General features: G+C 60.8%; 68 protein-coding genes (1 of these 68 cut by a window edge). 29 read left to right on the top strand and 39 right to left on the bottom strand.

What is annotated here, in order from left to right; genetic code table 11:
• Positions 1-125: 125 nt before the first annotated feature.
• Positions 126-563 carry an Rrf2 family transcriptional regulator gene (locus AB4Z13_RS02630; protein ID WP_037102938.1) on the top strand — a complete coding sequence of 146 codons (438 nt, stop codon included), beginning with the start codon at positions 126-128 and terminating at the stop codon, positions 561-563.
• Positions 564-721: 158 nt separating this feature from the next.
• On the top strand, positions 722-1,159 hold the full coding sequence (locus AB4Z13_RS02625; protein ID WP_439015214.1) for a hypothetical protein: 438 nt from the start codon (positions 722-724) through the stop codon (positions 1,157-1,159).
• Positions 1,160-1,162: 3 nt separating this feature from the next.
• On the opposite strand, the gene AB4Z13_RS02620 is transcribed toward AB4Z13_RS02625, so the two are convergent.
• Together AB4Z13_RS02620 and AB4Z13_RS02615 are read right to left on the bottom strand one after the other, a co-directional pair.
• Positions 1,163-1,558 carry a Rap1a/Tai family immunity protein gene (locus AB4Z13_RS02620; protein ID WP_113307680.1) on the bottom strand — a complete coding sequence of 132 codons (396 nt, stop codon included), beginning with the start codon at positions 1,556-1,558 and terminating at the stop codon, positions 1,163-1,165.
• Positions 1,559-1,706: 148 nt separating this feature from the next.
• On the bottom strand, positions 1,707-2,327 hold the full coding sequence (locus AB4Z13_RS02615; protein WP_442205736.1) for a TetR family transcriptional regulator C-terminal domain-containing protein: 621 nt from the start codon (positions 2,325-2,327) through the stop codon (positions 1,707-1,709).
• A gap of 123 nt (positions 2,328-2,450) precedes the next feature.
• On the opposite strand from AB4Z13_RS02615, the gene AB4Z13_RS02610 reads away from it, so the two are divergent.
• On the top strand, positions 2,451-3,308 hold the full coding sequence (locus tag AB4Z13_RS02610) for an MBL fold metallo-hydrolase (protein WP_442205735.1): 858 nt from the start codon (positions 2,451-2,453) through the stop codon (positions 3,306-3,308).
• Between the two features lie 48 nt (positions 3,309-3,356).
• Here the strand turns inward: AB4Z13_RS02610 and AB4Z13_RS02605 are convergent, their stop codons facing one another.
• Positions 3,357-3,809: a pyridoxamine 5'-phosphate oxidase family protein gene (locus AB4Z13_RS02605; protein WP_439015217.1), complete on the bottom strand. Its 453-nt coding sequence runs from the start codon at positions 3,807-3,809 to the stop codon at positions 3,357-3,359.
• Positions 3,810-3,957: 148 nt separating this feature from the next.
• Between AB4Z13_RS02605 and AB4Z13_RS02600 the strand changes: the two genes are divergently transcribed.
• The gene (locus AB4Z13_RS02600) at positions 3,958-4,380 is read left to right on the top strand and encodes a helix-turn-helix domain-containing protein (protein ID WP_442205734.1); all 423 of its coding nucleotides are present in this window, start codon (positions 3,958-3,960) and stop codon (positions 4,378-4,380) included.
• Positions 4,381-4,396: 16 nt separating this feature from the next.
• The gene (locus AB4Z13_RS02595; protein ID WP_113321529.1) at positions 4,397-4,777 is read left to right on the top strand and encodes a DUF4180 domain-containing protein; all 381 of its coding nucleotides are present in this window, start codon (positions 4,397-4,399) and stop codon (positions 4,775-4,777) included.
• 41 nt (positions 4,778-4,818) lie between these two features.
• Here AB4Z13_RS02595 and AB4Z13_RS02590 read toward each other — a convergent pair whose 3' ends face one another.
• A complete protein-coding gene (locus AB4Z13_RS02590) occupies positions 4,819-5,811 on the bottom strand; it encodes a squalene cyclase (protein ID WP_439015219.1) in 993 nt (330 codons plus the stop codon).
• A gap of 176 nt (positions 5,812-5,987) precedes the next feature.
• Between AB4Z13_RS02590 and AB4Z13_RS02585 the strand changes: the two genes are divergently transcribed.
• Positions 5,988-6,911: a LysR family transcriptional regulator gene (locus tag AB4Z13_RS02585; protein ID WP_442205733.1), complete on the top strand. Its 924-nt coding sequence runs from the start codon at positions 5,988-5,990 to the stop codon at positions 6,909-6,911.
• Here the strand turns inward: AB4Z13_RS02585 and AB4Z13_RS02580 are convergent.
• The 3 genes from AB4Z13_RS02580 to AB4Z13_RS02570 all read right to left on the bottom strand — a co-directional run bounded on the left by AB4Z13_RS02580 (position 6,874) and on the right by AB4Z13_RS02570 (position 9,937).
• On the bottom strand, positions 6,874-7,611 hold the full coding sequence (locus AB4Z13_RS02580) for an SDR family oxidoreductase (protein WP_442205732.1): 738 nt from the start codon (positions 7,609-7,611) through the stop codon (positions 6,874-6,876). The two genes, AB4Z13_RS02585 and AB4Z13_RS02580, sit on opposite strands and share 38 nt — an antisense overlap.
• 111 nt (positions 7,612-7,722) lie before the next feature.
• The gene (gene chrA, locus AB4Z13_RS02575) at positions 7,723-9,120 is read right to left on the bottom strand and encodes a chromate efflux transporter (protein WP_442205731.1); all 1,398 of its coding nucleotides are present in this window, start codon (positions 9,118-9,120) and stop codon (positions 7,723-7,725) included.
• 1 nt (position 9,121) lies between these two features.
• The gene (locus tag AB4Z13_RS02570; RefSeq protein ID WP_442205730.1) at positions 9,122-9,937 is read right to left on the bottom strand and encodes a chromate resistance protein ChrB domain-containing protein; all 816 of its coding nucleotides are present in this window, start codon (positions 9,935-9,937) and stop codon (positions 9,122-9,124) included.
• 289 nt (positions 9,938-10,226) lie between these two features.
• Between AB4Z13_RS02570 and AB4Z13_RS02565 the strand changes: the two genes are divergently transcribed.
• Positions 10,227-10,946 carry a phosphotransferase gene (locus tag AB4Z13_RS02565; RefSeq protein WP_113321533.1) on the top strand — a complete coding sequence of 240 codons (720 nt, stop codon included), beginning with the start codon at positions 10,227-10,229 and terminating at the stop codon, positions 10,944-10,946.
• Between the two features lie 15 nt (positions 10,947-10,961).
• Here the strand turns inward: AB4Z13_RS02565 and AB4Z13_RS02560 are convergent, their stop codons facing one another.
• Positions 10,962-11,699: an SDR family oxidoreductase gene (locus AB4Z13_RS02560; protein WP_442205729.1), complete on the bottom strand. Its 738-nt coding sequence runs from the start codon at positions 11,697-11,699 to the stop codon at positions 10,962-10,964.
• Between the two features lie 196 nt (positions 11,700-11,895).
• On the opposite strand from AB4Z13_RS02560, the gene AB4Z13_RS02555 reads away from it, so the two are divergent.
• The 4 genes from AB4Z13_RS02555 to AB4Z13_RS02540 all read left to right on the top strand — a co-directional run bounded on the left by AB4Z13_RS02555 (position 11,896) and on the right by AB4Z13_RS02540 (position 15,691).
• Complete coding sequence (locus AB4Z13_RS02555) at positions 11,896-12,519, top strand: TetR/AcrR family transcriptional regulator (protein ID WP_442205728.1); 624 nt, start codon at positions 11,896-11,898, stop codon at positions 12,517-12,519.
• 298 nt (positions 12,520-12,817) lie between these two features.
• Positions 12,818-13,636, top strand: a complete 819-nt coding sequence (locus AB4Z13_RS02550) for a twin-arginine translocation signal domain-containing protein (RefSeq protein WP_442205727.1) — start codon at positions 12,818-12,820, stop codon at positions 13,634-13,636.
• 35 nt (positions 13,637-13,671) lie between these two features.
• Positions 13,672-15,132 (top strand): caspase family protein, encoded by a 1,461-nt coding sequence (locus AB4Z13_RS02545; protein WP_442205726.1) that lies wholly within the window; start codon positions 13,672-13,674, stop codon positions 15,130-15,132.
• Positions 15,133-15,394: 262 nt separating this feature from the next.
• Entirely contained in the window at positions 15,395-15,691 is a 297-nt protein-coding gene (locus AB4Z13_RS02540) for an acyl carrier protein (RefSeq protein ID WP_442205913.1), read from the top strand.
• Positions 15,692-15,781: 90 nt separating this feature from the next.
• On the opposite strand, the gene AB4Z13_RS02535 is transcribed toward AB4Z13_RS02540, so the two are convergent.
• From AB4Z13_RS02535 to AB4Z13_RS02465, 15 genes are all read right to left on the bottom strand, one after another.
• Positions 15,782-16,312, bottom strand: a complete 531-nt coding sequence (locus AB4Z13_RS02535; protein ID WP_442205725.1) for an AAA family ATPase — start codon at positions 16,310-16,312, stop codon at positions 15,782-15,784.
• A gap of 49 nt (positions 16,313-16,361) precedes the next feature.
• Complete coding sequence (locus tag AB4Z13_RS02530; protein ID WP_442205724.1) at positions 16,362-17,681, bottom strand: ATP-binding protein; 1,320 nt, start codon at positions 17,679-17,681, stop codon at positions 16,362-16,364.
• Positions 17,678-18,355 carry a response regulator transcription factor gene (locus AB4Z13_RS02525; RefSeq protein WP_442205723.1) on the bottom strand — a complete coding sequence of 226 codons (678 nt, stop codon included), beginning with the start codon at positions 18,353-18,355 and terminating at the stop codon, positions 17,678-17,680. The genes AB4Z13_RS02530 and AB4Z13_RS02525 overlap by 4 nt, the downstream gene beginning before the upstream one ends.
• A complete protein-coding gene (locus AB4Z13_RS02520; protein ID WP_442205722.1) occupies positions 18,352-18,918 on the bottom strand; it encodes a cytochrome b/b6 domain-containing protein in 567 nt (188 codons plus the stop codon). The genes AB4Z13_RS02525 and AB4Z13_RS02520 overlap by 4 nt, the downstream gene beginning before the upstream one ends.
• Before the next feature lie 3 nt (positions 18,919-18,921).
• A complete protein-coding gene (locus tag AB4Z13_RS02515; protein WP_442205721.1) occupies positions 18,922-19,188 on the bottom strand; it encodes a PepSY domain-containing protein in 267 nt (88 codons plus the stop codon).
• 98 nt (positions 19,189-19,286) lie between these two features.
• A complete protein-coding gene (locus tag AB4Z13_RS02510; protein ID WP_442205720.1) occupies positions 19,287-19,655 on the bottom strand; it encodes an NIPSNAP family protein in 369 nt (122 codons plus the stop codon).
• 14 nt (positions 19,656-19,669) lie between these two features.
• On the bottom strand, positions 19,670-20,041 hold the full coding sequence (locus AB4Z13_RS02505; protein ID WP_439015231.1) for a hypothetical protein: 372 nt from the start codon (positions 20,039-20,041) through the stop codon (positions 19,670-19,672).
• Between the two features lie 47 nt (positions 20,042-20,088).
• Positions 20,089-20,352 (bottom strand): hypothetical protein, encoded by a 264-nt coding sequence (locus tag AB4Z13_RS02500; protein ID WP_439015232.1) that lies wholly within the window; start codon positions 20,350-20,352, stop codon positions 20,089-20,091.
• A 51-nt stretch (positions 20,353-20,403) separates the two neighbouring features.
• Entirely contained in the window at positions 20,404-21,240 is an 837-nt protein-coding gene (locus tag AB4Z13_RS02495) for an SDR family NAD(P)-dependent oxidoreductase (protein WP_439015233.1), read from the bottom strand.
• A gap of 208 nt (positions 21,241-21,448) precedes the next feature.
• Complete coding sequence (locus AB4Z13_RS02490) at positions 21,449-22,519, bottom strand: alpha/beta hydrolase family protein (RefSeq protein WP_442205719.1); 1,071 nt, start codon at positions 22,517-22,519, stop codon at positions 21,449-21,451.
• A gap of 93 nt (positions 22,520-22,612) precedes the next feature.
• Positions 22,613-22,990, bottom strand: coding sequence for a DUF1330 domain-containing protein (locus AB4Z13_RS02485; RefSeq protein WP_439015235.1), 378 nt, complete (start codon positions 22,988-22,990; stop codon positions 22,613-22,615).
• Between the two features lie 251 nt (positions 22,991-23,241).
• Positions 23,242-23,922: a DUF4405 domain-containing protein gene (locus AB4Z13_RS02480; RefSeq protein WP_442205718.1), complete on the bottom strand. Its 681-nt coding sequence runs from the start codon at positions 23,920-23,922 to the stop codon at positions 23,242-23,244.
• Positions 23,919-24,434 carry a cytochrome P460 family protein gene (locus AB4Z13_RS02475; RefSeq protein ID WP_442205717.1) on the bottom strand — a complete coding sequence of 172 codons (516 nt, stop codon included), beginning with the start codon at positions 24,432-24,434 and terminating at the stop codon, positions 23,919-23,921. The genes AB4Z13_RS02480 and AB4Z13_RS02475 overlap by 4 nt, the downstream gene beginning before the upstream one ends.
• A 364-nt stretch (positions 24,435-24,798) precedes the next feature.
• Positions 24,799-25,968, bottom strand: coding sequence for an aldo/keto reductase (locus AB4Z13_RS02470; protein WP_442205716.1), 1,170 nt, complete (start codon positions 25,966-25,968; stop codon positions 24,799-24,801).
• 288 nt (positions 25,969-26,256) lie between these two features.
• Positions 26,257-27,153, bottom strand: coding sequence for a LysR substrate-binding domain-containing protein (locus AB4Z13_RS02465; protein ID WP_442205715.1), 897 nt, complete (start codon positions 27,151-27,153; stop codon positions 26,257-26,259).
• Positions 27,154-27,563: 410 nt separating this feature from the next.
• On the opposite strand from AB4Z13_RS02465, the gene AB4Z13_RS02460 reads away from it, so the two are divergent.
• Complete coding sequence (locus AB4Z13_RS02460) at positions 27,564-28,274, top strand: DNA helicase (RefSeq protein WP_113321541.1); 711 nt, start codon at positions 27,564-27,566, stop codon at positions 28,272-28,274.
• 39 nt (positions 28,275-28,313) lie between these two features.
• Here AB4Z13_RS02460 and AB4Z13_RS02455 read toward each other — a convergent pair whose 3' ends face one another.
• Positions 28,314-29,261: a LysR family transcriptional regulator gene (locus AB4Z13_RS02455; protein WP_442205714.1), complete on the bottom strand. Its 948-nt coding sequence runs from the start codon at positions 29,259-29,261 to the stop codon at positions 28,314-28,316.
• Between the two features lie 14 nt (positions 29,262-29,275).
• On the bottom strand, positions 29,276-29,455 hold the full coding sequence (locus AB4Z13_RS02450; RefSeq protein WP_442205713.1) for a hypothetical protein: 180 nt from the start codon (positions 29,453-29,455) through the stop codon (positions 29,276-29,278).
• Between AB4Z13_RS02450 and AB4Z13_RS02445 the strand changes: the two genes are divergently transcribed.
• Positions 29,454-30,137 carry a glutathione S-transferase family protein gene (locus AB4Z13_RS02445; protein ID WP_442205712.1) on the top strand — a complete coding sequence of 228 codons (684 nt, stop codon included), beginning with the start codon at positions 29,454-29,456 and terminating at the stop codon, positions 30,135-30,137. The two genes, AB4Z13_RS02450 and AB4Z13_RS02445, sit on opposite strands and share 2 nt — an antisense overlap.
• 13 nt (positions 30,138-30,150) lie before the next feature.
• Here the strand turns inward: AB4Z13_RS02445 and AB4Z13_RS02440 are convergent, their stop codons facing one another.
• Positions 30,151-31,044, bottom strand: a complete 894-nt coding sequence (locus AB4Z13_RS02440) for a LysR family transcriptional regulator (RefSeq protein WP_113321544.1) — start codon at positions 31,042-31,044, stop codon at positions 30,151-30,153.
• Between the two features lie 108 nt (positions 31,045-31,152).
• Here AB4Z13_RS02440 and AB4Z13_RS02435 point away from each other — a divergent pair, with 108 nt between their 5' ends.
• The 4 genes from AB4Z13_RS02435 (at position 31,153) to AB4Z13_RS02420 (ending at position 34,330) form a co-directional block, all read left to right on the top strand.
• Complete coding sequence (locus AB4Z13_RS02435; RefSeq protein WP_442205711.1) at positions 31,153-31,560, top strand: (R)-mandelonitrile lyase; 408 nt, start codon at positions 31,153-31,155, stop codon at positions 31,558-31,560.
• Positions 31,560-32,543, top strand: coding sequence for an aldo/keto reductase (locus tag AB4Z13_RS02430; RefSeq protein ID WP_442205710.1), 984 nt, complete (start codon positions 31,560-31,562; stop codon positions 32,541-32,543). The genes AB4Z13_RS02435 and AB4Z13_RS02430 overlap by 1 nt, the downstream gene beginning before the upstream one ends.
• A gap of 25 nt (positions 32,544-32,568) precedes the next feature.
• A complete protein-coding gene (locus AB4Z13_RS02425) occupies positions 32,569-33,309 on the top strand; it encodes an SDR family oxidoreductase (RefSeq protein WP_442205709.1) in 741 nt (246 codons plus the stop codon).
• A gap of 385 nt (positions 33,310-33,694) precedes the next feature.
• Positions 33,695-34,330: a DUF1062 domain-containing protein gene (locus tag AB4Z13_RS02420; RefSeq protein WP_442205708.1), complete on the top strand. Its 636-nt coding sequence runs from the start codon at positions 33,695-33,697 to the stop codon at positions 34,328-34,330.
• Between the two features lie 69 nt (positions 34,331-34,399).
• Here the strand turns inward: AB4Z13_RS02420 and AB4Z13_RS02415 are convergent, their stop codons facing one another.
• The 3 genes from AB4Z13_RS02415 to AB4Z13_RS02405 form a co-directional block, all read right to left on the bottom strand.
• Positions 34,400-34,933: an NUDIX hydrolase gene (locus tag AB4Z13_RS02415; RefSeq protein ID WP_442205707.1), complete on the bottom strand. Its 534-nt coding sequence runs from the start codon at positions 34,931-34,933 to the stop codon at positions 34,400-34,402.
• A 137-nt stretch (positions 34,934-35,070) separates the two neighbouring features.
• Positions 35,071-36,075, bottom strand: a complete 1,005-nt coding sequence (locus AB4Z13_RS02410) for an anion permease (RefSeq protein WP_442205706.1) — start codon at positions 36,073-36,075, stop codon at positions 35,071-35,073.
• Positions 36,075-36,719: a DUF47 domain-containing protein gene (locus tag AB4Z13_RS02405; RefSeq protein WP_442205705.1), complete on the bottom strand. Its 645-nt coding sequence runs from the start codon at positions 36,717-36,719 to the stop codon at positions 36,075-36,077. Before AB4Z13_RS02405 ends, AB4Z13_RS02410 begins: the two co-directional genes overlap by 1 nt.
• A 111-nt stretch (positions 36,720-36,830) precedes the next feature.
• Between AB4Z13_RS02405 and AB4Z13_RS02400 the strand changes: the two genes are divergently transcribed.
• Positions 36,831-37,385: an NUDIX hydrolase gene (locus AB4Z13_RS02400; RefSeq protein ID WP_439015249.1), complete on the top strand. Its 555-nt coding sequence runs from the start codon at positions 36,831-36,833 to the stop codon at positions 37,383-37,385.
• Positions 37,386-37,541: 156 nt separating this feature from the next.
• Positions 37,542-38,567: a DUF1254 domain-containing protein gene (locus tag AB4Z13_RS02395; protein ID WP_442205912.1), complete on the top strand. Its 1,026-nt coding sequence runs from the start codon at positions 37,542-37,544 to the stop codon at positions 38,565-38,567.
• 325 nt (positions 38,568-38,892) lie between these two features.
• Here AB4Z13_RS02395 and AB4Z13_RS02390 read toward each other — a convergent pair whose 3' ends face one another.
• The 3 genes from AB4Z13_RS02390 to AB4Z13_RS02380 form a co-directional block, all read right to left on the bottom strand.
• Positions 38,893-39,735, bottom strand: a complete 843-nt coding sequence (locus AB4Z13_RS02390) for an isocitrate lyase/PEP mutase family protein (protein ID WP_442205704.1) — start codon at positions 39,733-39,735, stop codon at positions 38,893-38,895.
• A gap of 108 nt (positions 39,736-39,843) precedes the next feature.
• Positions 39,844-40,605 (bottom strand): ABC transporter permease, encoded by a 762-nt coding sequence (locus AB4Z13_RS02385; protein ID WP_442205703.1) that lies wholly within the window; start codon positions 40,603-40,605, stop codon positions 39,844-39,846.
• Entirely contained in the window at positions 40,602-41,528 is a 927-nt protein-coding gene (locus tag AB4Z13_RS02380; protein WP_113321555.1) for an ABC transporter ATP-binding protein, read from the bottom strand. The genes AB4Z13_RS02385 and AB4Z13_RS02380 overlap by 4 nt, the downstream gene beginning before the upstream one ends.
• Before the next feature lie 568 nt (positions 41,529-42,096).
• On the opposite strand from AB4Z13_RS02380, the gene AB4Z13_RS02375 reads away from it, so the two are divergent.
• From AB4Z13_RS02375 to AB4Z13_RS02330, 10 genes are all read left to right on the top strand, one after another.
• Entirely contained in the window at positions 42,097-43,038 is a 942-nt protein-coding gene (locus AB4Z13_RS02375) for a helix-turn-helix domain-containing protein (protein ID WP_442205702.1), read from the top strand.
• 173 nt (positions 43,039-43,211) lie between these two features.
• Positions 43,212-44,618, top strand: a complete 1,407-nt coding sequence (locus AB4Z13_RS02370) for a DUF5939 domain-containing protein (protein WP_442205701.1) — start codon at positions 43,212-43,214, stop codon at positions 44,616-44,618.
• 110 nt (positions 44,619-44,728) lie between these two features.
• Positions 44,729-45,052 carry a putative quinol monooxygenase gene (locus AB4Z13_RS02365; protein ID WP_442205700.1) on the top strand — a complete coding sequence of 108 codons (324 nt, stop codon included), beginning with the start codon at positions 44,729-44,731 and terminating at the stop codon, positions 45,050-45,052.
• 137 nt (positions 45,053-45,189) lie between these two features.
• Positions 45,190-45,522 (top strand): BufA1 family periplasmic bufferin-type metallophore, encoded by a 333-nt coding sequence (locus AB4Z13_RS02360; RefSeq protein ID WP_442205699.1) that lies wholly within the window; start codon positions 45,190-45,192, stop codon positions 45,520-45,522.
• A 156-nt stretch (positions 45,523-45,678) separates the two neighbouring features.
• The gene (bufB, locus tag AB4Z13_RS02355) at positions 45,679-46,566 is read left to right on the top strand and encodes an MNIO family bufferin maturase (protein ID WP_439015262.1); all 888 of its coding nucleotides are present in this window, start codon (positions 45,679-45,681) and stop codon (positions 46,564-46,566) included.
• 10 nt (positions 46,567-46,576) lie between these two features.
• A complete protein-coding gene (locus AB4Z13_RS02350; RefSeq protein ID WP_439015264.1) occupies positions 46,577-46,735 on the top strand; it encodes a hypothetical protein in 159 nt (52 codons plus the stop codon).
• Entirely contained in the window at positions 46,735-47,520 is a 786-nt protein-coding gene (locus tag AB4Z13_RS02345) for an HvfC/BufC N-terminal domain-containing protein (RefSeq protein WP_439015265.1), read from the top strand. Before AB4Z13_RS02350 ends, AB4Z13_RS02345 begins: the two co-directional genes overlap by 1 nt.
• Positions 47,517-48,020, top strand: a complete 504-nt coding sequence (locus tag AB4Z13_RS02340) for a DoxX family protein (RefSeq protein WP_439015266.1) — start codon at positions 47,517-47,519, stop codon at positions 48,018-48,020. Before AB4Z13_RS02345 ends, AB4Z13_RS02340 begins: the two co-directional genes overlap by 4 nt.
• A complete protein-coding gene (locus AB4Z13_RS02335) occupies positions 48,017-48,637 on the top strand; it encodes a sigma-70 family RNA polymerase sigma factor (RefSeq protein WP_113321563.1) in 621 nt (206 codons plus the stop codon). Before AB4Z13_RS02340 ends, AB4Z13_RS02335 begins: the two co-directional genes overlap by 4 nt.
• Positions 48,637-49,293 (top strand): NrsF family protein, encoded by a 657-nt coding sequence (locus tag AB4Z13_RS02330; protein ID WP_442205698.1) that lies wholly within the window; start codon positions 48,637-48,639, stop codon positions 49,291-49,293. Before AB4Z13_RS02335 ends, AB4Z13_RS02330 begins: the two co-directional genes overlap by 1 nt.
• A gap of 34 nt (positions 49,294-49,327) precedes the next feature.
• Here the strand turns inward: AB4Z13_RS02330 and AB4Z13_RS02325 are convergent, their stop codons facing one another.
• From AB4Z13_RS02325 to ctaD, 7 genes are all read right to left on the bottom strand, one after another.
• Positions 49,328-49,810 carry a GNAT family N-acetyltransferase gene (locus tag AB4Z13_RS02325; RefSeq protein ID WP_439015271.1) on the bottom strand — a complete coding sequence of 161 codons (483 nt, stop codon included), beginning with the start codon at positions 49,808-49,810 and terminating at the stop codon, positions 49,328-49,330.
• 93 nt (positions 49,811-49,903) lie between these two features.
• Positions 49,904-50,194 carry a hypothetical protein gene (locus tag AB4Z13_RS02320; RefSeq protein ID WP_442205697.1) on the bottom strand — a complete coding sequence of 97 codons (291 nt, stop codon included), beginning with the start codon at positions 50,192-50,194 and terminating at the stop codon, positions 49,904-49,906.
• Positions 50,195-50,201: 7 nt separating this feature from the next.
• Complete coding sequence (locus AB4Z13_RS02315) at positions 50,202-50,438, bottom strand: hypothetical protein (protein ID WP_037103012.1); 237 nt, start codon at positions 50,436-50,438, stop codon at positions 50,202-50,204.
• Between the two features lie 206 nt (positions 50,439-50,644).
• Entirely contained in the window at positions 50,645-51,010 is a 366-nt protein-coding gene (locus AB4Z13_RS02310) for a cytochrome C oxidase subunit IV family protein (protein WP_442205696.1), read from the bottom strand.
• A gap of 7 nt (positions 51,011-51,017) precedes the next feature.
• A complete protein-coding gene (locus AB4Z13_RS02305; RefSeq protein WP_113321567.1) occupies positions 51,018-51,737 on the bottom strand; it encodes a heme-copper oxidase subunit III family protein in 720 nt (239 codons plus the stop codon).
• Positions 51,738-51,748: 11 nt separating this feature from the next.
• A complete protein-coding gene (locus tag AB4Z13_RS02300; protein WP_442205695.1) occupies positions 51,749-52,462 on the bottom strand; it encodes a cytochrome c oxidase subunit 3 in 714 nt (237 codons plus the stop codon).
• Positions 52,459-52,893: the 3' end of a cytochrome c oxidase subunit I gene (gene ctaD / locus AB4Z13_RS02295; RefSeq protein ID WP_113321569.1), read on the bottom strand. Its footprint extends 1,335 nt past the window's final position; the window shows 435 of its 1,770 coding nt (coding positions 1,336-1,770); its start codon lies beyond the right edge, outside the window; it ends in the stop codon at positions 52,459-52,461. Before ctaD ends, AB4Z13_RS02300 begins: the two co-directional genes overlap by 4 nt.

Raw genomic sequence — 52,893 nt, 5'->3', positions numbered from 1 at the left:
CCGTCGCCTTCGGAAAAATCGCTTCCGGGCGACATCGAATCTTTAATTCCGTATCTTTTTACGTTACAGAAAACAGGAGTCAATATACCGTAACACTATTTGTTACGCTGTGGAGGGAAGCGCAGATGCGGCAAGACGGAAGACTGGCGCGGATGATCCATGTCCTCGTCCATATGGGGCTGCTTGGCGGCCGGGAAACAAGCGAGCGCATCGCCCAGATGCTCAACACCAATCCCGTCGTCGTTCGTCGTACCATGGCGTCGCTGCGCCAGCACGGCATCGTCGAATCCGAGGGCGGCCGCGGCGGCGGCTGGTCGCTGACGAGACCGCTTTCCGAGATCACCATTCTGGATGTGCAGCGCGCCCTGCAGGGCGAAACCATTCTGGATGCGCCGCTCTCCAACGATCACCCTTCCTGCCCGGTCGAACGCGCCGCCAATGCCAAGCTGCAGCTTGCCTATCAAAGCGCCGAGCAGGCGCTGCAGAGGGAATTCCAGAAGGTGACGCTGGCCGAGGTCGGCGAGATCGCCATGGCCACCGCCCAGGCAGAAAAGAGAGCATGACAGCCATCCGGCTGCTTGCTGACGGCGCGTGAATCTGCCAACTTTCAGCAAAACAACAAGACCACAAAGAACAAGAAGAAACTCCTAGTCTGGTGGCACCACATCCCGATCGCCTTCCCTGAAGGCCTCAGCGTGTCCGGTGCGACAGGAGTTTTATCATGACTGCATTCTGGCCCTTGTTCGTCGGCGGCGTGGCCCCCGCCATTCTCTGGGGCATTACCGCTATTTTCCAGAAGCAGAGCGCCGTATCGGGCGCAGGCTCCTCCGCCTATCTCATCGCCTTCGGCCTGACGCTTGCAGTTGCGGGCGGGATCTCCGCCCTGATCTGGCGGCCCGCGCCCTGGACGGCAGAAGGCATCGGCTTTGCCGCCATCGCCGGCCTCTGTTTCGCCCTCGGCACCGGCCTCATCAGCTTCGCGCTCTTTGCCTACGGCGTGCCGGTCTCCAAACTCGCGCCGATCTGGAGCTGCAACGTGCTGGTGACGCTGGCCGTCGGCGCGGTGTTTCTGGGAGAGGCTGCCGAGGTCGATCTCATGAAACTTTCTGCCGGCACCCTGCTTATCATCGGCGGCGCCATCCTTGTCAGCAATGCCTGACGCCTATTGCGCCCGGCAATTGTAGCGGCGGGAGATGACGGTCATCAGCAGCTCGTCGCCCTCGCCCCCGCGGACGTCGGGATTGTCCTGCAGGAAGCGGCAGAGCATGTCGCCTATGACGATGGCCGTCGTGCCCGGCGGCAGGCAGATATTCATGCCGATCCCATTGCCCAAACGAGCGAAGTTGACCATTGCCTCCGGACGGTGGATTGCATCGGCGAGCGCGCGGCGCGCAAGAAAATCGTCCCTGTTCCATTTGTCGAGCCAGCCGGAAACATAGCCGGTGACGAACTGCCGCGAACCGCCACAATCCGAAAAGAGAAGATCGCCGCTGGCATATTCCATCGGCGCCTTGGCCGAAACAGTCGCCAACAGGGTTGCAATGAGAATGCCCGGCATCTGATCCCTCGCCCGCATATCGATGCCGGAAACTTCAGCCCGAACATGTCGGAATTAAGCTGGAACTATTGCCGATCTGTGATGTGGGAAAAGATGGTAAATGCCCGAACCGGAAGGGAAATTTCTCCTTAACCGAGGTAAATGGGCTTCAAGGCGCCTTGCCGTGGAGCAGCACGTCAAAGACCATCTGCTTGAATGTCTCGAGCGGCGCCCCGCTGCGTTCGGCGCGCATGCGCAGAAGCGCCCCCTCCCAGCTGTTCAGAATGAAATCGGCAAGTGTCCCGGCCGGCAGCTCGCTGGTCAGTGTGCCGTCTCTCTGCGCTTCGGCCAGGCAGGCCGCAATCACCTCGCTCCAGCGGCTGAAATGCTCTGCCACGTGCTGGCGGATCAACTCGCTATGGTCGACCGTCTCGGCGCTGAAATTGCCGAGCACACAGCCCTGCGTATGACCTCTCAAGGTGAAGGATGCGACGCGATCGTCGAAATAGGCCTTGAGGCGGCGAAGGGGCGGTTTGTCGGCATCGGCAAGAAAGCCCACGAGCCGGGCAAGCGCCTGCTCGGAATAGCGATCGGAAACCGACGCGCCGAAGGCCTCCTTGCTGTCGAAATAATTGTAAAAGGAGCCCTTCGGAACCTTGATGTCATCGACGATCTTCTGGATGCCGGTCGCGGCAAACCCGTTGGCATGGATCTCCTTCAGACCCGCCTCGATGAGTTTGTCCCGCATTTGCATATTCGGCTTGGGGCCGCGGCGGGCCGGCTTTTCCATGCTCGTTTTCCTCTTGAACAATTAGAGACGACCGGTCATATATTTATTGCTCGACCACAAAAATCAAGGGTCTTTCCGCCCGCTCAGCCGCCTTAACTCCAACTTTTTCAAGGAACTGCCACCATGACCTCAAGCCCCACTCCCAGCTTGCGCTATGATGTCCTGACAATCCGCCGCCCCGGCCTCAGCCGCGATGTGCCGGCTGGAGATCCATCCCTTCAGTGGGTCGCCAATTCCGCCACGCTGATCTCGGGCGAACGCGATGCCGTGCTCGTCGATACCTTCCTGACCGAACCGCAGACAAAGACCCTCGCCGACTGGGTGGAAGCGAGTGGCAAGCGGCTGAAAGCGATCTACATCACCCATGGTCACGGCGACCATTTCTTCGGCATCGGTGCCTTGCTGAAACGCTTCCCGGACGCGAAGGCCTACGCCATATCGGATGTGGTGGAGGCGATGCGCCGCCAGAGCGCACCCGACATGCTCGACGGCTTCTGGCGCAAACTCTTCCCCGGCGAGATCGCCGAGAATATGGCTGTCGCCGATGTTCTCGAAGCACCGGACCTGGATCTCGAAGGCCACAAGCTGATCCCGATCGACGCCGGCCATACCGACATGTCGCACTCGACCGCGCTCCACGTTCCCTCGATTGGGCTGATCGTCGGCGGCGACGTCGTCTATAACGGTATCCACTGCTACCTCGGCGAAACCACGCGCGAGAGCCGGCTGCACTGGATCGAAACGCTGGATCGGCTGAAAGAGCTGAAGCCGAAGGCCGTCGTCGCCGGCCACAAGATCCCCGAAAATGACGACGATCCTCATATCATCGACGAGACCCAGCAATATCTGCGCGATTTCAACAGGCTTGAGCTGGAAACGACGACGGCGCGAGAACTGTTCGACGCCATGCTGGCGCTCCATCCCAACCGTGCCAATCCCGGCTCGCTCTGGGGCGCTGCCAAAGTCGCCAAGGGCGCCTGACCTTCACGCCGTCAACACCAGGCTGCCGCTTCTGCGCGGCAGGCCGCATCAGAGCGTGACGAGATCGGTGTGCCCGAACCCCTTGGAATAATCGAGCACCGAAATCACCTTCGGCACGACGCGGAAGATGCGGATCTGATCCCGCGTCGGCATGGCGATCTCCAGACCCTCCTGAACCGGATATTTCGCCGGCATCAATTGGAGCACCCTGTCGGCCTCGTCAGGGTTTTCCACCTTCTCGGCATGCGCGGCCATCGAAAGGCCGGTGATCTGCATCAGCTGGCCGGCATCCGGGTTGATCGTCAGCGACAACCTGTTGTCCTGCGCCAGATTGGCGGCCTTCTGGCTGTCCCGGCCGCAGAGGAAATAGAGGGTCAGCCCGTCATTCACGTAGCCGACCGTTGTCGCCTGCGGCCAGCCGTCTGGCCGGAGCGTTGCAACGCTCATGATCCGTTGCCCATCCAATATCGCCTGGATCGTTTTCCTGATCGCCTCGTCCATGGCTCGCTCCGTTCGGTTTGATCGCTGAAGCATGTGCGGCTGTAGGGTATTCCGCATTGATCCGCATCAAGGCGATAATCGATCTGGATTATTCCGAAATATTCCTTATTATCTGAAATGAAAATCACGATAGAGAATAATATGGATCATGTCGGAAGAGTTCTACACTGCTGAACAGGCGGCCGAGCGCCTGAAACTGCACCCGAAGACCGTGCTGCGGCTCATCCGCGAGGAGCGTTTGCGCGCCACCCGCATCGGCAAATCCTACCGCATCCTGCGCTCCGACCTCGAAGCCTTCGCCGGTGTCAGCAACGGCGCCCCGGCCCCGCAGGCCGAGGTCTATGTCACCAGTGTCGTCGAGGTGCCCGATCTCTCCGCCGAAATGTCAAACCGCCTGACGGTGCTGATGCAGGCCATGCTGATCTCGCGGCATCGCCGTCCGCACGCCATGCAGTTCAACGCCGCCTATGATGCGGAACGGCAGCTCCAGAAATTCATCCTGATCGGCACGCCGTCGGATACGGCGGAACTGTTGAACAGCCTGGACGCTTATCTGAAGGCGCTCCGCTGACCAGAAAGGACATTCCGTGAGCAATGATATCAGGCTCTCGCACGGCTTTCGCGTGCTCCTCCGCAATCCCGATGGCAAGCCGTTATCAGCTGAAAGCGGCATCAACGATCTGATCGGCCACGCACTTGGCGAAGCCGTCGATTGGGTGGTGCTGCCGGTCGCCCGCCTGCCCGAGGGTTTCCTGACGCTCCGCTCAGGCATTGCAGGTGCTGCGATCCAGAAATTCGTCAACTACAAGGTTCGTATTGCCATCATCGGCAGGATCGATGCGGAGCTTGCCGGTAGCAACGCCCTGCAAAGCTTCGTCCTTGAAGCCAATCGCGGCACGACCTGCTGGTTTCTCGATACGATGGAAGAGTTCGAGGCCAGGCTTTCGGCCTTCAGCACACCGGCCTAAACCACGGATTGCCCAAGACAATGCCGGATGTCGCAACGGCTTCACGCTACGGCATGTTCAGCCTGCCGGCAATCCCACCATTTCAACACCCTGAGCGCCCTGAGCGTCACCCAGCGTGAGGGCTCTCCCTCTCCGTCATCCATCACGAACCAGGCCCTGCCGGACACACGCCAGTCGAGCGGCCAGCGTCCATCCTCCAATCGCCGCAGGCGGAGGTATTCAATTGCCTCCTTCAGCCGCATATCGGGCGCAGCCCCTGTCAGCAGGCTTGAGGCGCGAAAGTAATCGAGCGCCCGCAGCACATCGAAGCGCCAGCGGTTCGGGTGCAGGAACTGCATGAACTTCTCGTCGACCGGTTCGCCGGTGCTGAGCCGCCGCATCAGGTGCCGCGCCAACAGATAATCCTCTCCCGACCGTCTTGCCTCGCGCGATTGCTCCGTGCCGCCGGTTGCCCGCTCATGTTCCAGTAACCCTTCCAGCACATTGATCGTTGTGTGGAAGGACGAGCGCATCGAGCCATTCGCCCGCTCGCAGTTCCAGCCGCCATCCGACTGCCGCTCGCCGAGCAATCTTTCTACGATGGGCGAAACATCGACACCGAAATAGGCGCCGTCGCCAACCGTGCGGCCATTGATGCATTCCTCCACCTCGCCCTCCCAGAAGGGCTGCCCGCCTTCGTCCCAGCGGCAATTGGCGCCGATGAGCGCGACAGTTCTCCTTGCGCTCTCGGAGCGCGGATCGAGCCCGAATTCACGAAGCTGCGTCAGCGAAAAATTCGTCGCCGTCCAGGGCTGGCCGGTCGCCTGCCATTCCTCGCGCGTGAAATCGCTGGGCAGGAACGAGCCGCCCGCCCATTGCCCATCGGCATCCTGAAAGGACAATAGTCTGGCACCCCACCCTTCCCGCTCCACCTTCTGCCGTTCGGCGGACCAGACGGGTTCGGGCGCATCCAGCAGATCGCGCAGCACCTGCCAGCGGATGGCCGGGTCGGAGGCGAGCAACCAGTCAATCACGGATGTCTCTGAGGGCGGCATCGGCAAGGCTCCCTTTTGCTTGCAAATACCGCCGCAGCTTGGCCAAACCGACGGCTGCCGTCAACATTGCTGGACCCGGCGCGGAGGTGACGGCCAGGCGGAGAGACTCCCTCTTCGCACCACCGCCTGATATAGGCAGGGAGTGCCCATCCTTGCTGGGGAGCACGGAGCCCGAGATGAACCCACGACAATTGAAAACCTTCCTTGCGGTCGCAAGGCACGGCAATTTCACCCGTGCCGCCGGCGACGCGAACCTCGCCCAGTCGAGCCTCAGCGACCAGATACAGGTGCTCGAAGAGGAATTGGGCGTACAGCTTTTCGAGCGCTCCCGACAGGGGGTGACGCTGACACCGGCCGGTGACACGCTGAAAGCCTATGCCGAGGAGATCCTGGCGCTGAACGACGAGGCGAAAGCGGCGATCCGTGCCGCCGCCGGTCTTGGCGGACAGACACTTGTGATCGGCACGCTAGAAACCATCGCGGCGGAGAAGCTCGCGCCCTTCCTGACGCACTTTCGCGCGGTCCATGCCGATGTCGGCCTGACGCTGAAGATCGCTGGCAGCGGTGAATTACAACGACGGCTGGAAGACGGCTCGATCGACATCGCCTTCACCTTCGATCGCGGAGAGCAGGACGAGCGGTTCGTGACGCGCCTCCTCTCGCGCGAACCGCTGATGCTGATTGCAAGCCGCAATGCCGGGGCGATGCCGCCCGGGAACCTTGCGGACCTGAGCCAGCTACCCTTCATCGCCACGGAAACCGGTTGTGTCTATCGCCGCCTGTTCGATACGGCATTTGCCGAAGCAGGCATTGCCGCGCCCGATATCGTCACCCAGGCCGACAGCATCCAGACGATCATCCGCCTCGTTGCCTCCGGCGCTGGTTACGGTCTTGTCCCGCGTCTGGCCGCCAATCCGGCCGTCGAGCGCGGCGATGTCGCGGAACTGCCCTGGCCGGGCGACACGCCCACCGCCTCGCTCATCATGCTGTGGCGGCGCCGGCGGGTGCAGCCGCCGGCGCTTTCCCTATTACTCGCATCGGCGAGCGAGGATTTCCGGTCGGTCAGGCCAGCCGATGCCCGCCTTCGACGTGCAGGATAGTGCCTGTCGTAAAGCCGTTGCCGATCAGGAAGCGGATCGCATCGGCGATATCCTTTGGACGGCCGACACGGCCCACCGGCAAGCGCTTCGCCATCGCGTCCAACGTCGCCTGCTTGGCGTCACCGGCAACGAAACTCCAGATCGGCGTATCCACCCATCCCGGCGATACCGCGTTGATGCGCAGAGGCGCAAGCTCCACGGCAAGCGCCCGCACCAGCCCTTCCAGCGCCGCATTGACGGCTGCAACAACCGAACCCCGCGCCGCCGGCCGGTAGGCCGCCACGCCTGACGTATAGGTGATCGAGCCAGACGGCGGGAGGCACGGCGCGCCGTATTTGGCGAGCAGCAGCGGCCCGTAGAACTTGCTCTCGATAACCCGCTGAGCCGCCGAAAGCTGCAGATCCGGCAGAAGCTGGTAAGCCCCCTCGATATCCGCAGCCGTGCTGACGATATGATCGATCGGCCCGCAATCGCGGAAGAAGGTCGCAATCTCCTCCTCCCGCGTGAGATCGAGGACAGCGGTCTTAAGATCAGCAGGATCGCCGAGCTCCCGCCGCGCCGCCTTAAGCCTCTCGGCACTGCGCCCGGCAATCGTCACCCGCGCCCCCTCGGCCAGCAGCCGCTGCGCCAGCGCCAGCCCCATGCCGGAACTGCCGCCCACGACGATAATCTCTGCGCCTTCTATTTTGATGTCCGTCATCTGCATCTCCTTCTTGGCTGGGAGAGCAGATGCCGTGCGCCGGGCCGGAAGAAAAACGGAAGAAACCGATGGTGCCATCGGTTCTTCCGATGATGCGGCTGCCGGTGAACCTCAGGCCGGCCAGACCATCCCGGCCACTGCGCAGCCTAGCAGGACCGGAATGACCGCCAGCTTGAACCTGAAAATCGCGATCGCTGCCGCAAGGCTCAGTAGCAGCGATGGCAGCGACAGCGACGCCCAGACGGGCAGCTCGATCGAGAAAGGTCCAAGGCTGTGAACTTCGGCGCTCCGGAACAGGAAGTGCAGGCCGAACCAGATCGCGAGATTGAGGATGACGCCGACGACGGCCGCCGTGATGGCCGACATCGCGCCTGCCAACGCAGCATTGCCGCGCAGCTTCTCGATGAAGGGAGCGCCGAGGAAGATCCAGAGAAAGCAGGGAACGAAGGTTACCCATGTCGTCAGGACGGCGGCGATCGTGGCTGCGGTCATCGGATTCAGGCTGCCGGGATCACGATAGGCTCCCATGAAGCCGACGAACTGGAGAACCATGATCAGCGGCCCGGGCGTCGTTTCCGCCATGCCCAGACCATCGAGCATCTCGGTGGGCTTCAGCCATCCGAAATGCTGGACGGCTTCCTGCGCGACATAGGCAAGCACGGCGTAGGCGCCGCCGAAAGTCACCATCGCCATCTTGCTGAAGAAGACGCCGATCTGCGTAAAGATATCGTCGGGTCCGAGGAAGAGATAGAGCAGCAGCAGCGGCAGCAGCCAGAGCATCAGCAGCACCGACGAGATCCTCAGCGACCAGCGGAGGTTCGGTCGCGCGTGATCAGGTATCTCCTCTCCGAGCAGCGCGTCGGCGTCGGACAGAACCGCGCCGCCCGCCGACCTGTGCCCGCCGCCGCTCTGGAACAGGCGGGAGCCCGACTTCGATCCCAGGAAGCCGATGATGGCGGCTGAGAGGATGATAACCGGAAAAGGCACATGGAGGACGAAGATCGCCAGGAAGGCGGCGGCCGCTATCCCGATCATCGCCCTGTTCTTCAGCGCGCGGCCGCCGACCCTGACGACCGCCTGAATGACGACGGCAAGCACGGCCGCCTTCAGGCCGAAGAACAGCCCCTCGACGGCATCGACGCTGCCGAGGGTCACGTAGAGGTAGCTCAGGGCCAGTATGGACAGGAAGCCCGGAAGCACGAACAGGATGCCCGCAACCAGACCGCCGGCAGTCCGGTGCATCAGCCAGCCGATATAGATGGCAAGCTGCTGCGCCTCCGGTCCCGGAAGCAGCATGCAATAGTTCAGCGCATGCAGGAAGCGCTGTTCGCCGATCCACTTCTTCTCATCGACGACGATGCGATGCATGACGGCGATCTGCCCGGCCGGTCCGCCGAAGCTGAGGGCTGCAACGCGCAGCCAGACACGAAAGGCCTCGCCGAAGGTAACGCCATGCGGGCTTGGCGACGCGCCTGTATCGGGCGTCGCATGGGTGACGGCACTGGTCACGTTAGCCTCCCTTTTTCGCGGAAGGCCAGTTGTGCGTTTCGTCCGTGGCATCGCGGCACCAGCGGTAGAAGGCATCATAGAGCAGCATGCCGGCATCCAGCTGCTTGAGATCGTCAACAAACATGCGCGACAGGCCGAGCGATGCGGCCAGCAGGCCGGCCACTTCAGGGGCAAGGTCCGGCCGGGCGGTATCGGCGCCGCGGACGATCGTTGCAAGCCTCAACATCGGCTCTGAAGCAAGGCCGAATTCCTCGATCATTACATCGAAGGTGCAGAGCTCGCCGCGGTGGCTCCAGAAGACCTCCTCGATATCGAACGGCATGGCGCCGAAGCGTTCGGCAACCAGGGCGACGTCTGATGTCGGCACGAAAAGAAAGACCGCCGAGGGATCGACGAAACGCCGGATGAGCCAAGGACAGGCGATGCGGTCGATCTTCGGACGCGCGCGCGTGACCCAGACGGTCCGTCCCTGCCGGTCGCGCGGCGGCAGCTTGTCGACGGGCACGGCCACGCCGCCGGAGCCTATCCAGGCTTCGAAGCCACCTTCCAGCACCTCCGCAGCACCCCCGGCATGCCTGATATGGGCGGCCACCCCATGGCTGAGCTTGCCGCCCGCCTGGCAGACGACGATGACCGGGCCGATGAAGCCAGCAGCCCATTCCGTGACATCGGTGTGAGATTTCCGGATCGAGCCCGGCACAAGCCGCGGATCGCGGGCAAGATCCTCCTCGGTGCGCACATCGACGATGACAGGCGCATTGGGTGTGCCGACGATACGGGCGAGCTTATCTGAAGATATTTCGAGAAATGAAGGCATGACGCGTCCCTCCGTTGTTCGGTTTCGATGGACGCGATTCTTCGGCATGTCGCCTCGTGGGGTGATCGCAACCCCATATGGTTTTTATGCGCGCCGCCGTTTTTCGTGTCAAGCAGCAGGAGGATTATCTCTTTTATGCGGCAGCCGGCCGACGTTGAAACGTCTGTTCGGCAGGTTGCCTCCCCGGCGCCGAGGCGGAAGAAACCATACCGTCATCGGATTCTTGGATAATCCCGTGCTTGGTAAACGGACCATTCCTCCCTTCATGGATTGCGGCTAGTCTTGTCGGATGAGCACGGAAGAAACGCCGTTGACCGGCGGTCGCATTACTGCCGGCGTGGTTCGGGTCGGGGAGACCGTCAGGCGCCCGGTCACGAGGGACCGGGCGCATGTGCATGGTCTTCTCCTTCACCTCGAAGAGCGTGGCTTTGATGCCGTCCCACGCTTCTTGGGCGTGGACGATCAGCAGCGCGAAGTGCTGAGCTTCATTCCCGGCCATGTGCCTGACGATCTCGGCCATTTCGATGATGCCCAGCTTGCAGCCGCTGCTCGCCTCCTCAGGCGTTTCCACGACGCGACTGCGGATTTTCCGCTCGTCCTGGACACTGGCGCGGAAGTCATGTGCCACAACGACTGGGGTCCGCCGAACGCGGTGTTCCGTGATCGCCTGCCGTGCGGCCTGATCGATTTCGACACGCTCGCTCCCGGCCTGCGCCTCTGGGATCTCGGTTATTTCGCCTTTGCCTGGCTCGACCTTGGGGACGACGCCTATACGGGCGACGAGCAGATCCGGCGACTGGAGGTCGTGGCGCAAGCCTATGGAATGGCGGGCTGCGCGGCCACGCAGATCGCCATCCATGCGCTCGCGCGACAGACGGCGCTGGCGGTCGCGGGGCGGGTGCAGGGCAAGCCGGACATGGCGGATTGGGCGGCGGCGGCTGCCGACTGGACGGTCCTCAACGTGCTCGAGCAATTGAGCCCGACCGGCTATGCCCTGCCCGCAGGATGAAGCCCAGCCCTCCCATCAGTTCCGCCCGCCATTCGCGCGGATCACCTGCCCATTGACCCAGCCGCTCTCAGCGCTCGCCAGAAACGACACGATCCGGGCAATGTCCTCCGGCTGCCCGAGCCGGCCGAGAGGGATCTCGTTGGTCAGGCGCTGGATCAGCTCCGGGGAGCGGCCGGCGAGCAGCAGTTCGGTCGCAACCGGCCCGGGCGCCACGGCATTGACGGTGATACGGCGGGAGCCGAGTTCCTTTGCAAGGATACGCGTCATCGCTTCCACAGCCGCCTTGGTCGCCGTGTAGACGGCATTGCCCGGTGAATAATGGCCGATGATGCTGGTGGAGAGATTGATGATACGGCCGCCCTCGCGCACCCGCCTTGCACCCTCGCGCATACCGTTGAAGGTGCCGGTGAGGTTCACGGCGATCAGGCGATGGTAGTCTTCGTCGCTCACGTCGGAGAGCGGGCCGAAAGTGGTGACGCCGGCATTGTTGACGAGCACGTCGACGGTTCCGAATTCCGCTTCGGTGCGCTCGAAGAGGTCGGCGACCGCCTGTGGGTCGGAGACATCAGCGCGGAGCGCAAGCGCCCGGCCGCTGGCCGCCGCGATGGCCGCAACCACCTCTTCGGCCTGGGCGGCATTTGCCGCATAATTGACGACGGTATGGAAGCCATCGGTTGCGAGCCGCCTGGCGATCGCCGCACCGATGCCCCTGGATGCGCCGGTGACGATGGCGGTCTTGGTCTCGTTTGACATGTGTGACTCTCCTGTTCCTGCAGCGCGGGTGATCGCAAACATAGCAAGTCGCATGCGCGTCACCGGTCCTGGTAAGGCGCTAGAAGATCTCAGATCCTGCTGTGTTGCCCGATCGCTTGTGCGCTTGATCTGACGCCGGTAATGTGAGCGATAACTCGCTTTCCCGCTACTCGCATTTCAGGCCCCGTTTCCAGCAATGTCCGAAAGCCCCTACGAGAGCCGCTCCTCGCCCAGAAAAGCGCCCAAACAGGCTCGCTCGCTTGTCACGGTAAGCGCGATCGTCGAGGCCGCGGCTCGCATTCTGGAGGAGCGCGGCCACGAGGGTTTTTCCACCAATGCGGTCGCGGAAAAGGCCGGCGTCAGCGTCGGTTCGCTCTACCAATATTTCCCGCGCAAGGATGCGCTGATCGGCGCGCTGATCCTGCGGCAGACGATGTCACTGGTCGGAGATGCGGAAAGTGCTGCCGATCGGCCGACGGGCCAAGAGGCGCTCTCTGCCCTCATCAACCCATGCGTCCACCTCCAGCTTGAACGCCCTACCCTTGCCCGCCTGCTGGATTATGAAGAGGCGCGCCTGCCGCTCGATGCCGAGACCGAGCAGATCAAGCAACGCTTCTTCGAGCTCACCCGCGATACGCTGCTGCGGCCGGATATGCCGCCGCAGCCCGATATCGATGTCGCTGCGCGCGATGTGGTGGCGATCATCAAGGGCATGATCGATGCCGCCGGCGAACATGGCGAGGAGGACAGGAACGGGCTGGCGCTACGCGTCAAACGCGCCGTCATCGGCTATCTCAGAACCGCATCGGAAGGCAGCTGAAGCGTGTCGCAATGAAGCGGGAGACCGGATCGCTTGCGCGCCTCGGCACGGCGCATCTGCATTACTCGTCCAAGCTGCTTGATAAGAACAAAGACGAAGCATTCATAATGTTCGCCTCAGTTCGTACGTCATCATGGGATGGAATGGCGACAGATGTATAGAAAAACGTGCGTTGTCACAGAACAATACATATTTCTGATTTTATAATTATTTAAGATAGGTAAAAATACACTGATAGCGCGTGACTTCAATTGAGAGATTTCGTATAACGCGGTCATTGCAAAATCGGAGAGCTGTCATGGACAGGCGAGACTTTCTTGCTGGTATTACTGCTGCGACTGCTACTATGATTCTGGGCTCCGAGAGGGCTTTTGCGCAAGAAGATCCGCTAAATAAACTTCTCAGAGAGCTCAGTTCTGACCCCTCACTTGTAGAGAATAGCTGGCTCTACCGAGAACCTTCGGTATCGAGAGGTGTCGGGCACGGAACGCCTTCCAAACGAAAACTCATAAAGCCCGTGACCGATATGATTATAGCGTTCGAAGTCGCAAGCCCTACCGTCTATGAGGCACGCTATCGTCGACCCATTTGGCCCAAGGGCGAGTCTGGAGTGACAATTGGCGTGGGTTACGATCTCAGGTTCGCAAACAAGCACTACATAGATCGAGATTGGCCAAAGCTGTCACAGGCCGATCGGAATTTGCTCTACTCTGTAGCCGGATTCGGAGGATCTAAAGCAAGTCGCTCGCTTACGTCCGTCCGCGACGTCGAAATACACTGGAACATGGCAGAAGAACAGTTTTTAAATTTCCTTCCCTATCCAACTGACGAGACGGAGAAAGTCTTTCCAAATTGCGGAGAATTATCTGACTTGTCCTTCGGCGCCTTGGTCTCGCTCGTCTATAACAGGGGGTCGTCGGTCTCTCGAAATAGCAAGCGCCGGGTCGAGATGTACGAAATTCAGCAGATGATGAAAAACAGGACGTTTGACGATATTCCCGACCGTATCCGATCGATGAAGCGCTTATGGAAAAACGATCCCAACGCCCGCGGGCTTCTCATACGCCGCGATGCTGAAGCGATCCTGTTCGAAAAAGGACGTCGCTCTCCGGGTTGAATTTCCGATAGGGGCAAAAGCGAGTTCATCGACCAATGTTAAAGCGCAAACTCATAGTATTGGCGGCTGTCTTGGTTTGCTCGGGCGCTGCGACGCCGCCTCCAAAGCGTATTGCGCTCGTGATCGGCAACGGCGCTTACAGCTATGCAGACCCACTGCCAAATGCCGTTAGCGATGCTGAAAGGCTGAGACAAACTCTCAGTAGTTTGGGATTTCAGATATTCCCGTCCACGCAGGATCTCGATCAACGCCGATTGGACAAGGCGATCAACGATTTCGAAGGAGAGCTGCGCGCCTCTGGCCCCAATGTCGTTTCGTTCATCTACTATTCCGGTCACGCCGCCCAAGACGCATTCGGTATCAACTATATGCTGCCGATCGACCTTGACCCCGCTACGGCGGATATGGTGCGGACCGGAGGCGTGCAGATTGCGTCACTCTTCAAAGCCATGGAGGATGCCAACAACGACGTTAACATCCTTGTATTGGACGCATGTCGTGATTGGTTCGAAGACGACAAGGACCCCAAAGTCCCCAAGGGGCTCCATGACATGGGGCTGCATGGCAGTGTTTTCATCGCCTATGCCACCAGAAGCGGTACTACAGCCGACGAAGGCCCTGGTCTCACGAGCAGCCCATTCTCAAATCGCCTCATCGAGGCGCTGCAAAAGCAAGCATCCGAACCGGTCTCACTGATATTTGACGATGTCCAAACACGTGTCTATGCCGACACGGATACCGCCCAGCTCCCAATGTATGTCAACGGCCTGGTGCGCGCCGGACGTTGGGCTTTTTCCAGCGCCTCGCTGGACCAGGTTGCTGAAACCCCGCGGCCCGCAGTCGCCAATGTCAGTATTGCCGCGTTTCTTCAAAGCCTTGATCGCGACAAGCTGATAACCTTCACACACGGTAATGTGTCGTTTGTCGACGTGCTTCTAAAACGCCGCGACATTCTTGAAAAATACGAGATTAATACGCCGAACAGGTTGGCGTTCCTCATCGCGTCGATCGCGTTTGAAACTGGCGGCTTTCAGCAGCAGGTCGAGAAATTCGGATACAGCGCGACAGCCCTGCGCCGCATATTCACAAGCAGGATCACTTCCGATGAACTCGCACGACAGTTGGCCGGGAAGCCGGAAGCAATAGCGAATTTCGTCTACGCGAATCGCTTTGGTAACGGATCCGCCGAAAGCGGCGACGGCTGGCGTTATCGCGGACGGAGCCTGTTCTTCATCACCGGGCGAGGAAACTATCGTCGTTACGGGCAGGAAATCGGCGCGGACTTGGAAAATTCCCCGGATCTGGCGAACGATCTCGAAACAGGACTGGCGATTGCAGGTGCGATCTGGAAGGATCGTCAGGTCAATATTGCAGCTGACGAGGGCGACATGGCGGGCGCGGCGCGCCGTTTCCGTGGAAGCTCCTTGTCAAGTGATTTGCCGGGACGGATGATCTGGCTGAGACAAGCCAGACAGGCTCTTGAGACCCCCAACTAAAACTCGGTCACAAGCACGTGGAAGGCGGCTCTAAGCCGCGCCTGACAAATACCCTGATCTCCCGCCGCACCGGATCGTGCTCCGACGTCGATTTGTGAGCAACGATAGCTACACGATGGAGGCTAAAATGACGGAACGACGTTTGCGCGCGACCACAGCACTTTCAGTGTCTTGCTTCGGGATATTGTGGGCATCAAACACCGACCTGGCATTTGCTGATGAGCCTGCGTCATCTGCCAACGCCCCGGCTTGGTGTGTTGGGGTGACGGCCCCCGCACCCGATACTGCTAATATCTGCGGACGAATTGTGAAGGTTGTCACCGAGCACCTCGGCATCGATCGTTCGGCGGTGTCTCCGAATGCGAGGTTCGTTGAGGATCTCGGCGGAGATTCCTTGGACGTTGTGGAATTGGTGATGGCGTTCGAAGAGGAGTTCAATGTTTCCATCAGCGACGCGGAGGCCGAAAAATGCCCCACCATTTCGGACGCTGTGAAGCTGATACACGACAAGGTCGCCGGAAACGCTGGGCTGCCCAAACCAAAACCGGCGAAACGTTAACAACGCGAATATCAAGACGATATTGATGGGAATAAGGCTGCCGCGTTGCATCAAGAACGGGCGGGATCGAGCTCGGTTCCGAGAAAATTATCAGGCCCGCAGCTGGCTCAGCAGAAAATCCGCGCGGGATACAACGTCAAGCTTCGGCAGGATGACGAGTTCATAGGCGATTTCAGGATAGGCCGAACTCAGCCGTTCATATTCGGAAACCGCCTCTTCAAAACCGTGCCGTCGCTCCGGGTCATTGACATAGATCTCCGGCCACGGTGGCGTCAGGAACACCGTCTGGTGATAACGATGCCGGTCCCGCAGCGTCTCCAGCACCGCTTCTCCGGTAGCGGCCTGGAGCGCGGCGGCGGCATCGATCAGGCCGCGATCGAAAAACGTCCAGCCCGCCTGCGCCTCCGCCAGTTTCTGATCCTCGAGCGCCATCGCGATCGCCCGCCGGGCAAAAGCCACCGGATCGACCCAGGGCAAGGCTGCGCCCTGCCCGGCCAGCTCCTCTCTCACGATCCGGCGTCCGGGCTCTTCGACGGTGGCATAACCGCGCCGGGAAAGCTCTTCGAGCAATGTTGATTTCCCGCCACCCGAACAGCCGGAAATAACGACGGATTTGATCATGGAACCCTCGAAAAACAGATGATGTAAAGGAAGCGTGGTGCAGACGCGGCTATGTGCCGACTTCCAGATCGAAGATGTGGCCCTGTCTGCCGGCAGAGCGGCGAAGCGAACCCCGGTGGATCGCGGCAATGCGCTCCACGATCTTCAGGCCGATCCCAAGGCCGTCCGCATGGGCTGTGACATCGCACGCCTGCCGGATACCGGCGAGATGCCGATCCTCGACGCGGATCAGATTGCGGCTGACCCGCACGACGATATCGGTATGCGCGGGCGTGTGGCGGACGGCATTGTCGATCAGGTTGCGCACGGCATCCTTCAGCAAGGCCGGCACACCCTGCACGATGGCGGCATCCACCTGCGCGGAGAATTCCAGCGAGTGATCGTTCTCGTAGACCCAGGGCGCCAGCTGCTCCACCACGCTGGATGAAAGCGCCACGAGGTCGACCTCCTCGAACATGCCGTGATCGAATGTATCGAGCCTCGCGAGCGCGGTGATCTGGCCGACGAAGCGCACGAGGTCGTCGAGATCGGCTTCGGCCTTTCGCGCCCGTGGATGGTCGATATGGCCGAGCTCCAGCTTGATTGCCGCAAGCGGCGTGCGCACCTCATGCGCGATGCCCGATGTCAGGATCTTCTGGGATTTCATCAGCTCGCCGACACGCTCGAAGGCCCGGTTGACGGCCACGGCAAGATGAGCGATTTCCCGTGGCATTTCCTGAAATTGCAGATGCGAGCGGGAATCCATCGGGTCGATCCGTTCGGCCGCCTCGGCCGCAATCCGTACCGGTTTCAGCGCCTGGCGCACGGAAAGCAGGGTGGCGCCGAGCACGAGCACCAGCAGAATGCTCATCGGCACGATCATGTGTTCGATCACCTCATTCCAGAAGACGTCCGACAGCACGTCCTGCGGATCGCCCGTCGTCGCGACATCGACGACGAAGCGCCGCCCGCCGACCGTAAAGGCCCGCCCGCCCACGAGCGTCAACGGCTTGCCGGGCTTGAGCGACCGCAGCCAGAAATCCGGAGGATTGACATCAGGCGGCAGGAAGCGGCTCTCGCAGGCGGCATCGCAGGATTGGAAAACCAGCCCGCCATCGGCCTCGCGGATGCGGGCCACATAGCCGGTCTGCGCCTCGCTGTAGCGCCCCTCGACACTTTCGGGAAGCCGGTAGTGGATTGTGCCATCCTCCACAGCAATGCCGGAGGCGAGCCGCTCGGTTTCCTGCTCCACGAAGAGCCGCGAGAGCTCCCCGACATTCCAGTAATAGTCGGAAAAGATCACGGCGAGTTGCAGCACCATGGCCAGCACCGCAAAGAAGGCGATCCGCCGCGCCAGGATCGCGCCCAGTGTCGGCGATATCTGCTTCACGCGCGCGCCTCCCGCATCATGTAGCCGACACCCCTGACGGTCTCGATCAGCGCCTTCGTCGGGTGCCCCTCCAGCTTCTTGCGCAGTCTCGAAACGGCAAGCTCGACGGCATTGCTGCTGCGCTCGTCGCCGAACTCCGAGAAGGCGTGCTCGATCTTCGGCTTTGGCACCACCCTGCCACCATTGCGCATCAGCAGTTCGAGCAGCCCCTTTTCCGAGGGCGCGAGCGCGATCTCGGCGCCGGCACAGATCACCCGGCGCGAGGCGACATCATATTGAAGTGCGGCATATTCCAGGACCGGCATAATGGTTGCCGGCGCGCGCCGCGTCAGCGCGCGGATGCGGGCGATCAGCTCGCCATTGTGAAACGGTTTTACGAGATAGTCATCAGCGCCGGCATCGAGCCCGGCAATGCGTTCGTCGATCGCCCCGCGCGCAGTCAGCACCAGAACCGGCATCTGCACCCTTGTCGCCCGGAGCGACCTCAGGAAGGCGATCCCGTCCTCATCAGGCAGGCCGAGATCGAGAAGCAGCAGGTCGTATTCCGCTTCCTGCAACGCAAGCCGTCCCTCCTGCGCGAGCGCGAAGGCATCGATCTTCCAGCCGGCATCGCGGATGGCTTCGCAAAGCAGTTCGCAAAGCCTGGGACTATCCTCGATCAGCAGTATCCTCATGCCTTCTTTCGACCCGTGACCATCGACCAGACGAGATTTTCCCTTTGCCTCCAGCTTTCGACGATGGCCGCACCGGCATGGACGAAGGCAAGCACCATGATGCCGTTTGCGATGGTGCCGTGCAGTTTCTCCAGCCACTTTTCGCCCCAGAAGGCGTCGAGCGTCGTCATCCAGCCGGTCAGCGCAGTTGCCGCCAGCAATGCCATCAGGAGCAGCATCATAACCGATGCCAGCGGATTGTGACCAAGGTAACGTTTATCATTGCCATCGATCATATCGAGGATCTGCTCCATGACCCTGCGCGGCGTCGGCAGGAAATCGGAAAAGCGAGCGTGTTTTGTACCGACGAAACCCCAGAGAATACGAATGACGATTGCCGCAGCAACGACATAACCCGTGAAGCGGTGCCAGTATTTGCCCTCTTCGAGAAAGAAGAGGTTGAGCGTGCAGGCGGTCACGATGGTCCAGTGAAACAGCCTGACGACCGGGTCCCAGACCCGGATCGTCTGGCGGGCGGTATCGGAGGGCGCAGCGCCCTCCTTCTTCGACGAGATGGCCGCCATCGCTCAATCGCCCTTCTGGACGATGTCGCCGGAGGCCGGATTGAAATAAACTTCGGCGCGTTCGCCGTTCTTGTCGCGGCCGTAGATTTCGTAGCAATTGCCGGTGATTTCGAAGGTCTTGATCTTGTAGCCCATGGCTTCGATCTTCGCCTTCATGGCCGCCTCGGGCATCCATTTGGATTTCGGCTCGCCGGTGCAGCTTGGACTTGCAAGCGCCAAAGCCGGCGTGAATGACAGGATTGCGATAGCAGTGATTAGTTTCAGCTTCATGATTTTACCCTTTTGCTGTTGCCCCTTGCGGGCGACGAACAATCGGGTAGCGCGGCGAAGCTGTCTGTTTGCTGTCGGCGACTGTAGCTTCAGTTTGCCTAATCTTCGCGCGGCAGCGGCTGCAGAAACAGGCGTTCATAGCTCTTGAAGGGCGGATTGTCTCCGAAGCGCGCATTGGCCGCGATACCCTCAGGATCGGCGGCGACGCTGCTGCGGTAGTTGAGATAGCTCTCCTCATCCGGAAAGGTGAAGAGTGCGATTGCAATATCGCCCGCTCCATCCGACCCGGCAGCGGGAAAGCTCATGCCGGTGCCATCGGGCCTTTCGCGCGGCAGGAAATAGCCGTGATGCGTCCCGCCGCAGCGCTCGATCAGCCCCATCCAGATCTGCGCATAGGCTTCGAATTCCGCGAGCTTTTGCGGATCGAGGCGATAGCGCACCTCGCATGTAACCGGTGTATTTGACATCGTGAATGTCCTTCTCATTCCAGTAACGCATGCAGAGGATGCCGGCCATGCACACATCGCCGGATCTCAGGGAGTTGCAGGAAACGTGCTTGCGCATGGAAGCCAAATACTTGTCCGGCTCCCCGTTCCATCAGAGCTATGAGCGTCTTTGTCGGCGCTTCCAAGACGATCTTGGCGATGAGCGCGACAGGCTGCTCAGCCAATGCGCTGGTCTCATGCTGATCAAGTTCATTCAGCAAGACGGTCAGGGGCGCATTGATTGAGGTGAAACATGGCTTTTGTCCGGGGTTGGGAGCCGACACAGCGACATCGGCTCCCTGGGGGTTCGAGAGCCGTGCGTCCGTTCGGACGCACAAAAGACGTTTTAACTTTTTGATTCTACTCATCAGGCTTTCCGAAAATCGATTCCGATTTTCGGGCCGATCCTGTAGCCTCAGCCCACGACAGGCCTGAAATCCAGATTGACCGGCTGCTTCGGCAAATGTTTCCGTTCGGTGACATCGGGCGCGACCTCGGTCGTGCCTACACTATCGGCAATCCTCTCGAGCCGGAAGCCCCGTGCATGTATCTTTCCGTGTCCCCTCAACAGGAAACCGTAATGGATGCTGGCCGCGTCGGCCGGAACATCCAGCACGACCGAGCGCGCCGCCCAGCCGGTCGTGCCGGAAGCAAGCCCGCCTATCGGTCGCGCCAGCATATTGTTGCAGCGCGCCGTTCAGCTCATGGCTCGAAGTCGCCCGGTCGATTTTCAGAAGGCACCATCTGTCGACCTGGACAAGGCCTCATACGCGCGCAGCTCTTCGAGCTGGCCCTCGAGGGCGGGCTTGTATGCCTCAAAGGCGTCGCTTCCCGCCAGGAACTGTCTTGGGGGATTGTCCACGGCGGCGATCTTGACGAGAGCATCGCCAAGCTTGGCCGGATCGCCCTGCTGCTTGCCGTCATAGCCAGACCACATGGCTTCCGCCGTGCCTTCGGCGGCATAGTCCTCAATCGAGCTGGTCGCGTATTTGGCGTTCTGCGCATCGAGCAGGTCCGTCCGGAAAAAGCCGGGCGCGACGGCCGTGACCTTTATCCCGAATTGTTCGACTTCCTGGGCCACAGCCTGTGACAGTCCTTCGACCGCGAACTTGGCAGCGCTGTAGGCACTGCAATGCTTGAAACCAATGACGCCGGCAAGCGAGCTGATATTGATGATCCGGCCCGAACGTTGCTTGCGCATGACGGGAAGCACCGCGCGCATGACGTGGACCACGCCGTAAAGATTGGTGGCAATCAGTCCGTCGATTTCGGCCGTGGTCAGCTCCTCGAAGTTACCAAGCAGACTATAGCCTGCATTGTTCAATAGAACGTCGATGCGGCCGAAGGCTTTCGCTGCCTCGGCGGCGGCGGCTTTCGCTTCGGCCTCGTTGGTGACATCCAGCTGCACGAACGCGAGGTTCTCGCTCGCGATATCGCTGAGGGCCTTCGTTACCTTGCCGAGGTTGCGGCCGGTCGCGACGACGCGGTCGCCAGCCTTCAGGGCCGCTCTGGCACTTGCAGCGCCGATACCGCTGCCTGCACCTGTGATAAACCAAACCTTGCTCATGTCTAACTCCTGTTCTTGATGAACCGAAGATAGATCACCTGCCAGGGCAGTATTAGATGATACTATCTGCATGAACTTAGAAATGGGATTTATGAATGCGCCGGCCGTCACCCTCCTGTCGCTGAGTGTAAATCGCACCAGATCCAATCCTCCTTTATCAGGAGGATTGGATCTTCAAGTCCGTGTTTATGGCGTGCGACTTCTTTGGCTAGGCAACATTGATGTGCGTGGCGAACCAGTCGAGCACCAGCTGCGGATTTCGTCCGAAGTAGTTGTATCCCTCGAAACGCTGGTCAGTGCCTTCGATCCAGAAGAGTTTCTTGTCCTTTGAGGAAAGGGTGTCGTAGATCTCCTGCACATTGGACGGCTTGGTCAGGAAATCATTGCGGACCTGCGCCACCAGTGTCGGAACCGTCACGGCTTTGGCATATTCCATCGGCCAGACGTCCGCGAGGTGATAGCCGGTCCGCTTCCAGTAAGCGGCGTCGAACAATTCGACGCCATTTGCGATTTTCTGATTTTCCATCGCTGTTTGGACGAAGACCGCCGGCGTCACGGGCTGCAGTGCAATCATCGCCTTGATGTGGGTGAATTCCGCCGGGTGCTTGTACATACCAACGATCGTGGCGTTGGCGCCCAGGCAACGGCTGTAAAGGGCGGTCTTCATGTCCTTGGTGTCGGGCCGCGACTTGGCGTAACGCAAAGAACCGATGACGTCGCGATATTCCAGCGTACCATGCGCGTTGACGCCACCGCTGCCGGTGCCGCTGCGGCCATGGTTGCGCATGTCGTAGGTAATGATGTTGTAGCCCGCGTCATGCAGGATCTTGTATTCCGGCAGGAAGTTCGCCTCGAAGCCACCGAAATTCTTCCAAGGATCAAGATGGCCGGGATAACCATAGCGGTTGCAGGGCATGGGGTGGTTGAAGATGAGCAACCTGTCAGAATCGGCGGGAATGAACCAGCCCTCGATCGTCACGCCGTCCATCGCGGGAAAGAAGATCTCTTCGTATTCCATGCCGTATTCGTTCGGCCACCGCAAGATAGGCGTGCGGGTAGAGTGTGCCATCAGGTCGGCCATGCCGTTGATGAATTCTTCGGTTTTCGCGTCGGTCACAATCGCACCTGTTGTTGTTTGGTTGTCCGCGGCCTGTACGCTCGCGGAGGTGGCCGCCATGATCGGGAGAGCGGCGAGTGCCGCGCCGGCTTTCAGAAGTTGGCGCCGGCTATTTGAGGCGGCACCTTCATGCTGAACGGTAGTGTCATGCTGATTGCCCATGTCAGGCTCCTTGGGAGATGTTGGGACGTTGATTTCAGCTGGAATTCGGGGGCGAGACGCACACATATCATCGCGCCTCGCCCCATCCGGTCTTCACTGCTTGGGAGGAACAAAACCTTCGGTGATGATGACCGAGCCTTCGGTAGAGGCGACGCGGAACTTCCGGGCGGCCGTGTACTCCGGAGAATTGTAGAAGCGTTGCGCGTCGGCCATGCTTGGGAACTCGGCTATGGCCATGACCTTTTTCGGCTCGCCTTCCACCGCGGTGGCATTCAGGTTGAATACGATGATCCTGCCGCCGAATTTCGGCGCGAGCGGACCGGCCTCTTCCATGTATTTGCTATAGCCGGCCTGATCCTTGATCGTGTAGTTGGCGATCATGTAGCCGGGAGCCTGGGAATCCTGGGCATGACCGGTTGAGGCGAGAGCCAGCGCCATGACAGCGGCCGCGCCGAAAATGAATTTCTTCATTGTCTGAGGTCCTTTGGTTTTGAGTTGAGATGGATTGGAGAGCCGATCCGTCGATCTGGACAGTTCGCTATGGGCTCGTATGCCGCTGGGGCAGTTTTCGATGCCGCTGCTCGCACCAAGCCTTGCTCATGCTGAACTTCCTGTTTCGATAGACAGGAAGATAGGCTGGCTCAGTCTATTTGATTAGAATGCATAATTTGCATGAAGCTAGAAAGCGCATTTCTAAATAGACGCCGGATTTGCGGCCGGGGCTATGCTGCCCGGTGCCTCAGGTCTCTGATCAATCTCAAGCCGTAGTGAGCGAGAAACACGCCCAGTCCGATGATCGCGGTGTGATGCAGGAAGAAGGCTAGCATCGCCTTCTGGAAATCCCAGAATTCCAAGCTCGTTTGCATGAACAGCTTTGGCCCGATATTGACCACGAACAGGCTCCGAACGCCGCAGGCAGCGATCACGATAGCTGCCGTTCGTAAGACAAAGGTACGCAGTCTGCTCTTGGTCGTGATGCCGAACCTGCCGCGCACCACATCCATGATCATCGACCAGTGCAGACCGAGATGGATGGCTGCTATCAGCAGCGCCAGATAAGCCGTCAGAGCGTGGATCTGGCGCACGGTGAAGGTGCTGGTCAACGGCAGGAAGCTGAAGACGGTCTGCGAGATGATTACGCTGGTCACCAGCAGAGACAGCATGGTGACTAGAAGCGGGAGATTGATCATCTTGGTGATAAAGCTGCGCGGCTCGCGCCAACCCTTCGTGATCATGCCGTACCAACGGCGGTTGAAAATGTTATGGCTGATCAACAGCAGGAACATGCCCGTGCCGATGATCTCGTGCACCGCATTGCCGAGCCAGTCGTAAGCCAAGGCGGCCAGCAAGAAGCCGGCCGCCAAGAAATCGAGGATCAACCGCAAGAAAAACAGCGGCTTCAAGGGATGTAAGCCCGCATTCTGTCGGTTGTGAACATGAAGTCATTGTCTGCCTGGGATCCGTGGCACGATTGGCACCGCTCAGCGAACGCCGTCCGCTTGACCTGCATGTTGGTATCGAACTGCTGAAAATGCCAGTCGCCGGTGCGCTGCTCCTGAGGGACGCTGAGACCCCAGTCCACACCTTTCTCCATAAAGAAATAGCCAGTGAGTTTGTAGTCCGCCCAGATGCCCAGGACCAATTGCGTACCAGGTGGAAGCGGTCGGCCAGATTTCGCGATCTCCAGGGTTTCGCGGGTTGCAAACGCTTCCTCCTTGGAAGAGCCGCGGTCGTAGGTCGCATAGAGCACATACTCGTCGAAGTTTTTAGGGAACGCGGCCCGATTTCCGGTTGCTTGCGCCATTGCCGAAGAGCCGAACAGGCAGGCGAAAGAGACGAAAGCGGCCACGATAAACACAAGACGCACGATCGAAGCGGATGGTACATTAGTCTTTTCGGGTCTGGCCTTGGCCATTTAGGATTCCCTTCGTTTGCCCGCCGGGCAGGATTTGGCACACGTAATCGAGATCACCGTATTCTGGCGAACCCGATCAGAGTAGGTGGGGGTATTTGCATGGGCTTAGAAAGCGGACTTCTAAATCCGGCAATCATCGAAGAGCGCCAGCAGAGTGCTTGAGCGGTCTCAGATCAGCTTTGGGTAGCCATAGATTTCGCGCAATTTCTGTGAGGCATCGGAGCGAAGTATCCCCGTTCCGATGTCGAACGTGGCAAAGCCTCAGTGCGCTGTAAAACCACCATCCACCAGCAGAGCAACCCGAGCGCAAAGCTGGCAGCGGGGCTGCAGAGCCAAAGAACTGCGGCCGCGATCGCTTTGGTGCTTAGGCTGTCTGGTCAACGAGCCCCATTTGCATTTCATTCATGCGGCCCCCGTGCACGGTCAGTGCCGAGAGGGCAGTTCCGAGCTCGCGAAGGTCTTCAGGCGTCAGCTCAACCCGAAGCGCACCCAGATTCTCACTCAGGTGATCGATATTGCGCGTGCCTGGGATGGGAACTATGAACGGCTTCTGCGCCAGCAGCCACGCCAAGGCGATCTGCGAGGGTGTTGAACTGTTCTTTTCGGCGAACTGCTTCAGCAATTCAACATACGGCATATTGGCCGCCAGGTTGTCAGGGCTGAAACGATCGAATGTCGGTCGAAGATCGGTTTTCGTGTCGAACCTTGTGCTCGCGTCCATTTTCCCTGTGAGATATCCCATTCCTACTGGGCCCCAAGGGACGAAGCCGATGCCAAGCTCTTCACATGCGGCAAGAACGCCATTGCGCTCAGGGCTTCTCTCCATCACGGAGTATTCGGTCTGGACCGCCGTTACAGGCTGGACAGCATGCGCCCTGCGAATTGTCCTGGCGCTTGGCTCCGATAGACCGAAATGCAGAACCTTGCCTTCCTGGATCAGGTCTTTGACCGCACCAGCCACATCTTCGATCGGCACCTTGGGGTCGACGCGGTGTTGGTAAAAGAGGTCGATGCGATCGGTCTTCAGCCGTTTGAGCGAGGCTTCTGCCACCTGCTTGATCCGCTCTGGGCGGCTGTTTAGGCCTATCGTGCCGTCAATTGCAAAGCCGAACTTGGTGGCGATTTTCACCTGGTCGCGAATGGGTGCCAATGCTTCTCCAACGAGATCTTCGCTCGTATACGGACCATAGACTTCGGCGGTATCAAAGAATGTGACGCCGTTTTCGTGGGCGGTGCGAATAGTGTTGATACCCTGGGCTCTATCGGCGGGTGGGCCATAGTTGGCGCTGATGCTCATGCACCCAGCTCCTATTTCCGAGACTTCCAGCGTTCCGAGTTTTCGCGTTTTCATCTGCCCCTGTCCTGTATGGAGAACGCTTTGGTATCCCTGCCGTTGATCCGGTGAGGCCGCCCAGGCCGCCGATACGGCGGGCAACACCGCACCGGCGAGCGCGGCGTTAATCAAAAAATCACGGCGATCAAGGCCGAAGTGCTTGGCAGCATTCGGGCGCGCCTTTTGATTGTTTTTGTCCATGCCTTGTCTCCTGAAATTTGGCGGCGAAGCCGTCGTTTCATTTAAGGAGGACGATCCGTGTCAGTTCACCTTGCGCTCAAGCGAGCTCGATCACTCCGACGGCACAATGGTTTGATGCCCGTCCTCGTGGAGGGAGATAAGCAGCGCAGCAATGAGCGATTAGGCCCCATTTTCTGCATGGGGTTAGAAATGGGATTGATAAATACTGGCGGTGAATGGAGGTTTAGAACTTCTGATCGACTTGAGGCAGTGGTTCCGCACCAGCATATCTACGACGCAAATCGACCGCTACGGTCCCCTGTAACGGAGTGCCTCCACCAGAAGGGAAAAGGCCGGTGTGTGTTGTCGCCTGCTTGGATAGTAGAGGTGATAGCCTGGGAATGGTGGGCACCAGTCTTCCAGAACTCGGATCAACCGTCCCTCGGCCACATGATGGGAAACCTGGCTTTCGAAGACATAAACCAGCCCGAATCCATCGAGGGCTGCGTTTTCCAGCATCTCGTTATCATTGAGGATGAGCGATCCGCTGACGCGCGCCTCCAGCTCAACGCCGTCACGTTCGAACTCCCAAGCATAGAGACCACCTCCCCTGCTCTGCCTATAGCTTACGCAAGCGTGGTTGTGCAGGTCACGTGGCGTTTCCGGGCGCTTACGGTTGGCAAAGTAAGCGGGCGACCCAACAACCGCCATTCGAACATCAGGGCTCACCCGCACTGCTACCATGTCCTTCTCGACCTGCTCGCCGAGGCGTATGCCAGCGTCAAATCGGCCGGCGACGATATCGGTAAGTCCTTCGTCGACATTGATCTCAACGACGATGTCCGGATACTCAGGCACGAGCTTCAGCAGTGCGGGCCAGAGCACCATTCGTGCGGCGTGCCGAAAGGTAGTGATACGAATCGTGCCTGCGGGCTTATCCCGAAGGGCAGTGAGCGCGGCGATTTCACTGTCGATATGATCAAATGCCGGACGCAGGCTGTGAAACAGCCGTTCTCCGGCCTCTGTCGTCGAAAGGCTGCGCGTCGTCCGTGAAATCAACCGCACATCCAGACGTCGCTCGAGCATTCGAACAGCATAGCTCAGTGCAGACTGGGAGAGGCCAAGCTTCGCGGCCGCGCGCGTGAAACTTCCCTCCTCCACAACCATAATAAATGCCGCCAGCTCGCTGAAATCACCTTTTCTCATTCATAAATCCCATTTCTAAGTTTATGCGGATTATAGCGTCTGATCAGCATGCCTGTCCTCCGTTATTTATTGCTCGACCTACACGCTGTTAGGGCGGCAAGAGGACAGCGAGATAATGAGCAAGACACAGCCGCAACTCTTCAAGAGTTCGCCTTCATCAAGGGATTACCGGACGCTCGCACCTGTTCAGCAGGTTAAGTTGGTTGCGGGCCTGGCGTGATCCGAACGACCCCACAACTTCCCACTTGTCGCGAATCGCAACGCCCGCTACCTCTTGGACAAGGCTCGACCCAGGCCTCCTCCCTCCAGCCGGGAAAGCATCGTCCATGCGGGGTTTATCCACCATCGAACCATCTGTTCGAGCACCGCATAAGGAGGGGTTGCGTTTCCGGCTCGCAATGGAGGTTTGAATGAAACTGTCTGCACCCATCTATCAGCTGAAGCGCCGTGCGAAATTGCTGGCGCGTACGGATACGATCCCGCTTCACCAGGCATTGGACCGTATCGCGCAGGAAGAAGGTTTTACGGCCTGGAGCCTGCTTGCTTCCCAGCATGAAACGCTGCTACCGGCCACACCCATGCTGTCGCAGCTTGCCGAAGGCGATCTGCTTTTGATCGCCGCCCGTCCTGGGCACGGCAAGACCCTGCTCGGCCTCCAGCTTCTGCTCGATGCCGTCAGGGAAAGCCGTAAGGCCACCTTCTTCACGCTCGAATATACCGAACAGCAGACCATGAAGCGTATTCATGCTCTGCCGGAAGGCGAAGCGCTTGGCGAGAAGATCGAGATCGTAACCTCGGACGAGATCAGCGCCGATTATGTCATGCGGCATCTCGCGGGTGCGCCGCGCGGAACGGTGGCTGTCATCGACTATCTGCAGATCCTCGATCAGCAGCGCAGCAAGCCCGGCCTTTCGGAGCAAGTGTCTGCACTCCAGACCTTCGCTCGCGAAACCGGTATCGTGCTGGCCTTCATCTCGCAGATCGACCGATCCTTCGAGGCTGACGGCAAGGGCTTGCCGGATCTGTCGGATGTGCGCCTGCCCAACCGGCTTGACCTCACGCTGTTCAGCAAAGCCTGCTTTCTCCACAATCGCGAAGTCCAGCTTCAGCACGTGGCTTAAATCGTAAAGCCGGGGCCGGTGTCGATTGGGCGCCGGCCCTCAGCTTTCTGGCGGCCGCTGCGGCTGCACCGAGAACGCGTCCGACGTCATTCCCTGCCGCATGCGCTTCGTCGCGAAATCGACGAAGGCCCTGAGCTTGGGCAGCGATTGGCTGCGGCTCGGGTAGTAGAGGCAGAGCCCCGGCACATCGCGGGCGTGATCCTCCAGCACCGGGATGAGACTTCCCTGCTCGATATAGTGCCTGACAACAGAGCCGACCGTGTAGAGGAAGCCGACGCCGCGAAGGGCAGCCCGGATCGAGGCCTCGTAATCGTTGAGAATGAGCGGACCATCGACAGCAACCTTCAGGCTTTCGCCGCCATCGACGAATTCCCAGGTCCGCGACACCTGCCCGCCTCTCCGGGTCAAGAGAGCGGGCAACCCCTGCAACTCTCGTGGATGGCCGGGCCGTGGATATTTCTTGAGCAGGCTCGGCGCGCCGACGACAACGAACTTGTCCGACGGCGTCAGCCAGGTCGAGACCATGTCGAGCTCGATCGTATGCCCGAGCCGGATACCGGCATCGAACCCTTGCTCGACGATGTTGGTGAACTCGTCGTCGCCGACAAGCTCCAGGGTGATACCGGGATAGGCCTCGTGGAAGTCAGGCAGGAGGCTGTTGATCAGCAGTGAAACCGCCGGGCGCGGCGCATTGATGCGTAAATTGCCACTCGGCTGTTCGCCGAGATCGCGGGCGGCGTTCACGCCGGCCTGAAACATCGCCGCTGCCGGCTTGGCATGCGCAAGCAGCTTCTGGCCCGCTTCCGTCAGCCGCACGCTGCGGGTCGTTCGCGCAAACAGTGCAGCCCCCACTCGCCGTTCCAGCGTCTGTATGCCCTGGCTGATTGCCGATGGGGTCAGCCCCAGCTGGCGTGCGGCTGCGCGAAACCCGTTCTGCTCGGCCACCGCCAGAAATATCGCAAGGCCATCCAGTTCCGCTCGATCCATTGTGTAGCCTTGCTTTACAGCGTGATCAGATAGGGGTTTATTATCAAACAATAGGCCGCATGCCATATCTTGGCAAGAAGCGCGGCCAACAGCTCTCCGCCCTTCCAAACCTTGATCGGCAATCCCTCGGGCTCGGTGTCCTCTCGATCGAAGAGGCGCGCCTTCACGCCTGCCCAAACGAAAGAGAATTCCATGAAAATCTATGACAGACCGGGCTTTCCCAACCCCATGCGCATCCGCATCGTGCTGGCGCAAAAGGGCCTGGATTCCGAAATCGAATTCGTGCCGGTCGACCTGATCGCCGCCGAGCACAAGCAGCCCGCCTTCCTCGCGAAGAATCCGTCGGGCGTCCTGCCGGTGCTGGAGCTGGATGACGGCACGCTGATTTCCGAAAGCACGGCGATTACCGAATATCTCGACAATCTCGATGGCAAGCCGGAGCTTACCGGCCGCACCCCGCGGGAAAAGGCGCTCATCCACATGATGCAGCGCCGCGCCGAGGCCTATGTGCTCGATCCCGTCGGCATCTACTTCCATCACGCCACACCCGGCCTCGGCGCGGCATTGCAGGCCTTCAAGAGCCCGCATTGGCCGGGCCGCACCGAAATGGGCGAGCGCGAGGGCGAGAAGGCAAAGGAGGGTCTGCGCTATTTCAACGAGATCCTCACCAGGCAGCCCTTCCTGACAGGCGAGACCTATTCGATGGCCGACATCACGCTGCTCGCCGGCCTCGCCTTTGCCGAAGTTGCCGGCATCGTCCCGTCAGGCCTCGATGCGCTGGCGCAGTGGCAGGCACGCATGGCTGATCTGCCCGCCGTCAGGAACCGCAGCGGCCAGAATTTCCTGCCCGAAGATCTTAAGCGCTTGGGCTTCTGAGCACCGCGACCGTTCAGCCGCGATAGCGCAGCGCATCCACCACAACAGCGAAGGCCGGCGTCGGTTGGCGCCGGCTGGGATAATAGAGATGGAAACCTGAAAAAGGCGGGCACCAGTCCGAGAGCACGCGAGTCAGCCGGCCCGCCTCGAGATCGTCGCCAATGCGGTCTTCCAGCACGAAGGCAAGACCCGCGCCGGCAAGAGCCGCCTTGACGGCCAGCGCACCGGTATTGACCGCGAGCTGACCCTCCACCCGCACGCGCAGCTCTCGGCCACCCTGCTCGAATTCCCAAGCATAGAAACCGCCAGCCGTCGGCAGCCGCAGATTGATGCAATTATGCTCCGTCAGGTCATGCGGCGTGTGCGGGCGATCTCGCCCCGCGAAATAACCGGGGGAGCCGACGACAGCCATCCTGACATCCGGGCCGATGCGGACGGCCACCATGTCCTTCGCAACCTGTTCGCCGAGCCGCACGCCGGCATCGAGGCGTTCGGCGACGATATCGGTCAGGCCGTTATCGACGAGGATTTCTATGGCAATATCGGGATATTGCGACAGCAGCCTCTCCACGGCCGGCAGGAGGATCAGTTCTGCCGCCTGTTCGCCTGCCGAAATGCGCACTGTGCCCGAGGGCTTGTCGCGCAGCGCCGATAGTTGCGCGAGCTCCGCGTTGATCTCATCCAGCCGCGGCCCGACCGACTGGATCAGCCGCTCGCCGGCATCGGTCGGCGAAACCTTGCGTGTTGTGCGCGTGAGCAGACGCAGCCCCATCCGCTCCTCGAGGCCGCGCACCGTCTGGCTGAGCGCCGACTGGGACACACCGAGCATGGCGGCAGCCCGTGTAAAACTTCCCTCGCGCGCGACGGTCAGGAAGGCGGCAATATCGTCAAGGTTGGTCCGGCTCATTCATAAGTTGCCCTAATAGGTTCATGCCGGTTTTAGCGTCTAATCGCAGAACTGCGTAGCCGCTAAATGAAGATCGGCAGAAATTATCCGCAGACGAGGATGCTCAACATGCAGATCAAGCGAAGCGGTTTCGCACCATCCGTAAAGGGACCGGAGGCCTTTTTCACCGGGACCGTGCGTCTCGACTCCCGTTTCGACAGCGATGATCCCGACCGCGTCGGCGGCGCCACGGTGACTTTCGAGCCGGGCGCACGCACCGCCTGGCATACCCATCCGCTCGGCCAGACGCTCATCGTCGTTTCCGGCCTCGGCTGGGCGCAGCGCGAGGGCGGCCCGATCGAAGAAATCCGGCCGGGCGACATAATCTGGTTCGCACCCGGCGAAAAACACTGGCACGGCGCCACGGCAGGCACCGCCATGAGCCACATCGCCATCGCTGAAAAGCTGAACGGCAGTCCCGTCGACTGGATGGAGAAGGTCACGGACGAACAATATCACCTGATGGAGACACGATAATGCAGAAGCGCAAACTCGGAACGCATGGCCCCGAAGTCTCGGCCCTCGGCCTCGGCTGCATGGGGCTGAGCTATGGCTACGGCCCGGCAACGGAAAAGCAGGCCGCCATCACCCTCATCCGCACCGCTTTCGACCGCGGCGTGACCTTCTTCGATACGGCCGAAGCCTATGCCCAGGGCGCCAATGAGGAACTGCTCGGCGAAGCCCTCGAACCCTTCCGCGATCAGGTGGTGATCGCCACCAAATTCGGCTTTCGCGACGGTGATGTCAGCAAGGGCCAGGACAGCCGCCCCGAGCGCATCCGTGAGGTCGCCGATGCTGCCCTCAAGCGGCTGCGCACGGATTGCATCGATCTCTTCTACCAGCACCGCGTCGATACCGAAGTGCCGATGGAAGATGTCGCCGGTGCGGTGAAGGATCTGATCGCTGCGGGCAAGGTCAAGCACTTCGGCATGTCCGAGGCCGGAGCCGGTTCGATCCGCCGGGCGCATGCGGTTCAGCCCGTCGCGGCCCTGCAGAGCGAATATTCCCTCTGGTGGCGCGAGCCCGAGAAGGAGATCCTGCCGCTGCTCGAAGAACTCGGCATCGGCTTCGTGCCCTTCAGCCCGCTCGGCAAGGGGTTCCTGACAGGCGCGATCACCGAGAACACCAGTTTCGACAAGACGGATTTCCGTAACGTCGTGCCGCGCTTTTCGGAAGAAAACCGCAAGGCCAATCAAGGCCTCGTCGCAGTGCTGAGCGGGATCGCTGCGAGCAAAAAGGCCACCCCGGCGCAGATCGCCCTCGCTTGGCTGCTCGCCCAGAAACCGTGGATCGCCCCGATCCCCGGAACCACCAAGCTGCACCGGCTGGAGGAGAATATCGGGGGCGCGGCAATCGAACTCACCGCTGAGGACCTGCGGGAGATCGAGACCGCCCTATCTGATGTCACCGTGCAGGGAGATCGCTACCCGGCGCACCTGCAGGCCCGCGTCGGCCGCTAAGTTGCCGGCCTTGAAAGGAGTTGTCATGACCGACAATATCAAGGGAAAGACGGTTGTCATCACAGGCGCAAGCAGCGGCCTCGGCGGAGCGACCGCCCGTCATCTTGCCAATGCCGGCGCCAAGGTCGTGCTTGGCGCCCGCCGGATCGACCGGCTCAAGGCGCTGGTGGCCGAGATCGGCTTGGTCGAGGATTCTGCCATCGAAACCGACGTGACACAGGCCGATCAGGTCAGGCACCTCGTCGATCAGGCCGTCCGCCTGCATGGTCGCATCGACGTTATCGTCAACAATGCCGGCCTCATGCCGCACTCTCCCTTGGAGCGCGGCAAGATCGACGACTGGGACCGGATGATCGACGTGAACCTTAAAGGCGTGCTCTACGGCATTGCCGCCGCCCTTCCCCACATGAAGGAACAGAAGAGCGGCCATATCATCAACGTCTCCTCGGTCGCCGGCCACAAGGTCCGCCCCGGCAGTGCCGTTTACGCGGCGACCAAGACTGCCGTCCGCGTCATCTCGGAGGGCCTGCGCCAGGAGGTGAAGCCCTACAATATCCGCACGACGATCGTCTCGCCCGGCGCGGTGGAGTCCGAACTGCCGCAGAGCATTACCGAGGCCGATGTCGCGGCCGGCATTGCCGATTTCTACGAACGCTACGCCATCCCGGCCGAGAGCTTCGCAAGGGTGGTCGCCTTCGCGATCGCCCAGCCTGACGATGTCGATATCAACGAGATCCTGTTCCGGCCGACGGCGCAGGAACTCTGACGCAGACGAAGCAACCTTCAGCACAAAGTTGCATAAATGCCGCAATGCCGCAGCCGATATCATCGGGCTGCGGCGTCGCTCTCCCCTTTGCGCCGATCATTTGCTATCCGTATCCGCGAAGAGCATAGGCGCATCGAGGTAGACTTTGCCTAAGTAAGTACCGGTCTCAATCCAGTTTCACCCCCATCGCCAGATAGCCGCGGGCTATCGGCGGTTGAACACGTTCATCGGGTGGCGGCAAGAGACCGGTTTGGCATTGTTCCGAACGCCAGTGCAGCTCCGCTGTCTCTGCTCTTCACCCATCCGAAAGCATCGCCACGCCGCGCCCTCATGGGTTTTCTCACGCGCCATCTTGGTGGACTTCCGAACGGAAGACCAAGATACTATGTGCTGTGCACTTCGGGTCCGATGGACCATTACCCCGAAAACCGCCCCCCAGCCCTGGATTGCCTGTGGCGGATGCGGCGGATTGAGAGCCTTTCAATCGAGCGACAAGATCCGGCTGAACGCCAATGGCCGCAAGCTGGATGCCTGGCTGATCTATAAATGCCTCGCTTGCGACAAGACCTGGAACCGGCCGCTCTTCGAGCGCAAGAATGTCCGCGACATCGATCCGGCAACGCTCGACGCGCTCCAGTCCAACGATGTCAAATGGATCCACGCCGAAAGCTTCAACCTCGACGCATTGAAACGCAAGTCGCAGCGCGTCGACGAATTCCCTGAATTCGAGATCGGCAAGGAGGTGCTGCGCGAGGCCATCGGCTGGACGCGGCTGGAGATCGAACTGGCGGTGCCCTTGCCTGCGGGCACACGCCTCGACCGTCTGCTGGCATCCGAGCTCAAGCTTTCGCGCACGCGGCTTCAGACGCTGCACGAGAACGGCCTGCTCCGGACGAATTCCGATCGCGCCGACATCCTGCGGCGGCGTATCAGGACCGGCATCGAAGTGGTGATCGATCTTGCGACCGTCGCGGATCGCGAGCTCTCCTGGGGACCCCTGGCGACCGGCAGTCCCCGCTAGCCTGTAACGCGAAGGCCCGTATGCCGGGCCTTCGTCATTTCAAAGTCCATTCCGCGCAACTGAAGGCCGTCAGTGCGATGCCGGCGACGTGGCGAGCGATACCGCCGCCTCATGCACCGGCCGCCGTCCGGGGATCCGACGCGGCTTCAGCCGGTCCTGCGATGTCAGGGGATTGTCCGCATCGATGCACCGGAAGAGTGCCTGCAGCTCCGGCTCTTCGACAAGTAATGCTGCTTCCGCCGGAGAAATCCAGATCTTCTGCCTCTCGGCATATTCGCGAAAATGCGCGGCCTCGCTCTCCAGCCGCAGCAGATGAACAGAAACCCTCAGCGGCGTCACGTGATCCTTCAGATAGGTGTAAAAGCCAATCGGCTTCTTCCTGACCCTGCCGATGATGCCAGCCTCTTCGAAAGCCTCGCGCTGGGCGCAGCGATAGGGCCTTTCCTTTCTTCCGAGATTGCCCTTCGGGATCACCCATCGTCCGGTATCGCGGCTGGTGACGAGCAATACGCTCAGCCTTCCGCCTCTCTCGACGCGGCAACAAATGGCGCCGCACTGGTCGATCTCGCGGCGGCCTGTCTTTGCCGGGGTTTCCTCATTCAATTCAGATAAATGCCTGGATAAATGCATGGTCCGCTCGTTGTCTCCTTCTCCTTGCATGGAGAATAGAGCGCAACATCCGATCGAAAATGGCGACCCCTAAAATTAGGGTATCCGATACATCGAGCGGACCCCTGCCCTTAGGCAAACAGGCTTGCAATCCCATAGCAGGCGGCCGCGATGGCAGCGGCAGCCGGCATGGTGATCACCCAGGCGATGACGATGTTGCCCGCAACACCCCAGCGCACGGCCGACAAGCGTCGCGCGGCGCCGACACCGATGATCGCTCCGGTGATCGTATGCGTCGTCGACACGGGAATGCCGAGCCAGGTCGCGGCAAACAGCGTCAGCGCCCCGCCGGTCTCGGCGCAGAACCCCTGCATCGGGTTGAGCCTGGTGATTTTCGAGCCCATCGTATGCACGATCCGCCAGCCGCCGAAGAGCGTGCCGAGCGCCATGGCCGACTGGCAGGAGATGACCACCCAGAGCGGCACATGGAAACTCGGGCCGAGCTGCCCCTGGCTGAAGAGAAGAACGGCGATGATGCCCATGGTCTTCTGCGCATCGTTGCCGCCATGTCCGAGCGAATAGAGCGAGGCCGACACGAACTGCATGAAGCGGAAGGTGCGGTCGACAGCAAAGGGCGTCTGGCGCACGAAGAGCCAGAAGACGACGAGGACGAAGAACAGCGCAAGCAGGAAGCCGATCGCCGGCGACATGAAGATCGCGCCAACCGTCTTCAACAAGCCGCCCCAGACGATGGAGCTGAAACCGACCTTCGCCCATCCTGCCCCGACAAGCCCGCCGACCAGCGCATGCGAAGACGAAGAGGGAATGCCAAACAGCCAGGTGACGATGTTCCAGACGATCGCCCCCATCAGTGCAGCAAAGATCACCTGCGGCGAGACGATGGCCGGATCGATAATGCCGGTGCCGAGCGTTTCGGCAACATGCAGGCCGAAAAACAGGAAGGCGATAAAATTGAAGAAGGCCGCCCAGCCGACGGCATATTGCGGCCTGAGAACCCGGGTGGAAACGATGGTCGCAATCGAGTTTGCCGCATCATGCAGCCCGTTCAGGAAATCGAAGAATAGCGCCACACCGATCAACCCGATCAGCAGCGGAAGGGAAAGAGAGGCTTCCATCAGACGTTCTCGATGACGACGCCGCTGATTTCATTGGCCACGTCCTCGAACCGGTCGACGATCTTTTCCAGATTGGAGTAGATCTCGCTGCCGATCATGTAGGCCATGGCATTGCCGCTGGCGCCATGCCGGCGATAGAGGTCCTTGAGCCCCTCGTCATGCAGTTCGTCGGAGCGGCCTTCGACCCGGGTGATCTCTTCGGCGATGACAGCCAGCCGCTGCGCATTCGCACCCATCTTGTTAAGAAGCGGGATTGCTTCCTCCATCAGGGCCGCCGCCTTGACGATCTCCCCGCCCATCTCCTGCATCAGCGGGTCGAAACTCGTCTGCTCGAACAGGCGGATGATCTTCACCGTCTTGTGCATCATGTCGATCGCATCATCCATGGACTGGATCAGATCCTTGATGTCGCCGCGGTCAAAGGGCGTGATGAAGCTGCGCCGGACAGCAACCAGCACTTCGCGGGTGATGTCGTCAGCCTGGTCTTCCAGTGCGATGATCTTGTCGCAATTCTCCTGAACCGCCTCGCCCTTCAACAGCTTTTCCATAGCATGGGCGGCTGCGACGACCGTCTCCGAATGCCTGCAGAACATCTCGAAGAAGCGGTCCTCCCGCGGCATCATCTTGCGAAACACGCTCATCATCTCGGGCGATCCTTCCTGAACCGGGGACTGTCGTAGAAGACTGTCATAAATCTGTCATAAAGCGTCGCAGGCAATTGATCGAAAAAGTAAAATTTGACAATGCTAGATGTCATGAAATCCCGCAAAAAAGGCGCAAAATCCTACGCCGGACCCTCAAAGCCCCTGCTGAAGCAGCTTGCAGAAAGACCCGAGAAGCTTTTCTCAGGCGCCTTTCGCCAGCAATATGGCGCGCTCTGCTTCCGTTACCGAAACGGCGGTCCCGAGACTGATCACCCCGAAATCGAAGTCCTCGTCGTCACCACGCGCGACAGCGGCCGCTGGATCATTCCCAAGGGCTGGCCGATGAAAAAGAAGAAGCCGCATGAGGCAGCCGCCATCGAGGCCTGGGAGGAAGCCGGCGTGCGCGGAACGGTGAGCAAGCAGCCGGTCGGCCGCTACACCTATCTGAAGGAGCTGGATGACGGCGACGTCGCGCCCTGCATCGTCGATATCTTCCAGATCGAAGTGGAGCATACGCAAGGGCAGTTCCGCGAAACCGGCCAACGCATGCTGGATTGGGTGAGCCCCGACGAAGCGGCACGGCGCGTGCGCGAACTCGAATTGAAATCCCTGCTCGTCGATTTTCACCCGCGGCACGGCAAGCGGCAGCGCAGGAAAAAGGCCTGAGCCGCAGGTGTTGCTGCCCGCCATTTACGGCGTGGTTTACGGTAACGTACTTCTCCCGAAATCGGGCCTGTGAAAGGCTTTTCCTCGGAAAATTGACCGAAACGGGAGAGAGCCATGAGGTGGTCAAAGCCTGCACCTGCATTAGTGCCTGTCCGCATTGCCTACCGTGCCGCCATCGCCACGCTGGCACTTGCGCTCGCCTCACAGGCCGGGGCGCAGACGGCCAAGCCGGTCACCGTCGACAATTTCGCCCGCGCCGAATCCGATCTCTATTTCAGCAATGCCGTGAAGGACGGCGGCGGCAAGACCGGTATCTTCAACCATCATCGCGAACCGATGGACATCGATCATCAGTCCGTGATCCGGGCCAACCGCGATACGCTCTATTCATCCGCTGTCATCGATCTCGATGCCGGGCCGGTCACCATCACGCTTCCGGACGCCGGCAAACGCTTCCGCTCGATGCAGATCATCAACGAAGACCATTACGTAGTCGGCGATGTGAAATATGACGCCGGCAGTTACACCTATGATCGGGCAGCGGCCGGCACGCGCTACATCCTCGTCGGCATCAGGACCCTCGTCGATCCCAACGACCCCGATGATGTCAAGCAGGTCCATAATCTCCAGAACGCTCTCACCATCAGCCAGGCAAATGCGGGAACGTTCGAGATCCCGGACTGGGACAAGGCGAGCCAGAAGAAGGTCCGTGACGCGCTGATCGTGCTGGGCACGACCATTCCGGATTTCAAGGGCGCCTTCGGGGCGAAAGATCAGGTCGACCCGATCCGCCATCTCATCGGCAGCGCCGTCGGCTGGGGCGGAAATCCCGAGAAGGACGCGATCTACCTCAACGAGACACCACCGAAGAACGACGGCAAGATGGTCTACCGGCTCTCCGTCAAGGATGTTCCCGTCGACGGCTTCTGGTCGGTCAGCGTCTACAATGGCAAAGGCTACTACGAGAAGAACAAGCTCAATGCCTATACGCTAAACAATATCACCGCTGACAAGGAAGCAGACGGCGCGGTCAAGGTGCAATTCGGCGGCTGCGACGACAAGATTGCCAATTGCTTGCCCGTAATGAAGGACTGGAATTACACTGTCCGCCTCTACCGCCCGCGCCAGCCGATCCTGGATGGAAGCTGGACATTTCCGGAGCCTCAGCCCGTGGGGAAGTGAGGAGCGGAGTATGAGGCCCTTGCTGAGAAGGATTGCAGTGGGACACCCCCTCTGCCCTGCCGGGCATCTCCCCCACAAGGGTGGAGATCGACAAGCGGCATGCTCCTCCCTCTCTCTACCAATAGCCGGGCTGCAAACGCCTATAGTTTGGGGAAGCCGATTCCCCCAGCCAATCTCCACCCTTGTGGGGGAGATGGCCGGCAGGACATAGGGGGTGATCCTTGCGCCGACACCCGCTCCTCAAGCGGGCTTCATCGAAGAATCCCGATGCCGTAAAAGCGCCGAAGGCGAAGGTCGTGGTTGAGGCGCGCGCGTGCCAACGGCCTTACTGTCGGTCGCCTCGCTTCTCCTGCGACATAAGCTGGCTGAGCGTTGCTGCCGGGATCGCATCGGCGGCATAGGTGAAGGTGCCGGATGATCTCACCTCCTCGGCCGCCCGCAGCAGTGCACCAAGTGCAGCGCGTGCAAAGGACCCGCCGACACTCACTCGCCGCACGCCTGCCGCCGAGAGTTCGGCAACGCTGTAGCGCGGCCCCTTCAGGCCCATCACCACATTGACGGGCTTGTCGACCGCGGCGCAGACGGTTCGGATCGCGTCGATATCAGGCAGACCGGGCGCATAGAGCACATCGGCGCCGGCTGCCGAGAAAGCCCGCAGCCGCTTGATCGTGTCATCGAGATCGGGTCGCTCCCAGAGAAAATTCTCCGCCCTCGCCGTCAGCAGGAAAGGCAGCTTCCGCGCCGCCTCCGCCGCGGCCTGTACGCGCTCGACGGCCTGCGAGAGATCATAGATCGGCCTTGCCGGATCGCCGGTGGCATCTTCGATCGATCCGCCGACCAGCCCGACCGCAGAGGCCAGCCGGATCGTTTCGGCGCAGATCTCCGGCGCGGCACCAAACCCGTCCTCGAGATCGGCCGATACGGGAAGATCGGTTGCCCCGACGATCTCGCCGGCATTGTTGAGGGTTTCGTCGCGCTTCAGGCTCGCAAAGGAATCCCGCTTGCCCTTGGAAAAGGCATAGCCGGCGCTGGTCGTTGCCAAGGCCTCGAAACCAAGGCTCGTCAGAATCCGGGCCGAGCCGGCATCCCATGGGTTCGGAATAACGAATGCCGCATCCCGCTGATGCAATGCCCTCAGTTGATCGAACTTCGCCTGTTGCTCCGCCACGACTCTCCTCCTCCGCAAATGACAATGAGGCCAGACTAGCAGTCGCGAACAAAATGTGAACGATTTTGTGCCGCCTACTCGGATTTTGCTGGTGGCTGCGGCCACCCATCAGTTGCGTAGCCGATACCCCGTCTTGAAGATCCACCCGAGCGTGCTCAGGCAAATCACCAGAAACAGCGAGATCATGCCGAGGCTGACCAGAGGATTGACATCGGCAATCCCGTAAAAACTCCAGCGGAAGCCGCTGACCAGATAGAGCACCGGATTGAAATGGCTGACCGCCTGCCAGAAGGGCGGCAGCATGTTGATCGAGTAGAAGCTGCCGCCGAGGAAGGTCAGCGGCGGCACGACGAGCATGGGGATGAGGTTCAGCTGCTCGAAATTCGTCGCCCAGATGCCGATCATGAAGCCGAACAGGCTGAAGCTGATCGCCGTCAGCAGGAAGAACAGCACCATCATGAAGGGATGCTCGATCCGAACATCGACGAAGATATTGGCCGTTACCAGGATGAGGACGCCAATGAGCAGCCCCTTGGTGGCCGCCGCCCCCACATAGCCGATCAGGATTTCCGTCATGGCGACGGGGGCCGAGAGGATCTCGTAGATCGTGCCGGTGAATTTCGGGAAATAGATGCCGAAAGAGCCGTTGCCGATGCACTGGCCGAGCAGCGTCAGCATGATGAGGCCGGGCGTGATGAAGGCGCCGTAGGAAACGCCCTCCACCTGCTGGATGCGCGAGCCGACGGCCGCCCCGAAGACGATGAAATAGAGCGAGGTGGAAATGACGGGCGAAATTACGCTCTGAAGCAGCGTGCGCCGGGTGCGCGCCATCTCGAAGTAATAGATCGACTTGATCGCTTCGAAGTTCATCTTGCGCCTCCTACCAGCGATACGAAGATATCTTCGAGCGAGCTCTGGCGCGTCGAGAGATCCCGGAAATGGATATTGTTTTCGCCAAGCCGCGTCAGAAGCGATGCCACGCTCTCGTGCTCGTTGTGCGTATCGAATTCATAGACGAGGCGGTTGCCCTCGGCCTCGACCGACAGGCCGTTGCCGGCAAAGCAGTCCGGAAGCTTCTCCAGCGGTTCGTTGAGTTCGAGGATAAGCTGCTTGCGGCCGAGCTTGGCCATCAGCGCCTGCTTGTCTTCGACGAGCAGCAGTTCGCCGCCATTGATAACGCCGACGCGGTCGGCGATCTCTTCGGCCTCTTCGATATAGTGCGTCGTCAGGATGATGGTCACACCTGAGGCGCGCAGCCGCTCGACGACATGCCACATGTCCTTGCGCAGCGTCACGTCCACGCCCGCCGTCGGCTCGTCGAGGAAGAGGATCGAGGGTTCGTGCGACAGCGCCTTGGCGATCAGCACGCGCCGCTTCATGCCGCCGGAGAGCTGGCGCAGCGTGTTGTCCTTCTTGTCCCAGAGCGACAGGTCGCGCAGCACCTTTTCGATATGGGCGGGGTTGGCCTTCTTGCCGTGCAGCCCGCGCGAAAAGCTCACCGTATTCCACACCGTCTCGAACTGGTCGGTCGTGAGCTCCTGCGGCACGAGCCCGATCAGCGTGCGTGTGGCGCGGAAATCCTTCACCACATCATGTCCATCGACGATGACCGCGCCGCCGCTCGGATTGGCGATGCCGCAGATGATTGAGATCAGCGTCGTCTTGCCCGCCCCATTCGGCCCAAGCAGCGCCAGGATTTCGCCGCGTTCGATTTCGAGGTTGATGCCCTTTAGCGCCTGGAAGCCATTTGCATAGGTCTTGGTGAGATTTTGGATGGAAATGATCGGTGCCATGGGGCTCTTTGCGGATATCAGATCGAATTCGCCCGCTATATAGCCCCTTTGTGAAGCTTTGACATCCGCAAGGGCCTGAACACAGCATTCACACGATCCGGGTATCCGCCAAAAATGTCAGGCTCGGACGTCCATCCACAGGACAGATCGGGCCTATGAAAAGAAAATCACCGCCCGGTTTGCCGATGTCATCAATCGGTGATGTTCCTCCCTCATAAACACACCCGAGGACAGCACCGGTCTCCGCCCGCCGCCCACCCCTTTGCGGAGCCGCCCTCATGGCGATCTCGTTACGCCTTCTCTGCTGACCTCGGCATTGTAGTGAAATTTATTGTCAGTCACGAAATGCAAGGAACCGGCTCAGTACCCCTGTTCGGCCGCGTTCGTCTAAGCCGGCCCTGTGCCGGCTTTCTTTTTGCCCTGCAGACGAGAACCGATAGAACGAAACAAGGTCTCCAGCGTGCAGCATTCTGCCTGCAGCAGCCTCATTTCAACCACCGGAACACTTCAACCCGCCGCCAAAAACCTCTACCCTGATATCAGCACAACCTGGATTGGCCGAACTGTCATGAACGAGTTGCACTCCATTTCGCCGTCAGGACAAAAGCTCGTCTCCATCGAAGAGATCGTCGACATCAAGCCGCGACGGCCGATGGCGACGACGCGGGATCGGGGATGGAGCGGAGTGACTGTCGATCTTTATCGGCCGCGGCTCGATTGTTCGCAGACCTATCCGGCCCTCGATCACCACCTGATTTCTTATTGCCCCTCCGGCCGCGCCCGGCTGATCCAGCGGCGCGACGGGGTCGTCCACGAGGGCACGATTTCGGCCGGCATGTCGCTTCTGATGCCGGCGGGCTGCGTATCGACGTGGGAGGGCCGCACGCCAACATCGGCGCGGCTGCGTGTTCCGGCCCGGCTGGTGGCAGCCGCGGGCGAAGAGCTTGGGTCGCGCGCGGCAAGCATCGAAATCAGGAATATATTCGAAACCCGCGACAGGCTGATCGAAAATATGGCGCTCGTGCTGCTCGCTGAACTGGAGCAGCAGGCCCATCCCGCCCAGGCGCTGATCGTCGACCAGGTCTCTGCCGCCCTCGCCGCGCATCTCCTGAGGGCCTATAACGCCTTCGGCATTGCGGAGCGCCGCACGCTGCCCGGCCTCGGCAAGGCCGAAATCAAGCGCATCACCGACTATATCGAGGACAATCTCGACCGGATGATCGGGCTTGCGGAACTGGCGGCCCTCGTCGATGTCAGCCGCTTTCATTTCGCCCGGCTTTTCAAGCAGAGCACCGGCGTAAGCCCGATCAATTTCGTCGAACAGCGCCGGATCGAGCGCGCCCGGGTGTTGATTGCCGAAACCGATACGTCGCTGGCGGAAGTGGCCCTTGCGACCGGCTATTCGGACCAGAGCCATTTCACCCGGCGTTTCCACCGCCTGACGGGTGGCACGCCCGCCGCTTTTGCACGCGAGTACGGACGTCGGCTGCGGCGGCGCCCGCCGAATTAGGGCCAGGTTTTGCGCGAAGCAAGCGGCCGCCTGCACGGAGCGATCAGCTGTTTCGCTCCGGTACGCAAAAGGTTACTTTAAGGCGAAAAAATAAACGGCTCGCCTGCCTGCCGCCACCGCCCTATTTTGTTCCTCTCGGCCCTGTTTTTGAGCCCTATCTGATGGGATGAGCGATGCCCGATATAACCAACCGCGTCATGGCCGTGCGCCAGCATGTCGACGAAACCGTTGCCAGCGCGATGGCGCATCTGATCGAAGACGCGCCGGATTTTCGCCTGAACCGCGTCAATCCGCTGGCCTTTGCGCGGGCGAACGGGCTCGGCGAACAGGAGAGTATCGCAGCCTTCCTGCATGCCACCCAGTTCGGCCTTTTCGAACTCTCCTGGAACGTCGTCTGTCAAAGCTGCGGCGGTGTGCTCTATCAGGCGGAATCGCTGCAGGGCATCGACCAGCATCACTATAATTGTTCCTTCTGTTCGCTCGATTGCGAACCGACGCTCGACGAAACCGTAGAGATCACCTTCACCGTCGACCCGCGCATCCGCCACATCGCCGCCCACGATCCCGACAGCCTGCCGCTCTGGGATTATACGCGCCAGATTTTCTGGAGTTCCGGCAGCGATCTGCCCGAACATCTTGCCCCCATCGTCGGCGAAGTCGTTCTCGACGCGTTTGAGATTGCGCCGGGTGCGCGCATGGGCCGCCAGGTTGAGATGAGTGAGGGTGTGGCCATCCTCTTCGATCCCGTGACGCACAGCTCGCGTTTCCTGGAGGTGACCGGCGAACCAACCGACGGCCAGCGCCTGTCGATCGAGATCGATGACGCGCACCAGGCCGGCGAAACGTTGCAGGTGGCGCCCGGCCTTCTGACGCTCGATCTGGAAAATCGGACGAACCGCAGGATAATACCGATCCTCTGGATCGCCGGCGAGGCGCTGGAGGCGATTCTTACGCGGCGTGTGCCTGTCCTGACCGCCAAGCGGCTGCTCACCCACCAGACCTTTCGGGATATCTACCGCACCAATGTCCTCGATATCAACCAGCGCTTCAGGATCACCAGCCTGACCTTCCTGTTCACGGACCTGAAGGGATCGACCGAACTCTACGAGCGGATCGGCGACCTTGCGGCCTTCGATCTGGTGCGTTCGCATTTCCAGCTCATGCATCAGGTCGTTTCCGCCCATGGCGGCGCGGTGGTCAAGACGATCGGCGATGCGATCATGGCAACCTTTCCGAGCCCGGCGCAGGGCGTGGCGGCCGCGCTCGACATCCGCAAGGTTATCGATGAACTCAACCGGCGCGACAGCCGCGACGACCTGTTCCTGAAGGTCGGCCTGCATAGCGGCCCCTGCCTTGCCGTGCTGATGAACGAACGGCAGGATTATTTCGGCCAGACGGTCAATGTTGCCTCGCGCCTGCAGACGATCGCCACCCCGGACATGATCTTTGCAACGACACTGGTGGTCGAGGACGAGGAGGCGCGTGCGCTGCTTGCCGCGCGCGGCCGCAGCCTGCATGGCACCACGGCCTTCCTGCGGGGGCTCAGCGGCGAAATACCGGTCTACGGCATTCCCGCCTGAACTGAACGTCAGGCGGTAGCAAGCCGGTACCAAGAGCCGCAACACCCTTCAATACTGGCCCGGATTTTTCACCCTTAATGGCTCGGACAGGCCATTGAGGGGAATTTACGATGAACGAACTTGCCGCCGTCATTCCGTTCCGCGCCAGGACCGGAAACGGAGAGGATGTCGCGCGCCTGATTGCAGGCGCGCTGCCGCACGTCGAAAGCGAGGCCGGCACGACGACCTGGCTCGTGCTGCGCTCTGAAGCCGATCCCGACCTGATCTTCCTCATCGATCTCTTCACCGATCACGAAAGCCGCAATGCGCATATGAGCGGCGAAGCGGCAAAGCTGATCTTTGGGAGTGTTCCGCCGCTGCTCGCCGAGCCGCCCTCCATCCATCCCGCAACGATCGTTACGCGCAAACCCGCGCCCGGCAAAGGCAGGATGTGAGCGTCCTGCGCAGAACAAAAGAGGCAGCAGGAGCAGGTAACCTTTCGACCGCTGCAGCGAACTTCAAGACAGGCGGATCGCACCGCCCCAGGCGACTGAACAGTCTTCTGGCCATCATCGAAAACCGGAGAACAACAATGTCCAATCGCATCTTGTCCACGCTTGTCGTCGGAGCCTTCGCCAGCGCCATCGGTGCCCTCACGGCCCTGCCGGCCGGTGCGGAAGAATTCACCGACGCGCAGAAGAAGATCCAGGCGGAACATACGGCCCTGGTGAAATCCGGCAAGGTCGAGCCCTGCTTCGGCACGGCGCTGAAGGGCCAGAACGATTGCTATGCCGGCGCCGGCACGACCTGCGCAGGCACGAGCACCGTCGATTACCAGGGCAATGCCTTCAAGCTCGTTCCGACGGGCACCTGCACCACCATGTCCACGCCAAAGGGCGCCGGCAGCCTCACTCCCAAGGCCTGATCCGACGCCGATTCGGGAGGCTTGCTCCGGGCAGAACCGGATGACCGCCCGCCGGAAGACTGCCCCGAGGACCGACATCCTCCCAAGACTTGCCTCCCGAAAAGACCGGCCCGCTCCTGCGCGGGCCGGTCCCACCCGACCGATGCCAGGTGCCCCATGCAAAATCCAGACATTGCCTTCACTGATCAAGACATGCCGGCCCGCGCCGGTGTCGGCCTCAAGGCGGAGCATTACAGCCACATCATCGAGACCCTGCCGGATATCGGTTTCTTCGAGGTGCATGCGGAAAATTACATGGGCGAAGGCGGCCCGCCGCATCGTTATCTCGCCGCCGTGCGCGAACATTATCCGCTGTCGCTGCATGGCGTCGGCCTGTCGATCGGCGCCGACCGGCCGCTCGACAGGCAGCATCTTTCCCGGCTGAAGGCGCTGAACGAGCGCTACCGGCCCGCACTCTTTTCCGAACATCTCGCCTGGTCGTCGCATGATGCCGGTTTCTTCAACGATCTCCTGCCGCTGCCATACACAGACGAGACGCTGTCTCGCGTCGCCGATCACGTAGACGAGGTGCAGCAGGCGCTCTGCCGGCAGATGCTGCTCGAAAACCCCTCGACCTATCTGGCCTTCTCCGAAAGCACCTGGTCTGAGATCGACTTCATCGCCGAGATCGTGCAGCGCACCGACTGCGGCCTGCTGCTCGATGTCAACAATGTCTACGTCGCCTCCACCAACCAGCGCTGGGACGCCGTCGCCTATATCGACGCCTATCCGCTGGAGTATGTCCGCGAAATCCATCTGGCCGGCCACGCGGGCGAAGCTGACGAGGGAGACCGGCCGCTGCTCATCGACACGCATGATCGCCCGGTCGATGCCATCGTCTGGGATCTCTACGCCCATGCGCTCTCCCGTGCCGGACCGGTGGCGACGCTGATCGAATGGGATGCCGATCTTCCGGAATGGCCTGTTCTGGCCGAGGAAGCGGCGCGCGCCGAAAGGCTGATGCGCGAGGCGGCCTTGCACCATCCACGCGCGGCCGCCGAATGAGGAGCCCCAGATGACCGGCCACAGAGTTGCCATCTACTATGCCTGGGATCGATCGCGGGAAATTGCCGCCCCGATGGGCAGCGTTGCCACACTCTGGAGTTCGACCGCCGGCGGTCTCGATAGTCTGCGCCGGTTCTGGCGCAATGTCGTCACACGGGGGATCGGCTGATGCCGACGGCACCTTCGACCGCCAAACGCCAGCATGATTTCGCCAAAGCCCTTCTGGACCCCGCGCAACCCTTGCCCGAAGGTCTGGTCGGGCCGGATGGCCGGCCCAGCCTGAGGCGCTTCAACGTTTACCGCAACAACGTCATCGCCGGACTGACGGCGACGTTGAAGGATGCGTTTCCGGCCGTGGCGCGCATCGTTGGCGACGAGTTCTTCCTTGCCATGGGGCGGATCTATGTCGCGCTCGATCCGCCCACCTCCCCGATCATGCTCGATTATGGCCGGGGCTTTGCCGATTTCATCGAGACTTTCGAACCCGCGGCAAGCCTTCCCTATCTCGCCGACGTGGCGCGCATCGAACGGGCCTGGGTGGAGGCTTACCATGCCGCCGAGGCAGAGCCGATCGCGTCCGGGGCCTTTGCCGCAATCAAGGCCGATGACCTGCCGCATCTCAGCGTCGTGCTGCATCCCTCGCTGCGCATCGTGCGCTCGCCCTTCCCGGCGCTGACAATCTGGCGGATGAACCTTGCGGACGGGCAGCCGGCCGAAGTGGATATATCCGCCGGCGGCGAAGACATATTGCTGCTGCGCCCCGGCGCAGATGTCGAAGCGCGCGCGCTGCCGCCGGGTGCGGCCGCCTTCATCATCGCACTCGGCAAGGGGCGGACGATGATCGACGCGATGAAACAGGCGCTGGAGGACAGTCCCCGTTTCGACCTGCCTGCCTGCCTCTCTGGCTTGATGACGGCACGCGCTTTCACCGCATTCGGGAGCGGCAGCAAATGACGGACACCCGCTTTACGCCTGCCGCACTTTATCTGCGGCTTCTCGACATCGTCAGCCTGATCGGCCTCGCCGTCGCCCCGCCGGTCGTGCGCATTGCGCTTGCGCTGCCCTTCCTGCGCTCGGGGCTGACCCGCTGGGACGGCTTCCTGCAGCTCTCGGTCGGCACGCAATTCCTGTTCGAAGACCAGTTCAAGCTGCATATATTCGGCAATCTCTACGGTTTCCCCGCCCCCGATACGGTCGCCCTTCTCGTCGGCTGTGCGGAGATCGCGCTGCCGGTCCTGCTGCTGGCAGGCTTTGCCACGCGCCTTGTCGGCCTTGCTCTGCTGATCATGAGCGGCATCATCCAGCTGGTCTTTCCAGACGGCTGGGTGAATTTTCACCTCTACTGGGCTGCCCTTGCGCTCGCCGTCATGGCGCTCGGCCCCGGCCCGCTGTCGCTCGACTATCTCATGTCACGCCTGTTTGCCCGCCCGCGGAAAAGGAGCGCGCCCGCATGAGCGAGGAGCGTGGCGACCGACTGAAACTCGTCTCCTCCCGGCCGGCGGGCTCTGACATCAGGCGCGCACGCCATCGCGAGCTCGACTGGACGATCCTGATGGCCCGCGCCCAGGATGGCGATGCTGCCGCGTATCTTCGCCTGCTGCAGGAGATCACGCCCTATTTGCGCTCGCTGGCGGTGCGCTATCACCGCGACCCGAGAGACGTGGAGGACACGGTTCAGGATATCTTGCTGACCATTCATTCGATCCGCGAAACCTACGACCCGACCCGGCCCTTCGGCCCCTGGCTCGTCGGCATTGCAAACCGGCGCGCCTTCGACCGGCTGCGCCGGCAGGGACGCCAGCGCGCCCATGAATTTCCGCTGTCGAGCGAACATGACGCGGTTGCAACCAGTAACGATATCGAGGAAGCTGCCAACCGGGTTCATCTCGAAGGCGCAATCAGCGACCTGCCGCCGGCGCAACAGCAGGCGATCAACATGCTGAAACTGAAGGAAATGTCGCTGAAGGAGGCTGCCAGAGAGAGCGGGATGTCCGTCACGTCGCTGAAGGTAGCCACTCATAGGGCGCTGAAAAGCCTTCGCAAGATCCTTCTCGATCATGGTGAGCCGTGATGGAGACCTCCGATCTCATCCGGTCTCTCGCGGACAATGTCACACCCGTCAGGCGGCTGCGGCCGCCGCTGCTGCGCGCCGCCCTCTGGCTGGCGCTCGCCTTCGCGCTGATGGGCATCCTGACGATGATCCATGGCCTGCGCCCGCAATTTGCCGAACGCATGGCCGATCCCGTCTTCCTGACGGGCATGCTGTCCTCGCTCGCGACCGGCATTCTCGCGGCAATCGCCACATTCATGATGAGCCTGCCCGACAAATCCCGTCTGTGGATGCTGCTTCCGCTTCCCACGCTCGTCATCTGGATGGCCAATATCGGCTATCAGTGCTTTGCCGGTTGGGTGGCGCTACCGCCGGCCGCCGTCACCGTCGAGGCCGCCACGAGCTGCCTGCTGACGCTCATCGTCACCAGCATTCCACTCTCTCTGCTGATGCTGATCATGCTGCGCTACGTCGCCTTCCTGCGGCCGGTCTCCGTCGCACTCATCGGCAGCCTCGCCGTCTCGGGCATCACCTCCTCGGCACTCTCGATGTTTCATCCGCTGGACGCGACCGTGATGGTGCTCGGCTGGAACCTCGGCACGGCAGTGTTCTTCGTGGTGATCGCCGCGATCATTGGGCGCAATGCGTCGCAACGCGGCGGACAGACGCTTCCATGATCGATATCGTCGCTGTAACAAAGGGCTCCCGCCCTCAGAGATCCCTGTACATGACAAGCGCATCGACAAACCCAAGTGTGGGATGGCGAAACGCACCCGGAAGCCGGCCGACCACCTGAAAATCGAGCGACTGCCACAGCCGCACTGCCCGCTCGTTCGAACTGACGACGAAATTGAACTGCATGGCCCGGAAGCCGCGCTGGCGCGCATGGGCAAGCGAGTGCTGGTGCATGATGCGCGCCACACCCTGGCCCGCGGCCTCCGGCGCGGTCATATAGCCGCAATTGCAGACGTGATTGCCGCCGCCTGCCTGATTGGCCTTGATATAATAGGTGCCGATGATGCTGCCGCCGTCATCGGCGACGAATGTTTCCTTCTCGGAACCGAGCCAGTAGCCGAGCGCATCGGCCTCGCTCATGTCGCGGTCGAGCGTATAGGTTTCACCCGCCCGGATGACAGGCTCCAGGATAATCCAGATGGCGCTGCGGTCTTCCGCTCTGGCAGGTCGGATCAGCATGATCGAATGTTGGCATGAGGAGATGGCGCTCTGCAACTGCGGCATGGTGCCTGGAAGGGTGCGGCGGAACAAGATGACGTGAAGGCAGCCGGTTCAGTCGTTGACGCTTTCGAGGATATCGTCGAGAAGCCGCTCGGCATAGCGCATCGTCTCGAACTGTTCTTCCAGCGACAGCTTGTGCGCAACGCATTCCGCCCGGATGGCGGTTCTCAGCTTCGCCAGCAGGGCAGCCTGTTCATAGGGCGTGAAGGCGCTGTCGCGAACGGTGATCTTCGCGATCGTCTCCAGAATGGCGATCCTTCCCTCCACCTGCCTTGCCGAGCCGACATAGGATGGCCGCTGCGGTCGGAGGTTGCGGCGCGGGAATGTTACGACATTGCTCATGGGCCCCTCACAGGGCCGGTGTCTTGAAATCGGAGCCTGACAGCATGGTGTGCAGCTTGTATTCGCTGTCAGCACCCTGCCGGTAAAGGTCGATTGTTATACGAGCGAGTTCGCGCGCCTCTGCGCAGTCGCGTGACCAGCCGCGCTCCGCGCAAAGCTTGTCGAAAGCCTTCTGCACGATCGCAAGCTCCACAGCACCAATCCAGCGGTCCGCAGGCGCATCCGCCCCGATCTTCGGTTGCATGATCTCCTCCTGATCGCTCCATAAAGATGCTGCCAAACGCGCAGAGAGGCAGAGAGTTCCACACAAAATACAGGACGCAAAAATTTTCCTGGGAGCCTGTCATTATGCCCCGTTTCAGGGCCTGCAAGCGACCCTGCAGTCGCCTTTAAGGGAAAACAAATGCATTTCACTATTGCTGTCAGGACAGCAGTTCGGACCCGCGTGTTCTACGGCCCGGCGCCAAAAAAGGCGAGCCGGGTGAAGATCGTATAGTCCGCTTCCGATACCATGAGCGCCACGAAAACCAGCACCAGCAGCGGCGGCAGCAGGATGGCGTAGACGAGCGCCAGCCGCTCCCAGGCCATGTGCATGAAGACGGCGACGATCAAGCCGGCCTTCAGCATCATGAACACCAGGATCAGCGTCCACCTCAGATAGCCCTGGATGCCGAGATAATCGACCATGTAGGAACCGGCGCTGAGCACGAAGAGCAGGCCCCATACGAGGAGATAGAGCCGGATCGGGTGCTGCTGTCCGGTATGTGCTTGTGCATGCATCGTTTGGGTTTGCGCATGCGCCGTTGTCTCGCTCATGACGACCTCACCACAGGTAAAAGAACGCGAAGATGAAGACCCAGACAAGGTCGACGAAGTGCCAGTAGAGGCCCATGATCTCGACGGCCTCGTAGCGGCCTTTGCGGCTGGTGAAGAAGCCACGCCGTTCCACGTCGAAATCGCCGCGCCAAACCTTGCGGGCGACGATGAGGAGGAAGATGACGCCGATCGTCACGTGCGTGCCGTGAAAGCCCGTGATCATGAAGAAGGTCGAGCCGAATTGCGCCGCCCCCCACGGGTTTTCCCAGGGGCGCACGCCTTCGGTGATCAGCTTCGTCCATTCGAAGGCCTGCATGCCGACGAAGCATGCGCCCAGAACCGCCGTCAGCAGCATCAGGATCGCGGTCGTGCGGCGGTCGCGGCGATAGCCGAAATTGACCGCCATCGCCATGGTGCCGCTGCTCGAGATCAGCACGAAGGTCATGATCGCGATCAGGATCAGCGGAACGTCCTGGCCGCCGATATGCAGCGCAAAGACCTCGCTCGGATTGGGCCACGGGACCGGCGTCGACATGCGGGCGGTCATATAGGCGATCAGGAAGCAGCCGAAGACGAAAGTGTCGCTGAGCAGAAAGATCCACATCATCGCCTTGCCCCAGGAGGCGGTCTTGAAGGCGCGCTGATCCGAACTGAAATCGGCCGCGACACCGCGAAGACCCGCCGGCCTGAGGCCGGGCTCGCCGTGTGTCTGGACAGGATGTGCCATCTGCAAATCTCCTAGTTCAGTAATGTGCGGCAGAGATCGACGAAATCATTCGCCCAGCCGGCAAAGAGCGCGAAGAGCAGGAGCCAGACGGCGAGCATGAAATGCGAATAGATGGCCGAGAGGTCGACGCTGAGCCGCAGCCTTTCCGGTTGAACGTCGGCTGAAAATGCCCTGACCGTCGTGTGCGTGAGCACGGCAAGCCCGCCCAGAATATGCAGGCCGTGCAGGCCGGTCAGCATGTAGAAGAAGCTGTTGGCGGGATTGTCGGCAAGCACATAGCCGGCTGCCGTAAGCTCCCGCCATGCCTGGATCTGCCCGACGAGAAAGAAGACCGCAAGCGCAAGGCCTGTCACAAGCGCCGGCCGCAGGCTTTCCAGGCGGCCGTGCCGGGCTTCGCGTTTGGCCCATTGCAGCGCGGCACTGCTCAAGGCGAGTGCTGCGGTGTTTACCCAGAGCAGGCGGGGAACCGGCATCCCCCACCAGTCGGCAGAGGCCATGCGCATGAAATAGGCGCTGACGGCAAGGCTGAAGATCGCGCCGACGACACCGAGAAACACGAAGAGGCCGATCTTCACCGCCGGCACCGGCGGCCGGTCGATGCCATGACGATCCGGCAGTTGCACCGAGCCGGTTTCGAGCCACGGCTTCGAGGTCAGCCGCTGCCCGGCCAGCCACCAGATGATGATGGCGGCGATGGCGGCGAGGAAAAGCAGGATGACGTTCATGCCGGAACCTCGCGGGTGACGCCATCGCTTGCCGGCACATTCTGCGGGATGAAATCTTCCGCCGCGCCCGGCACGCTATAGTCATAGGCCCAGCGATAGACGACAGGCAGATCCTTGCCCCAGTTGCCGTGCGCAGGCGGCGTCTGCGGCGTCTGCCATTCGAGCGTCGTTGCCCGCCACGGATTGCCGCCTGCCTCCCTGCCCCGGAAAAGGCTCCAGGCCAGATTGAACAGGAAGACGATCTGTGCCGCCCCGACGACCAGAGCCATGATGGTGATGAATATGTTCAGCGTATGGGCCGAGGGAGGAACGAAGGCCGTCTCTCCCATCTCGAAATAGCGGCGCGGCACGCCGAGCAGGCCGAGATAATGCATCGGAAAGAAGATGGCATAGGTGCCGAGGAAGGTGATCCAGAAGTGGATCTGGCCGAG

Origin of the sequence: Rhizobium sp. YAF28, assembly GCF_052113285.1 — a bacterium.
In the GTDB taxonomy this organism is placed as follows: domain Bacteria; phylum Pseudomonadota; class Alphaproteobacteria; order Rhizobiales; family Rhizobiaceae; genus Rhizobium.
This window is presented reverse-complemented; position numbering and strand designations above follow the sequence as displayed.

Excerpts from the sequence above, each read along its gene's own strand:
- AB4Z13_RS02630 (WP_037102938.1), top strand. The coding sequence starts at position 126 with ATGCGGCAAGACGGAAGACTGGCGCGGATGATCCATGTCCTCGTCCAT.
- AB4Z13_RS02625 (WP_439015214.1), top strand. The coding sequence starts at position 722 with ATGACTGCATTCTGGCCCTTGTTCGTCGGCGGCGTGGCCCCCGCCATT.
- AB4Z13_RS02620 (WP_113307680.1), bottom strand. The coding sequence starts at position 1,558 with ATGCCGGGCATTCTCATTGCAACCCTGTTGGCGACTGTTTCGGCCAAG.
- AB4Z13_RS02615 (WP_442205736.1), bottom strand. The coding sequence starts at position 2,327 with ATGGAAAAGCCGGCCCGCCGCGGCCCCAAGCCGAATATGCAAATGCGG.
- AB4Z13_RS02610 (WP_442205735.1), top strand. The coding sequence starts at position 2,451 with ATGACCTCAAGCCCCACTCCCAGCTTGCGCTATGATGTCCTGACAATC.
- AB4Z13_RS02605 (WP_439015217.1), bottom strand. The coding sequence starts at position 3,809 with ATGGACGAGGCGATCAGGAAAACGATCCAGGCGATATTGGATGGGCAA.
- AB4Z13_RS02600 (WP_442205734.1), top strand. The coding sequence starts at position 3,958 with ATGTCGGAAGAGTTCTACACTGCTGAACAGGCGGCCGAGCGCCTGAAA.
- AB4Z13_RS02590 (WP_439015219.1), bottom strand. The coding sequence starts at position 5,811 with ATGCCGCCCTCAGAGACATCCGTGATTGACTGGTTGCTCGCCTCCGAC.
- AB4Z13_RS02585 (WP_442205733.1), top strand. The coding sequence starts at position 5,988 with ATGAACCCACGACAATTGAAAACCTTCCTTGCGGTCGCAAGGCACGGC.
- AB4Z13_RS02580 (WP_442205732.1), bottom strand. The coding sequence starts at position 7,611 with ATGACGGACATCAAAATAGAAGGCGCAGAGATTATCGTCGTGGGCGGC.
- AB4Z13_RS02570 (WP_442205730.1), bottom strand. The coding sequence starts at position 9,937 with ATGCCTTCATTTCTCGAAATATCTTCAGATAAGCTCGCCCGTATCGTC.
- AB4Z13_RS02565 (WP_113321533.1), top strand. The coding sequence starts at position 10,227 with ATGAGCACGGAAGAAACGCCGTTGACCGGCGGTCGCATTACTGCCGGC.
- AB4Z13_RS02560 (WP_442205729.1), bottom strand. The coding sequence starts at position 11,699 with ATGTCAAACGAGACCAAGACCGCCATCGTCACCGGCGCATCCAGGGGC.
- AB4Z13_RS02555 (WP_442205728.1), top strand. The coding sequence starts at position 11,896 with ATGTCCGAAAGCCCCTACGAGAGCCGCTCCTCGCCCAGAAAAGCGCCC.
- AB4Z13_RS02550 (WP_442205727.1), top strand. The coding sequence starts at position 12,818 with ATGGACAGGCGAGACTTTCTTGCTGGTATTACTGCTGCGACTGCTACT.
- AB4Z13_RS02545 (WP_442205726.1), top strand. The coding sequence starts at position 13,672 with ATGTTAAAGCGCAAACTCATAGTATTGGCGGCTGTCTTGGTTTGCTCG.
- AB4Z13_RS02535 (WP_442205725.1), bottom strand. The coding sequence starts at position 16,312 with ATGATCAAATCCGTCGTTATTTCCGGCTGTTCGGGTGGCGGGAAATCA.
- AB4Z13_RS02525 (WP_442205723.1), bottom strand. The coding sequence starts at position 18,355 with ATGAGGATACTGCTGATCGAGGATAGTCCCAGGCTTTGCGAACTGCTT.
- AB4Z13_RS02520 (WP_442205722.1), bottom strand. The coding sequence starts at position 18,918 with ATGGCGGCCATCTCGTCGAAGAAGGAGGGCGCTGCGCCCTCCGATACC.
- AB4Z13_RS02515 (WP_442205721.1), bottom strand. The coding sequence starts at position 19,188 with ATGAAGCTGAAACTAATCACTGCTATCGCAATCCTGTCATTCACGCCG.
- AB4Z13_RS02510 (WP_442205720.1), bottom strand. The coding sequence starts at position 19,655 with ATGTCAAATACACCGGTTACATGCGAGGTGCGCTATCGCCTCGATCCG.
- AB4Z13_RS02505 (WP_439015231.1), bottom strand. The coding sequence starts at position 20,041 with ATGAGTAGAATCAAAAAGTTAAAACGTCTTTTGTGCGTCCGAACGGAC.
- AB4Z13_RS02500 (WP_439015232.1), bottom strand. The coding sequence starts at position 20,352 with ATGCTGGCGCGACCGATAGGCGGGCTTGCTTCCGGCACGACCGGCTGG.
- AB4Z13_RS02495 (WP_439015233.1), bottom strand. The coding sequence starts at position 21,240 with ATGAGCAAGGTTTGGTTTATCACAGGTGCAGGCAGCGGTATCGGCGCT.
- AB4Z13_RS02490 (WP_442205719.1), bottom strand. The coding sequence starts at position 22,519 with ATGGGCAATCAGCATGACACTACCGTTCAGCATGAAGGTGCCGCCTCA.
- AB4Z13_RS02485 (WP_439015235.1), bottom strand. The coding sequence starts at position 22,990 with ATGAAGAAATTCATTTTCGGCGCGGCCGCTGTCATGGCGCTGGCTCTC.
- AB4Z13_RS02475 (WP_442205717.1), bottom strand. The coding sequence starts at position 24,434 with ATGGCCAAGGCCAGACCCGAAAAGACTAATGTACCATCCGCTTCGATC.
- AB4Z13_RS02470 (WP_442205716.1), bottom strand. The coding sequence starts at position 25,968 with ATGGACAAAAACAATCAAAAGGCGCGCCCGAATGCTGCCAAGCACTTC.
- AB4Z13_RS02465 (WP_442205715.1), bottom strand. The coding sequence starts at position 27,153 with ATGAGAAAAGGTGATTTCAGCGAGCTGGCGGCATTTATTATGGTTGTG.
- AB4Z13_RS02460 (WP_113321541.1), top strand. The coding sequence starts at position 27,564 with ATGAAACTGTCTGCACCCATCTATCAGCTGAAGCGCCGTGCGAAATTG.
- AB4Z13_RS02455 (WP_442205714.1), bottom strand. The coding sequence starts at position 29,261 with ATGGATCGAGCGGAACTGGATGGCCTTGCGATATTTCTGGCGGTGGCC.
- AB4Z13_RS02445 (WP_442205712.1), top strand. The coding sequence starts at position 29,454 with ATGAAAATCTATGACAGACCGGGCTTTCCCAACCCCATGCGCATCCGC.
- AB4Z13_RS02450 (WP_442205713.1), bottom strand. The coding sequence starts at position 29,455 with ATGGAATTCTCTTTCGTTTGGGCAGGCGTGAAGGCGCGCCTCTTCGAT.
- AB4Z13_RS02440 (WP_113321544.1), bottom strand. The coding sequence starts at position 31,044 with ATGAGCCGGACCAACCTTGACGATATTGCCGCCTTCCTGACCGTCGCG.
- AB4Z13_RS02435 (WP_442205711.1), top strand. The coding sequence starts at position 31,153 with ATGCAGATCAAGCGAAGCGGTTTCGCACCATCCGTAAAGGGACCGGAG.
- AB4Z13_RS02430 (WP_442205710.1), top strand. The coding sequence starts at position 31,560 with ATGCAGAAGCGCAAACTCGGAACGCATGGCCCCGAAGTCTCGGCCCTC.
- AB4Z13_RS02425 (WP_442205709.1), top strand. The coding sequence starts at position 32,569 with ATGACCGACAATATCAAGGGAAAGACGGTTGTCATCACAGGCGCAAGC.
- AB4Z13_RS02420 (WP_442205708.1), top strand. The coding sequence starts at position 33,695 with ATGTGCTGTGCACTTCGGGTCCGATGGACCATTACCCCGAAAACCGCC.
- AB4Z13_RS02410 (WP_442205706.1), bottom strand. The coding sequence starts at position 36,075 with ATGGAAGCCTCTCTTTCCCTTCCGCTGCTGATCGGGTTGATCGGTGTG.
- AB4Z13_RS02405 (WP_442205705.1), bottom strand. The coding sequence starts at position 36,719 with ATGATGAGCGTGTTTCGCAAGATGATGCCGCGGGAGGACCGCTTCTTC.
- AB4Z13_RS02400 (WP_439015249.1), top strand. The coding sequence starts at position 36,831 with ATGAAATCCCGCAAAAAAGGCGCAAAATCCTACGCCGGACCCTCAAAG.
- AB4Z13_RS02385 (WP_442205703.1), bottom strand. The coding sequence starts at position 40,605 with ATGAACTTCGAAGCGATCAAGTCGATCTATTACTTCGAGATGGCGCGC.
- AB4Z13_RS02380 (WP_113321555.1), bottom strand. The coding sequence starts at position 41,528 with ATGGCACCGATCATTTCCATCCAAAATCTCACCAAGACCTATGCAAAT.
- AB4Z13_RS02375 (WP_442205702.1), top strand. The coding sequence starts at position 42,097 with ATGAACGAGTTGCACTCCATTTCGCCGTCAGGACAAAAGCTCGTCTCC.
- AB4Z13_RS02370 (WP_442205701.1), top strand. The coding sequence starts at position 43,212 with ATGCCCGATATAACCAACCGCGTCATGGCCGTGCGCCAGCATGTCGAC.
- AB4Z13_RS02365 (WP_442205700.1), top strand. The coding sequence starts at position 44,729 with ATGAACGAACTTGCCGCCGTCATTCCGTTCCGCGCCAGGACCGGAAAC.
- AB4Z13_RS02360 (WP_442205699.1), top strand. The coding sequence starts at position 45,190 with ATGTCCAATCGCATCTTGTCCACGCTTGTCGTCGGAGCCTTCGCCAGC.
- bufB (WP_439015262.1), top strand. The coding sequence starts at position 45,679 with ATGCAAAATCCAGACATTGCCTTCACTGATCAAGACATGCCGGCCCGC.
- AB4Z13_RS02350 (WP_439015264.1), top strand. The coding sequence starts at position 46,577 with ATGACCGGCCACAGAGTTGCCATCTACTATGCCTGGGATCGATCGCGG.
- AB4Z13_RS02345 (WP_439015265.1), top strand. The coding sequence starts at position 46,735 with ATGCCGACGGCACCTTCGACCGCCAAACGCCAGCATGATTTCGCCAAA.
- AB4Z13_RS02340 (WP_439015266.1), top strand. The coding sequence starts at position 47,517 with ATGACGGACACCCGCTTTACGCCTGCCGCACTTTATCTGCGGCTTCTC.
- AB4Z13_RS02335 (WP_113321563.1), top strand. The coding sequence starts at position 48,017 with ATGAGCGAGGAGCGTGGCGACCGACTGAAACTCGTCTCCTCCCGGCCG.
- AB4Z13_RS02330 (WP_442205698.1), top strand. The coding sequence starts at position 48,637 with ATGGAGACCTCCGATCTCATCCGGTCTCTCGCGGACAATGTCACACCC.
- AB4Z13_RS02325 (WP_439015271.1), bottom strand. The coding sequence starts at position 49,810 with ATGCTGATCCGACCTGCCAGAGCGGAAGACCGCAGCGCCATCTGGATT.
- AB4Z13_RS02320 (WP_442205697.1), bottom strand. The coding sequence starts at position 50,194 with ATGAGCAATGTCGTAACATTCCCGCGCCGCAACCTCCGACCGCAGCGG.
- AB4Z13_RS02315 (WP_037103012.1), bottom strand. The coding sequence starts at position 50,438 with ATGCAACCGAAGATCGGGGCGGATGCGCCTGCGGACCGCTGGATTGGT.
- AB4Z13_RS02310 (WP_442205696.1), bottom strand. The coding sequence starts at position 51,010 with ATGAGCGAGACAACGGCGCATGCGCAAACCCAAACGATGCATGCACAA.
- AB4Z13_RS02305 (WP_113321567.1), bottom strand. The coding sequence starts at position 51,737 with ATGGCACATCCTGTCCAGACACACGGCGAGCCCGGCCTCAGGCCGGCG.
- AB4Z13_RS02300 (WP_442205695.1), bottom strand. The coding sequence starts at position 52,462 with ATGAACGTCATCCTGCTTTTCCTCGCCGCCATCGCCGCCATCATCATC.